General features: G+C 36.5%; 37 protein-coding genes and 1 tRNA gene (1 of these 38 cut by a window edge). 22 read left to right on the plus strand and 16 right to left on the minus strand.

The window, feature by feature from the left end; all coding sequences use genetic code 11:
- The 3 genes in view from ACHZAX_RS20605 to ACHZAX_RS20615 are tightly spaced (at most 57 nt apart) and all read left to right on the plus strand, a layout consistent with a single transcriptional unit that may run on beyond the window.
- Positions 1 to 2,925: the 3' portion of a SprB repeat-containing protein gene (locus tag ACHZAX_RS20605; protein WP_320020382.1), read on the plus strand. 5,970 nt of this gene lie to the left of the window's left edge; the window shows 2,925 of its 8,895 coding nt (coding positions 5,971–8,895); its start codon lies off the left edge, out of view; it ends in the stop codon at positions 2,923 to 2,925.
- A gap of 57 nt (positions 2,926 to 2,982) precedes the next feature.
- Positions 2,983 to 4,653 carry a TonB-dependent receptor gene (locus ACHZAX_RS20610; protein ID WP_320020383.1) on the plus strand — a complete coding sequence of 557 codons (1,671 nt, stop codon included), beginning with the start codon at positions 2,983 to 2,985 and terminating at the stop codon, positions 4,651 to 4,653.
- Positions 4,654 to 4,670: 17 nt separating this feature from the next.
- Positions 4,671 to 9,818: a fibronectin type III domain-containing protein gene (locus ACHZAX_RS20615; RefSeq protein WP_320020384.1), complete on the plus strand. Its 5,148-nt coding sequence runs from the start codon at positions 4,671 to 4,673 to the stop codon at positions 9,816 to 9,818.
- Between the two features lie 6 nt (positions 9,819 to 9,824).
- Here the strand turns inward: ACHZAX_RS20615 and ACHZAX_RS20620 are convergent, their stop codons facing one another.
- Positions 9,825 to 10,124, minus strand: coding sequence for a hypothetical protein (locus tag ACHZAX_RS20620; protein ID WP_320020385.1), 300 nt, complete (start codon positions 10,122 to 10,124; stop codon positions 9,825 to 9,827).
- Positions 10,121 to 10,456 carry a helix-turn-helix domain-containing protein gene (locus ACHZAX_RS20625; RefSeq protein ID WP_320020386.1) on the minus strand — a complete coding sequence of 112 codons (336 nt, stop codon included), beginning with the start codon at positions 10,454 to 10,456 and terminating at the stop codon, positions 10,121 to 10,123. Before ACHZAX_RS20625 ends, ACHZAX_RS20620 begins: the two co-directional genes overlap by 4 nt.
- A gap of 549 nt (positions 10,457 to 11,005) precedes the next feature.
- On the opposite strand from ACHZAX_RS20625, the gene ACHZAX_RS20630 reads away from it, so the two are divergent.
- The 10 genes from ACHZAX_RS20630 to ACHZAX_RS20675 all read left to right on the plus strand — a co-directional run bounded on the left by ACHZAX_RS20630 (position 11,006) and on the right by ACHZAX_RS20675 (position 18,387).
- Positions 11,006 to 11,752 carry a hypothetical protein gene (locus ACHZAX_RS20630; protein WP_320020387.1) on the plus strand — a complete coding sequence of 249 codons (747 nt, stop codon included), beginning with the start codon at positions 11,006 to 11,008 and terminating at the stop codon, positions 11,750 to 11,752.
- On the plus strand, positions 11,730 to 12,206 hold the full coding sequence (locus tag ACHZAX_RS20635; RefSeq protein ID WP_320020388.1) for a hypothetical protein: 477 nt from the start codon (positions 11,730 to 11,732) through the stop codon (positions 12,204 to 12,206). The genes ACHZAX_RS20630 and ACHZAX_RS20635 overlap by 23 nt, the downstream gene beginning before the upstream one ends.
- Entirely contained in the window at positions 12,191 to 12,943 is a 753-nt protein-coding gene (locus ACHZAX_RS20640; RefSeq protein WP_320020389.1) for a hypothetical protein, read from the plus strand. The genes ACHZAX_RS20635 and ACHZAX_RS20640 overlap by 16 nt, the downstream gene beginning before the upstream one ends.
- Positions 12,933 to 13,298, plus strand: coding sequence for a hypothetical protein (locus ACHZAX_RS20645; protein ID WP_320020390.1), 366 nt, complete (start codon positions 12,933 to 12,935; stop codon positions 13,296 to 13,298). The genes ACHZAX_RS20640 and ACHZAX_RS20645 overlap by 11 nt, the downstream gene beginning before the upstream one ends.
- 27 nt (positions 13,299 to 13,325) lie before the next feature.
- Complete coding sequence (locus ACHZAX_RS20650; protein WP_320020391.1) at positions 13,326 to 13,751, plus strand: hypothetical protein; 426 nt, start codon at positions 13,326 to 13,328, stop codon at positions 13,749 to 13,751.
- An 85-nt stretch (positions 13,752 to 13,836) separates the two neighbouring features.
- Entirely contained in the window at positions 13,837 to 14,382 is a 546-nt protein-coding gene (locus ACHZAX_RS20655) for an REP-associated tyrosine transposase (RefSeq protein ID WP_320020392.1), read from the plus strand.
- Positions 14,383 to 14,550: 168 nt separating this feature from the next.
- Positions 14,551 to 15,402: a hypothetical protein gene (locus ACHZAX_RS20660; RefSeq protein ID WP_320020393.1), complete on the plus strand. Its 852-nt coding sequence runs from the start codon at positions 14,551 to 14,553 to the stop codon at positions 15,400 to 15,402.
- Between the two features lie 93 nt (positions 15,403 to 15,495).
- On the plus strand, positions 15,496 to 16,086 hold the full coding sequence (locus ACHZAX_RS20665) for an REP-associated tyrosine transposase (protein ID WP_320020394.1): 591 nt from the start codon (positions 15,496 to 15,498) through the stop codon (positions 16,084 to 16,086).
- 50 nt (positions 16,087 to 16,136) lie between these two features.
- Positions 16,137 to 18,029: a hypothetical protein gene (locus tag ACHZAX_RS20670; protein ID WP_320020395.1), complete on the plus strand. Its 1,893-nt coding sequence runs from the start codon at positions 16,137 to 16,139 to the stop codon at positions 18,027 to 18,029.
- Between the two features lie 13 nt (positions 18,030 to 18,042).
- Positions 18,043 to 18,387 carry a hypothetical protein gene (locus ACHZAX_RS20675; protein ID WP_320020396.1) on the plus strand — a complete coding sequence of 115 codons (345 nt, stop codon included), beginning with the start codon at positions 18,043 to 18,045 and terminating at the stop codon, positions 18,385 to 18,387.
- Positions 18,388 to 19,083: 696 nt separating this feature from the next.
- On the opposite strand, the gene ACHZAX_RS20680 is transcribed toward ACHZAX_RS20675, so the two are convergent.
- Positions 19,084 to 19,731, minus strand: coding sequence for a hypothetical protein (locus ACHZAX_RS20680; protein WP_180327423.1), 648 nt, complete (start codon positions 19,729 to 19,731; stop codon positions 19,084 to 19,086).
- 469 nt (positions 19,732 to 20,200) lie between these two features.
- Between ACHZAX_RS20680 and ACHZAX_RS20685 the strand changes: the two genes are divergently transcribed.
- Complete coding sequence (locus tag ACHZAX_RS20685) at positions 20,201 to 20,728, plus strand: REP-associated tyrosine transposase (protein ID WP_394698310.1); 528 nt, start codon at positions 20,201 to 20,203, stop codon at positions 20,726 to 20,728.
- A 758-nt stretch (positions 20,729 to 21,486) separates the two neighbouring features.
- Here the strand turns inward: ACHZAX_RS20685 and ACHZAX_RS20690 are convergent.
- Complete coding sequence (locus tag ACHZAX_RS20690) at positions 21,487 to 22,623, minus strand: Fic family protein (RefSeq protein ID WP_320020397.1); 1,137 nt, start codon at positions 22,621 to 22,623, stop codon at positions 21,487 to 21,489.
- A gap of 165 nt (positions 22,624 to 22,788) precedes the next feature.
- Positions 22,789 to 26,193 (minus strand): hypothetical protein, encoded by a 3,405-nt coding sequence (locus ACHZAX_RS20695; RefSeq protein WP_320020398.1) that lies wholly within the window; start codon positions 26,191 to 26,193, stop codon positions 22,789 to 22,791.
- A gap of 241 nt (positions 26,194 to 26,434) precedes the next feature.
- Between ACHZAX_RS20695 and ACHZAX_RS20700 the strand changes: the two genes are divergently transcribed.
- The 4 genes from ACHZAX_RS20700 to gltX all read left to right on the plus strand — a co-directional run bounded on the left by ACHZAX_RS20700 (position 26,435) and on the right by gltX (position 32,771).
- Positions 26,435 to 27,613 (plus strand): 3-deoxy-D-manno-octulosonic acid transferase, encoded by a 1,179-nt coding sequence (locus ACHZAX_RS20700; RefSeq protein WP_320020434.1) that lies wholly within the window; start codon positions 26,435 to 26,437, stop codon positions 27,611 to 27,613.
- 420 nt (positions 27,614 to 28,033) lie between these two features.
- Entirely contained in the window at positions 28,034 to 30,550 is a 2,517-nt protein-coding gene (locus ACHZAX_RS20705; protein WP_394698298.1) for an adenosylcobalamin-dependent ribonucleoside-diphosphate reductase, read from the plus strand.
- A 221-nt stretch (positions 30,551 to 30,771) separates the two neighbouring features.
- Positions 30,772 to 31,161 carry a response regulator gene (locus tag ACHZAX_RS20710; protein WP_245870346.1) on the plus strand — a complete coding sequence of 130 codons (390 nt, stop codon included), beginning with the start codon at positions 30,772 to 30,774 and terminating at the stop codon, positions 31,159 to 31,161.
- A gap of 77 nt (positions 31,162 to 31,238) precedes the next feature.
- Entirely contained in the window at positions 31,239 to 32,771 is a 1,533-nt protein-coding gene (gltX, locus tag ACHZAX_RS20715) for a glutamate--tRNA ligase (protein ID WP_320020400.1), read from the plus strand.
- Between the two features lie 260 nt (positions 32,772 to 33,031).
- Here the strand turns inward: gltX and ACHZAX_RS20720 are convergent, their stop codons facing one another.
- Positions 33,032 to 34,744 carry a glutamine--tRNA ligase/YqeY domain fusion protein gene (locus ACHZAX_RS20720; protein WP_320020401.1) on the minus strand — a complete coding sequence of 571 codons (1,713 nt, stop codon included), beginning with the start codon at positions 34,742 to 34,744 and terminating at the stop codon, positions 33,032 to 33,034.
- A 288-nt stretch (positions 34,745 to 35,032) separates the two neighbouring features.
- Here ACHZAX_RS20720 and folB point away from each other — a divergent pair, with 288 nt between their 5' ends.
- The 3 genes from folB (at position 35,033) to ACHZAX_RS20735 (ending at position 36,709) form a co-directional block, all read left to right on the plus strand.
- Positions 35,033 to 35,383 (plus strand): dihydroneopterin aldolase, encoded by a 351-nt coding sequence (folB, locus tag ACHZAX_RS20725; RefSeq protein WP_320020402.1) that lies wholly within the window; start codon positions 35,033 to 35,035, stop codon positions 35,381 to 35,383.
- A 117-nt stretch (positions 35,384 to 35,500) separates the two neighbouring features.
- Positions 35,501 to 35,571: transfer RNA gene (locus tag ACHZAX_RS20730), tRNA-Cys, on the plus strand.
- Positions 35,572 to 35,857: 286 nt separating this feature from the next.
- Positions 35,858 to 36,709, plus strand: coding sequence for a phospholipase D-like domain-containing protein (locus ACHZAX_RS20735; RefSeq protein WP_320020403.1), 852 nt, complete (start codon positions 35,858 to 35,860; stop codon positions 36,707 to 36,709).
- Between the two features lie 263 nt (positions 36,710 to 36,972).
- Here ACHZAX_RS20735 and ACHZAX_RS20740 read toward each other — a convergent pair whose 3' ends face one another.
- The 4 genes from ACHZAX_RS20740 to ACHZAX_RS20755 form a co-directional block, all read right to left on the minus strand.
- Positions 36,973 to 37,686, minus strand: a complete 714-nt coding sequence (locus ACHZAX_RS20740; RefSeq protein WP_320020404.1) for a hypothetical protein — start codon at positions 37,684 to 37,686, stop codon at positions 36,973 to 36,975.
- Between the two features lie 619 nt (positions 37,687 to 38,305).
- Positions 38,306 to 39,073: a transposase gene (locus ACHZAX_RS20745; RefSeq protein ID WP_320020405.1), complete on the minus strand. Its 768-nt coding sequence runs from the start codon at positions 39,071 to 39,073 to the stop codon at positions 38,306 to 38,308.
- A 796-nt stretch (positions 39,074 to 39,869) separates the two neighbouring features.
- A complete protein-coding gene (locus tag ACHZAX_RS20750) occupies positions 39,870 to 40,178 on the minus strand; it encodes a HigA family addiction module antitoxin (protein WP_320020406.1) in 309 nt (102 codons plus the stop codon).
- 131 nt (positions 40,179 to 40,309) lie between these two features.
- Positions 40,310 to 40,684: a PIN domain-containing protein gene (locus tag ACHZAX_RS20755; RefSeq protein WP_320020407.1), complete on the minus strand. Its 375-nt coding sequence runs from the start codon at positions 40,682 to 40,684 to the stop codon at positions 40,310 to 40,312.
- 501 nt (positions 40,685 to 41,185) lie between these two features.
- On the opposite strand from ACHZAX_RS20755, the gene ACHZAX_RS20760 reads away from it, so the two are divergent.
- The gene (locus ACHZAX_RS20760; RefSeq protein WP_320020408.1) at positions 41,186 to 41,548 is read left to right on the plus strand and encodes a rhodanese-like domain-containing protein; all 363 of its coding nucleotides are present in this window, start codon (positions 41,186 to 41,188) and stop codon (positions 41,546 to 41,548) included.
- 80 nt (positions 41,549 to 41,628) lie between these two features.
- Here ACHZAX_RS20760 and ACHZAX_RS20765 read toward each other — a convergent pair whose 3' ends face one another.
- From ACHZAX_RS20765 to ACHZAX_RS20790, 6 genes are all read right to left on the minus strand, one after another.
- The gene (locus ACHZAX_RS20765; protein WP_101309959.1) at positions 41,629 to 42,330 is read right to left on the minus strand and encodes an ABC transporter permease; all 702 of its coding nucleotides are present in this window, start codon (positions 42,328 to 42,330) and stop codon (positions 41,629 to 41,631) included.
- A 207-nt stretch (positions 42,331 to 42,537) separates the two neighbouring features.
- On the minus strand, positions 42,538 to 47,256 hold the full coding sequence (locus ACHZAX_RS20770; protein WP_320020409.1) for an efflux RND transporter permease subunit: 4,719 nt from the start codon (positions 47,254 to 47,256) through the stop codon (positions 42,538 to 42,540).
- A 98-nt stretch (positions 47,257 to 47,354) separates the two neighbouring features.
- The gene (locus ACHZAX_RS20775) at positions 47,355 to 50,465 is read right to left on the minus strand and encodes an efflux RND transporter permease subunit (RefSeq protein ID WP_320020410.1); all 3,111 of its coding nucleotides are present in this window, start codon (positions 50,463 to 50,465) and stop codon (positions 47,355 to 47,357) included.
- Between the two features lie 118 nt (positions 50,466 to 50,583).
- Positions 50,584 to 51,633: an efflux RND transporter periplasmic adaptor subunit gene (locus tag ACHZAX_RS20780; RefSeq protein WP_320020411.1), complete on the minus strand. Its 1,050-nt coding sequence runs from the start codon at positions 51,631 to 51,633 to the stop codon at positions 50,584 to 50,586.
- Positions 51,634 to 51,674: 41 nt separating this feature from the next.
- Entirely contained in the window at positions 51,675 to 53,177 is a 1,503-nt protein-coding gene (locus ACHZAX_RS20785; protein WP_320020412.1) for a TolC family protein, read from the minus strand.
- Positions 53,178 to 53,198: 21 nt separating this feature from the next.
- On the minus strand, positions 53,199 to 55,863 hold a 2,665-nt coding region (locus ACHZAX_RS20790; protein WP_320020413.1), incomplete at its 5' end, for a golvesin C-terminal-like domain-containing protein.

A 55,863-nucleotide genomic window follows, 5' to 3' on the forward strand; every position in this document is an offset into this window, starting at 1 on the left:
TTTGTAAAAGATAGTAAAGGTTGTGAAGTAAAAGTAGAGACTATTAATATAGATCAGCCAGATGAGATAACACTTCTTAGTTCATTGGTAACAAAATCAAGATGTTCTAATAATGAGGGAAGCATTGTTACAGACTTTTCAGGTGGTGTCGGACAATATGCTTATCAGTGGATGAAGGATACATTGGTAGATGGCTCTTTTGTTTGGAAGGAAATTCCGAATAGCAATTCTTCAACAATTAATAATTTATTTTCATCTCAATACATTGTAAAAGTACGCGATGAGCACAAGTGTGAGTTGAGCTTTGATTTTGCATTGGGCGATATTACCGATCTTACAGTTGAAAGTATTAACGTAGAGGATGTAAGCTGCTTTGGTTATAACGACGGAAAAGCTGCAGCTCTTGTTAAAAATGGCAATTTTCCGTACACCTATTCTTGGGATGTTGATATTACTGAATCGAATAAAGATTTGGCTTGGGATATATTGGCCGGAACCTATAATCTATTGGTTCGGGATGAAAAGGGCTGTGCAGTAAGTGATAAGTTTACAGTTGGTAGTCCCGATCCATTGTCATATCAAATAGATGAAATTGTTCAGCCTCTTTGTTATGGAGGAGAGAAAGGACTAATTAATGTTCATGGAGTTGGAGGAACTGCAGATTACGAATATTCGTGGAAGGATGGCAGAACAAAAAGTAGTATTGAGGACTTGAATCCAGATGTATATTCTCTTACAATAAAAGATGCTCACAATTGCGAATCAACTTTTGATTTCGAGATGCAATACCAACGTGAGTTAAGGCCGTTTATTGGAAACGATACGTTGATTTGCCACTACAATAGTTTACTGCTTAATGGAGGTGATTATTCAGATTACAATTGGTCTTCCGATTTTGGATTCTCTTCCTCAAAAGCGCAGGTAGACCTGACTGAACCGGGAAAATATTATTTACAGGTTAAAGATGAGGATAAATGCTTGGGTTTCGACACCTTATCGCTTGATGTTAGTTATTTTAAGATTGCAGGTTTAATGAAAACGGACGTTTCATGCAACGATTTTGCTGATGGTCGTGCTCAAATTGAATTGACTCCTTTAAATTGGGAAAGTTCGGTAGTTTGGCCTGATGGTAGAAATGGTTTGGTTTGGGATAAATTGAGTGGTGGAAACTACACGGTTGAAGTTGAAGATACTTATGCATGTAAAGATAGTCGTGATTTTATTATTTACGAACCAGATACATTAAGCGTAGATGTTGAAAATTTTTTGCATCCTATCTGTTCGGATGTGCCGAATGGTGAAATAGAGCTAACGGCAAAAGGAGGAAATGGAATCTACTTATATCAATGGAATAATGGGAGCGACAAAGCAAAGATTTCTGATTTGGATCAGGGAAAATATTCTGTTTTAATCGAAGATGAAAAGCACTGTCAAATTTCAAAAACATACGATCTTGCCTATCAAAAAACATTACAGGCCGATTTAGGTTTGGATTTTTTAGGGCCGGATACTTTAATCTGTCATTATAATTCCTTGCCTTTGGATGGGAGAGATTTTGCCAGGCATTACTGGACTTCGGACTTGGGGTATTCGTCCTCGAAGAGATATGTAGAATTAAACAATCCGGATAATTATTATCTGCGAATTGAAGATGAGGACAAATGTTTTGCTTACGATACAATCAAGCTGTCTGTAAGTTATTTGAAAATTGATGATTTAGTAAGTGCAGATGTAACTTGTAATTCGTTTGCCGATGGAAAGGCTCAAATAGAAGTTTCGCCTGCGGATTGGAAACATGTTATTGCATGGCCAGATGGCAGCAGTGCAAGTACATGGAATCATTTAAGTGGAGGGAATTATCAGGTGAAAATTACAGATGATTATGGCTGTTCTGATAAAAGAGAATTTTCCATTTATGAGCCTGAAGAATTGAAAATTGAAGTGGAAAATCTGTTCCACCCGCTGTGTTTTGGTGTGCCGGATGGTTTTATTCGTCTGAATGCATTGGGCGGAAATGGAGATTACCAATTTGCATGGGATCACGGAAGTGATAAGAGCAGACTTACAAAATTAGATCAAGGGGATTACTCAGTTCTTCTTACCGATAAAAAAGGGTGTCAGGTTTCTGATAATTTCACTTTGGAATATCAGAAGGCTATTTATCCTGATTTAGGAGAAGATCTGGTTATTTGTTCAAATAATTTTGTAAGCCTTTACCCTGGTAATTTTACCGAATACCAATGGATGGAAGGGAATAGGATTTTAGAAAACACAGAGCCTGATTTAGTTGTTTGGGACTCCAATGAATATTCCGTAGAGGTTAAAGATGAGGATGCTTGTACGGCATCCGACACGATAAATGTGAGTCTTAAGGCTAGTGAACTCAATCCTGTTTTATTAGCCGCAAGTAGTGTAGCTGCAGGCGATACATTAATGGTAATGGATGTTAGTCAGCCACAGCCCGAAAGTTTAACTTGGAAGTTTACCGGGCCTCACATTATTACAGAACAAACTGGTTTTTATTGTCTGGTTGTTTTTTCGGAAGAAGGAATGTTCGAGATGAAGATGAGTGCTTTACTAAACGATTGTATTGGAGAGGTAAGGGAATCGATCCTGGTTGTGCCTGCAAGCGAAAAGGCTGATGATGAAACGGAAACACAATCTGAGGCATATGTGCATTTAAAGAAATTGATTATTGCTCCAAATCCTTCGGATGGAAATTTTGCGGCAGATGTTGAATTAGGGGAGAGTGCAGAGATTACTTTTTATCTGGTAAACCTTCAAAACGGACAAGTTTTAGAAAAACGCAGGCGCAGTGGTTTGAAAACATATCGTGAAAACTACAGCCTTTCGCAATCGGGTAGTTATTGTGTTTATGCTGAATCGAAAGGTGAGCGAAAAGTTGTTAAGCTAATTGTATTGTAGATGTTTTACCAAATGAACAAATCCTCTTTATGGCATTCTTTTGCCAATTATAATCATATGAAAATTAACTATTTAGTCGTGTTGTTTTTGTTCATTTCCAATGCCTTGTTTGCTCAGCAGATCGATCAGATAGGCAAAAAAGGAGGCCTGAAACTGAATGGAGGACTGAATGTGAATCAGGTATACAGAACCAATAACAGTCCTGGAACGGATCCTTATTCAATGGTGGTTTCCGGACAGCTGGGCTTATCCCTGTATGGCTTGTCCGCACCCTTATCATTCACCTGGTCCAATAGTCAGTTTACATCAACACAACCGTTTAATCAATTTTCTTTAAGTCCAACTTATAAGTGGGCTGCGCTGCATATGGGATGGTCGAGCACAAATTTTTCGCAATATTCCTTAAGCGGACACAACTATGCAGGAGTTGGCGTTGATTTGGCGCCCGGCGATAAATTTAAAATAAGTGCCATGTACGGACGCTTGCGAAAAGAATTGCCTGGTGATACTCTGCTTGGGCTTCAACCGGAATACAGGCGGATAGGAACCGGATTTAAAGCCTCTTATCAATTGGAGAAAGGTGAAGTTGGTTTTCATGTTTTTTATGCAAGTGATGATACCCAGCATTCCATTTTGGGGATAGATAGTTTGGGTGTTAGCCCGATGGAGAACATTGTAACAGGAACCTTCTTTTCATTACGGCCTACCCAAAAATTATCCATCGTTTCTGAAATATGCAATTCGTCCATTTCTATGGATAAAAGAATAAGCAGAGCTTCGGATTTAGACGGAGCCGCCACAACAAATCACTGGGCAGTAAAAAGTGATTTGGCTTACCGGTTTTCATTTGCCAGTCTTGGTGTGGGTGTTGAGTATGTTGAGCCAGGCTATCAAACCTTAGGTGCCTATTATACGCTTAACGATTTTGTAAACTATACGGTAAATTTAGCTGCCTCCATGCTGAAAGGGAAAGTGAATTTAGGAGCCAATGTAGGTGTTCGTGAAAATAACTTAAGCAAAGAATCGGATACCGACCAAAAAGACATTATTCAGAATATTACATTGGGATTTACTCCGACTGAGAAGCTGAATTTCAACCTGAATTATTCCAATTTCTACAACTATACGCACATTCAAACTCTGTTCGAGGAGGAAAATGCGCATACACAATATGAATTGCTCGATACCCTAACCTTTACTCAAATCAATCAGAATCTAAATTTATCAGCCAATTGGAAGATTAAAGACGGAGAAAACAGCAAGCAAAGTTTCACCACCAATTTAAATATTCAAAAATCGACACAAGAACAAAGTGATACCCCTGAAAATGCCGATTCAAAGTTTGTGAATGCTTCAGTGGGCTACATGTGGTCGCTGCCCAAAAATAATTTTTCCTTTGGTATAAATACCAATTACAGCAGAAATAAAGCAAGTGAAATTCTTTCTGAAGCTTATGGCCCGGTACTTTCAATGCGGAAATCATTTTTAGAGAAAAAGTTACAAACACGCTTTTCGGTCTCATGGAATGGAACCTATGCCGATGGCAGCTCTACGGGAAATGTTATTACATCGCGTTTGGGCACCAATTATACCATAAAAAAGAAACATCGGTTCAATTTTAATCTTGCCTATACCCAAAGCAAGCGCAACAACCGATCGAATAATTATACCACTGCAAGCCTGGGCTACAGTTACAGTTTTTCATTGCCAAAATCAAAAGATAAATAACTCACATACTTTTAAATATGAAGCGAGTCGCCCTATATATTCTCTTTTTACTGATCAATTTAAACCTGAATGCTCAGGTGGTTTATCCTATTCGTAGCTACACCATTCTTCAACCTCCATTGCCATATAATTTAAATGGATTTGTAAGTGAGCCGGGTAAAATAAGTCTCAACATCATTGTTGATGATGTGGATTTGGATCAGTACGCCGTGAAATTTCGATTGCACATAGAAGGCAATGGAATAAAACTAACAACCCGCCCTGATTTTTTTCAGCAGCCATATTATCTGGAAGGTGCAGGAACACATACCTTAACCGGATTCGATCTGGAAGGTTTATTGAATCCGGACAACCTGATATTTGAAGGATACAGCCGCAATCAATACAAACAAACAGGACGATTGCCCGAAGGTGTTTATCGTATTTGGGTTGATTTGTACGATTATTACCGAAATGTAAAGGTCTCGATGTCGTCGCCAGGTATTGCCATGATATTTTTTGCCAAAGCACCCCGTTTAAATTTTCCTTTGAATCAAACAGAAATAGATTCGGATGCAATGCAAAACATTCGTTTCTCGTGGTTTTCCATTTTGCCGGCCGATCCTTTGGCCGATGTGCGTTACCGCTTTAAGTTGTTCGAAATTCGTCCTGATGGCCGCGATCCTTACGAAATTACAAGGGTAATGCAACCCATTTATCAGGAAGAAACCAATCAAAGCAGTTTTGTTTACGATGCAGGCATGCCTCCCTTAATCTCCGGAATGTCGTACGCCTGGAAAGTGGAGGCTTACGATCTTGAGAACCGGGTTTTGTTTCAGAACGACGGACATTCCGATGTGTTAAGTTTTAGGTACGGGAAAAGTTGTGTGATACCTGAGCTAACAATTAACGAAGTAAAGAGCAAGAGTGTTTCCTTAGCTTGGATAACTGATGCCGCAGCTACAGAATACACACTTGCCTACAAAAGAACAAAAGATGAAAACTGGCAGGAAGAAAAAACAGATTTAGTAAACTACACCCTAACAGATCTGGATGATAATGCGGGTTATCAGATAAAAATAAAAGCCGGATGCGGCGATTCCGAAACGGAATTTGGTCGTGTTCAGGAGTTAAAAACAACAAGAGAGGTTAACTATGCCTGTGGCAATAAATCAGATAAATTCGATTTAAGCAATACAGAACCATTGCCATCTCTCGGAAGGTTTGATGAGTTTAAAGCAGCTGATTTTTTGGTTGAAGTTGAGGAGGTATCAGGTGGAAACGGAAACTTTACAGGTAAAGGTTATGCATTAATTCCTTATTTGGGTTTTTTAAAGTTTCGGGTTGAGTTCGAGAGTATTTTTGTGAACAGCGACAGCCGCATGACTTCGGGTGAAATCAAATTTGTTTACGACGAGGCAACAGGGATGATTGTTGGTGAAACCCCATACGGCGGAGATGAGGATGATGGTGTAGATGTAAAAGATGAACTGGATGAAATAAGTAATAAAGTAATTGAAAGCGATACTGATATTTCCAGTGTAACAGTCAGTGGAGATAATATACTTGTAACGCATACCGATGGAACAAGCGAAATAGTTCCGGTAGGAGACAATAAAGTAATATCTGTTGTTGGTGGAGATGACGTTAGTGGCAAGGCTTATGTAGTTGACGCCGGATCGGGTCAGGTATTTACAACGCCTAAAAAAGTTGCCGGCGGAGGCAGTGGATCTTCAGCTGTTGGTACCGGTTCGCAAACAGGTAAGTATGGTTGTTCGGTAAGTTTCTCGAAAGCCGCAACACAACGATATGGCTTCGATTTGGTAGGCGATGGCAGATCCAAGCCCGACAGCTATTTTTCGAAAAGCAAAACCGGGGAAAAGATCGATTGGAAATCTTTGGAGTCGGGAAGTACCGACTTTGTAGATCTTTCAGTTGGGGGAAATTGTTCTCCCGATAGTTTACGGTATTTACGCGAAAGTGGATTGCTTACACCATCAGCACCTCAGGGAAAAGGTCGTCGTTTACTGCTTACCGGCCTGGGCGAGGGGGAAGAAGATATTCTTACCGTTGCATTGGCAAATAACCAATATATAAACGACAGCACCAGCCGGGAAATATTAACCGAAGCAGGTGCTTTGGGCTTGGTAAGTTACGACCGCATAAGCCGAAACGTGGTTTTAGTGCCTGTAAATGGTGCTCAGTGTCCTGATAATAGAGGTTTTATAAATAAGGAGCTGAATGATATTTATGCTTCGGCAGTGGTTGACTGGACGGTGAGCATAGAGAAAAATCTTGAGGTTGCCGAACTTAAAGGAAAAACATTTGAACATTCGGGAACCGGCACCTTAAGTAAGTACACCTCCGATATGCGTACCGTAATTAATGAATTTAAGCGCGAAAGGTCATACGATAGAAATACTCTTTATCTTTTCTTTATTGATGAAAATACGGCCACCAAAACAGGTTTTATGCCTTTGGCTTCGGAGTATGGTTTTATCTTCAATTTTAAAACCGATACTCATGTGCTGGCTCACGAATTAGGACACAGCAAGGACTTTAACCTGCGCCATACCTTTAGCGAAAAAGCACAGCACTTTTTGCCCGAGCGCAGCACCCAAAACTTAATGGATTATGCCGGTGGCTCCGAACTTTGGAAATACCAGTGGGACTTACTGCACAACCCGGAATCTATGCTGTTTGCTTGGAGTCAGGATGAGAGCGAGGGGGCAAAGAATATTGTTAAAATAGATGCCTTGTTTAGTTGGTTAAAATCAAACTATGGAAATACCAATGTTGATTACAATTATTATAAACTAAACGAGCAATACATTTGGGATTTTGCAGAGGCATACAATCAGTTTACCTTTAATGAGAAAGATTATTCTACAATTGTTTGGTTAACCGATAAAACAACTACTGTAAATATTACTAATCCGTACGTTGATATTGATTTAACAGGAGATTTTCATGTTGAGTTTACAATTGCATTTAATTTCTCAGGCACATCAAATGAAGCAATTAAGTTTACAACTTATACATATCAAGACTTCAATGCTATTCTTGGGCGTATTGGAATTAAATTAACTGATGCTTACAAAAAGAAGATTACAGATAAATACACAGAGCTCTTTGCAAATACTGAATTAACAAGTGATTGCAATAAAATTGATGTTCTTTTTGAAGGAATCCCGGCTTTTGTATTGGAGAATATTAGCGGTACTAACAGGGTGGGTTATATTAAAACCTTATTGTCTTGTGTCGTTAATGAAGGAGGATGGATTGCCGGAAAACGGTTTGATACTAATGAGGAATTAGCCTTGTTGAATCTATTTCGCAATTTTCCGACTAAAGAAACACCTGATGTATTTTTAGAAAAAATATCTTCTGAAAAAGTTGGAGACGTTCCTTTAGTTAAAGTACTCGTATCGTCTGTTGATAATAAGTACTTGTTTATCGGTGATGATTCAAGAAAACAATTGATGATAGAATTATTATCGTTGTTTTCACAAACACAAACATATAAGACATTTAGTAGTGAATTAAACACCAAATTAAGTGCTACGACCGTTGACCCAGCTTATGCAAAACAATTAAGTGAACGAACAGTTGCATTTGACTATAAGAGCATATACGCCAGAAGCTGGATGGATTTAAAGCTTGGTATTGTAAATGTCGACCCATATTTAAAAATAGATGCTGATGTTAACTCACAAGGGAAAGTATCTTTAAATAGTTATCTGTGTTATGGTTTTGTGTCAACAGAAACAGCGGACATTAAAAACCCAAGAGAGTTTTCTGCTTTTGCCCCGATAATATTTGACCAAAAATCAACGCTTGGTGCACTCGAAGGTTTTGACAAGGTATTTATTGCCCCTGCAATTTTTGCATATTATGCTGATAAAGAAGCCGGAATAAAAACGGCAACTGATGTAACCCAGGCAGGAATTGACGTTGCAACTTTATTGGTACCCGGCGGACAACTTACAAAACTTGGAAGGGTATTTTTCTATGCAGATAAAATAAGCTCTATAACCAGTTTGGCAGCCGGATTTGCGGAGACGAACGAAAATGTTAAGAATGTACTCTCCGGAATAAGCTTAGTAACTGGAATTGTTTCTGTTGGTGAGAATATCGTTAAACCATCTCAAACGGAAAAGCTTTTAATAAAATCCGAAAATCTTAGTAAATCGAAATCGGTTCTTCAATCAGAGTTTAAAGCACTGGTTGAAAATATAAATAAACTTAGCCCTGAGGAACTGAAACAGATTGAAAAGGCACAGGAAAATTTAGCCCAGTTTATTGATGGGTATCGAAAAGAACTTGGACTTTCTGAAGATGTTACAGCAGATGCAGTCAAACGATTAAAAGGAATTACTGAAGGAAGCGGACTCGCCAGTACATTAAAGAAAATAACCGGAAAATCTTCAGTTGAAATTCCATGGAAAAACCTTGATGATAAAAACATTATTTGGGCAAGCCCGAACTCTAATGTTTTACATACGGCTAAATCATTTGCCAATGAAACTGGTTCTTCATTGTATGACATAGTATTGGATGGAGGCGATTATGCAAAATTTGATTTGAGCGATGGTCGTATTTTACTCGGAAATACAGATGGAACTTATAGTGCATTTGCCGTTTTGGAAGATGCCGCATTAGCAAACTTTAAAAAAGCAGTTTTGAGTGCAAGTGATGAAGTGTTCAATACCAAATTAGCAGAACTATTATCAGAAAGTGCAAATAAATTGAAAGTACTCTCTGGGGCAACCAGTAAACAAATTACTATTGCTGGCAAAAATGTAACCTTGAGTTCAAGCAAAGTAAATACATTTCTTGGGCGTTTTAGACCGGATATTCGAAATTTATTTAATGAATGCGGTTCTTTTAAAAATGTAGGATTGGGAGAAACTCTCGGGGGAATAAACCTTCTGAATAAACCAGACCATTATTATGATGCTTCAACTTGGTGGGCTGCTTATAATAAACCATGGTTGAATAATGCAATAGAAAGGGGAGATGATATTTATTTAGCAACTATTCCTCAAAAAGCGGATGATATATTTGATGCAACAGGAAAATTAGATGGAGCATTTGCTGAAGAATTAAATCTTTTAGTGTCTAAAAATTACAAACCAAAAAATTTAACTGATAGTGAATGGGGTAATATAAAATCGTGGTTTTAATATAAATCAGAAATAATCTTTAAAATCTCTATCGATAGCAATGTCTATGTATTTATCAAGTGTTTGGATAAATTTGGAAAGTTCAAATTTATCCTTAATTACTTGTTCTCCATTAGCTGTAATAATATGAATAGGCATTTGTTCTAAATATTGTAGAATGCCTTTTATTTTTCCAACACCCGTTGCATTACCAGAGGCTACTTGTAGAGCATGAATAATGTCATTAATATCTTCGATTAATAGTTCGGCATTGTTTTGCAAGCGTTCAATCATTAGCTTTTTTTGTTGTTCTTGAACGTAACTCATAAATAAGCTTGTTTAGTTTTAACATCTCTAAGGAAAGCATCTAAAACAGCAAATAGGTGTGATTTATCAGCATCGTTAAGCTGTTCAATACTTTTAATACGGTTTACGGTCTGCTTGTCAAAACTGGAAGCAGCTGTTTCGTCAACAAGATAATCAAGGGTAACATTAAAAATATCTGCAATTTTCTTTGCCGTTTCTACCGAAGGAACAGCTTCGTTTCTTTCATACTTTCCTATTGCTTCTCTTGAAGCTTCAATATTCTTTGCAAGTTCAGTCTGAGACCACCCCTTTTGTTTTCTTAATTGCACTATTCTATCTTCAATTTTAACCATAATCAGACCTTGTTTTGCATGATGATACACTTTAAATACAAAAATACGGTATTTTATTAGGTAAAAAAATATAATAGTACTTGTTTGGTTGCTCCGAACTATGGAAATACCAGTGGGATTTACTTCACAATCCCGAAAAAATATTCTTTGCCTTGGGACAGGATGAAGAAGAGGGGGCGATGATTACTGAGTGTACTTTGGCTACCCCCCGCTAGTGCGAGCTTGCAGCTCGTGTTCTGCGGAGCAGTAATACTTTAAATGTTCCAGCAATAGGAATAATATTAAGTTAATTGAATTTTGTTTACCTTAGGCTGACAATTAAATTTTTATAGGATTTGAGCCGAAAATATAAGTTTCAATAATCCTGTGGAAGCAGGTTTTGTAGAAGAGGCACATCACTGGAAATACAGTAGTGCTATAAATTATGCTGGAGAAGTAGGACAGGTTCCAGTTGAAATATTGTAGCGTATTAACTACTTCGTAGAACACGAGCTGCAAGCTCGCGCTAGCAGGGGAGGAAAAGATAATTTTGAGAGTTTTATATTAGAAATGGCTAAGTTATATAATACTGCATATGAATCTGAATTACATCAAGCTCAAAATGGAAATTGTTGTTTAATATTTGATTGGAATAAAGAAGGAGGTACAGTTCTTCCAAGTTATGATGGGATAGTTGATATAACTGGTCTAAGAAATCATGGGTGTTATCGTAAATGTAATTTGATTTCTTCAAATCGTATAAGTTTAAATAGTTATATTTATGTACGTTTTTCTAGAGATTTCTCTTTTGCGAAAGAGAATGAAAATAGAACATTAGTATTGCCTGCTTTTGTGTTGAAATACCTAATAGATCATGAAGTTAAAGAGTTAAATATTAATTTAGTCAATAATTTAATAGCCGTTTTTTCTTTCACAAAGGCTATTAGTGCCTTATCGCTAATTAATGATGCTAGTAAGTTAGAAAAATTGAAAATTGGATTTGATGTTTTGAAAAATATTGTGGGTGTTGCTTTATTAAATGATAAATTTGAAGATTACCTTAAGAATTCAAATGATGGTCGATTATTTCTTAAATATTGGGAATACTTTCAAAAAATAGATGCATTAAAAGGTGGAGCAACAGGTGTTGTTAAAATATTTGATACTAAAGCAATTTTATTATTTAGCAATCTGTCAAGCTCTTGGGATGTGATAAGTAAAGATCCTAATATTGATAAGTATTTAAATAGAGATAAAATTACTACAGAAATTAATAAACTAAGAAATATTTTCAATGATGAGGGGATTGTTTATTAAAATTTTACAGATTAAATTTATTAAAGATTATTGGTGGTTAGGGGTTTTGTTAGGCTTTTTTCTAGGCATGTGGGTTTTACCTCCAAATTTTCTCAATTTCAATAGAGCTGAAGGTACAATAGTAGATGTTTATAAAAGAGAGACATCAATTCATGTTGCAGGAAAAGGAAGTGCATCAAGTATGACCCTATTTATTGTTTTATCAGACTCTACAGAATATGGAACTGATGTGCCTAGTTATCAAAAAGAGATTATTAAAATGAAACCTATTGGAAAAAGAGTTAAGATTACTTACACTATAGTTCAGCAGTTTAAGAATATGCAAAAATTAGTTATTGACAATACTTTAATAATTAAAGACAATATATTATTACTTTCCTTATTCTTGTTTTGTGTTTTATGGGTTGTATTAGGTGGTGGTGCTGAGATAGTTCGCATGTGGAGAAATGCATAATCTTAGAAGGAAGCACCTATGCAGAATTTCAACCAGGAACGTGGTTAATGCAAGCGAGTAAATTATTTATGCAAGGAGCTATTGTTGATGCAACTATTCAAACATCAGTCAATATGATTATAGCCGATGATTTTGAGACTGCGATTGGGGAAATTGATTTTGCAGATGTTTTGATAACTGGAGCAATAAATGTTGTTGCTTGGGGTGGAGCTTCGGTTCGGAAATTATTTGGATCGGGCACAAGACTTGCTGTGATAAAAGGTACAACTGTTGTCACATTGGAACTTACTGTAGCCTCAATTGATTGGAAGCCATTTAATGATTCAGAACAATATGTTTCACTATTTAATGGAGATAAAGATTTACAAAAGTTTTTCTGTGATTTTGTAATTGGAATGTCAGGAAATATACTGCCTGACGAAATGCTTACTATTTTCAAAAAATGGACTAAAGCAGATTTTGATGTAAGGTGGTATTCAACCTTAACAGCAACAGAGAAAATCAAAGTACGTCAGATTTATGATATAGTGCATTCTTCAACTTTTAGAGGAGCTTTAGAAACTAATAGTTCGTTTATTAAAACATTTCTTCAAAATATTATTAGTCATCAAGATGATAATCGAGAAAATGTCGCGTTTAAAACGATAGATGTTAGGGAATTTGAATATCTTCCGGAGCAATATATAGTACCAGTTGATAATACAAAATTTGTAATACCGGGAACAAATGGCAATTAATAAAGATGAGCACAAAAAAAACACAAGACTATTTCTGATTTATTTTTTGATATTTCTTTGTATAATAGTCGTTGGTATTTATGTTAGTCAGAAAAGAAAGAAGGAAAATGTGCAAATTATTCAATACGGATCATCAGCCATAGGTTGTGTCTATTTTACTCAGAATTCTACAAGGGGCTTATGGGTGAAATACTCATTTAATGTGCAAAATCAAAAATTTAAAGGGGTATTGAGAACATATAAAAAAGGTATTGAGATTGGTCAACAATATGAAGTTGAATATTTGCCATCTAATCCTGATGTGAATAGGATTAATTTTGAAAAGAGGTTAAATTCAAAAGCTATTGGGGACTAATCCCCCGAGCGCAGCACCCAAAACTTAATGGATTATGCAGGTGGTTCCGAACTATGGAAATACCAATGGGACTTAATTCACAATCCCGAAAAAATATTCTTTGCCTGGGGACAGGACGAGGAAGAGGGGGCGATGGCAGCTTTCTTTGGAGGAATAACATGGATTGGTAATGTTTTTTGGGGATTAGCTGCAGATGAATATGAAAGTAAGATTGATGACAATCAGGAATTATTTAATCACATATATGAGAATTATGATGATTATTTTATAAAATCAAAAGAAGCAAATACAAACCTAAGTGAAGATGCATATAAAGAATGGTCTGTCCGTTCTTATTCTCATGATGGAACAATGGCAAAAACGGTTTTTGAGAAGATTGGAAAGGCAACAGATTGTGATTTCTCTTTGGCCCCGCTAGTGCGAGCTTGCAGCTCGTATTCTGCGGAGCAGTAATACTTTAAATGTTCCAGCAACAGGAATAATATTAAGTTAATTGAATTTTGTTTACCTTAGGCTGACAATTAAATTTTTATAGGATTTGAGCCGAAAATATAAGTTTTACAACAAAGAAGGTTTGTACTTTGTAAGCTTTGCAACAGTATATTGGATAGATGTTTTTGTTCGGGAGCAATATTTTGCTGCTGTTGCCAAGAGTTTAGAGTATTGTTGCAAAAATAAAAGAATGGTTATATATGCTTACTGCATTATGCCTAGTCATATTCATTTGATATTTAATGCTCAAAATTCTGATCCGGGTAAAATTCTTAAAGAGTTTAAAACCTATTCATCAAAATACCTTCAAAGCTTGATTGAAGAAAATCCACAAGAAAGCAGAAAGGAATGGATGCTTTGGATGATGGAGCGAGCAGGAAAAATGAATAGTAATGTAAAAAACCGCCAATTCTGGCAACAAAATAACAAACCCATCGAATTGTGGAGTAGTAAAGTAATCTCTCAAAAATTAGATTACATTCACAATAATCCTGTAGAAGCAGGTTTTGTAGAAGAGGCACATCACTGGAAATACAGTAGTGCAAAAAATTATGCAGGAGAAGTAGGACAGGTTCCAGTTGAAATATTGTAGCGTTTTAACTACTTCGTAGAACACGAGCTGCAAGCTCGCGCTAGCAGGGGGTTTTAACTACTTCGTAGAACACGAGCTGCAAGCTCGCGCTAGCAGGGGTTGCAAATCATTCTACTCAAAGATCTCAAATATATAATAAACTAATACTTAATCAATTTAAATGTGAAGATGAGTAAAATACTAATAATTATTATTGCATTTTTAATTTCAAATTGCTGTCAAGGACAGGATAACCTATTAAAAAAAGCGGATGTTGATTCTATATGTAATCAAGAAGTATATGGAACTAAAGGGTATATTAAAAATTTGCCTCGATATATATGTATCCCTGATGGTTTCGTTATTGATGACTATATAAGATTTTCTGACAAAGATAAAAATGGTGAAAATGATTTTATTGCAATAAAGTATAATAAAAAGGAGGATGATCAAATTGATGGTGATACTACGTTTTGGGACTTTTATGAATACAATATTGAGGATTCTATATTTGATCATAAATGTACTTTAACTAATATTGTTCCTTTGTATATTCAAAGTATTTCATTTGCCTATTTAGCAAAAAATCCTTTCGCCGAAGAGCTATTCAATAAATATCCAAGAAGAATTTCACATAGTTTAAGTTTTATTGTAAAACATGATACTTTACGACTTTCATATAAAATGGATGATGTTTATGGAAAAACATTTATTTTCAGTTATGATGAACCAGAGGGAAATTGGTTCTTGAAAGAAATTGAATACTTTATTGGTGAATTACCTTCTATTTGGTGGCAAAATAATGAATTCTATTATTCTTTGAGAAATAGTTTATTAGTAATTGAAAAAATTAAACCGAAGAAAAATATTTCAATTGATCAATTTAATTTGATTGAGGCGTTCAGATATCGTGAAATTGAGATTGGTCATTTATCTGAATGGCATATTGATAGAATTGATGAGACTACTGAAAAATCTATTCTTGAGGTTAAACTAGATAATTGTAATGGAATTTTATTACCAAAAGATTGGATTTATTAAGTAGTATCCCCCCGCTAGTGCGAGCTTGTAGCTCGTATTCTGCGGAGCAGCAATACATTAAATGTTCCAGCAATAGGAATAATATTAAGTTAATTGAATTTTGTTTATCTTAGGCTGACAATTAAATTTGCAGAAGATTTGAGCCGAAAATATAAGTTTTACAATAAAGAAGGTTTGTACTTTGTAAGCTTTGCAACAGTATATTGGATAGATGTTTTTGTTCGGGAGCAATATTTTGCTGCTGTTGCTAATAGCTTAGAGTATTGTTGCACAAACAAAGGAATGGTTATATATGCTTACTGCATTATGCCAAGTCATATACATTTGATATTTAATGATCAAAATTCTGATCCGGGTAAAATTCTTAAAGAGTTTAAAACCTATTCATCAAAATACCTTCAAAGCTTAATTGAAGAAAATCCACAAGAAAGCAGAAAAGAATGGATGCTTTGGATGATGGAGCGAGCAGGAAAAATGAATAGCAATGTAAAAAACCGACAATTCTGGCAACAAAATAACAAACCCATCGAATTGTGGAGTAGTAAAGTAATCTCTCAAAAATTAGATTACATTCACAATAATCCTGTGGAAGCAGGTTTTGTAGAAGAGGCACATCACTGGAAATACAGTAGTGCAAAAAATTATGCTGGAGAAGTAGGACAGGTTCCAGTTGAAATATTGTAGTGTTTTAACTACTTCGTAGAACACGAGCTGCAAGCTCGCGCTAGCAGGTGATGATGAAAGACCTTTATTTTGTCAATTACGAAGAACAGAATATTGTAATTAATTATGAAATGGTTGATGAGCAGAAAAATCTGACATATATAACACCATCAGGAAAACCATTCGTACTACCACAATCGTATCAGCCTTCATTTACAGGAACTATTAATGGGAATGAGCCACGTGATTTATTAGGAATACCAAGAGGTACTTTGCTAGGATTTAAGGACAATAATGGTAAAAAATGGCTGGCAAACTTCACAGATCCAAGCAATGGCTCAATTTCTTTCAATGGATACAAGAATGACAAAGAGATAAAAGAAATTAAAATTACCCAAGGTAACGAGCACAATATACTTGCTGGTATCGAAAACAATGATTGTCATTTAGAAATACTATTTGGTAAATTTAACTATTCAATTGAGTTTGATAAGAATTATAGAGGTGAAGGGGAAATAATAAAAGGAGAGGAAGTTCAGTTTGCGGATAAAGAATTTCTTGTGAAATCGATTCGCTTATATGATAATTGTATACCTGATCATTGGTTGGAGTTACCATCTATTAATTATGAAATATTCTCCAACAATGTTTCTGCACGCTACAATGCTTATGAAAAAGGAGGAGTGTTATGTAAACTTAGTACTGGAAACTATTACTATAGCAATACTGACCTCAATGGTGAAGCTTTTTACATGATGTGGAACGAAGTTGGAGAACGATGGGATTTATGGACTCCACCAAATCCTGATTGTCTGTCTTGTGAATTGAGAGAACTTCTAACAATTAGAACACTTGTTGGGCTTTTTGTTGAGGATGGGCATATGATGCTTGATGTAATTGGTATGGTACCTGTTGTAGGAGAACTAGCTGATGGTTTAAATGGAGTATGGTATCTAATTGAAGGCGAAAATGGAGAGGCGGCCATGTGTATGGCATCTGCGGTTCCTTTTATTGGATGGGTATCAAAAGGTGGTAAATGGTTTTTAAAAGGAGGAAAGAAAGTATCTTCATTTGTTGTTAAGAATAGCGATAATGCTCTAAAGATTATAAAGAAAAATGAAAATATATTTGCTGAAATAACCAAACGTATTAATGATAGTCCAAATTTCAGTATTGAATCAGTTGAATTATTAACCACCGACCTTAAAAGCAATGAGAAATTATTAAATTCGCTTATTGAAAAGCCTGAGTTTGTCGAAAGTTGGAAAGTTTTATCAGACTTCCCTCTTTTAAGAAAGAATCCCGGAAACCTTGAAGTTTTAAGTAAGGTGAAAGGTAAATTTACTTATGGAGGCAAAACGGGGCAGGACGCACTTGAGGAAATATTTACCGGACATAAGAGCGCGCAGAAGTTTATTGATAATTTCAAAAGCTATGATAATTTATTGGGCGATGTAGATGTTTTAACAGTTTCTGGGATTAAATCATCTTCTGAAGTTCGAATTTTAAATAATGGTAATCAAGTTGGGAAATTCGTTGATGGAAAACTAAATGTAAATTATTCGGGATTTGGGGGAGATGTAGTTTGTGATGTTGACAAGACAACTACAATACTTGGGAAATGGGAAGACCCCGCAGGTGGTGGTACAAGCGAAATAATAAATTCAAAACTGTCAAAATCAGGTCAAAATCATGGAGGAGCAAATGCTTTAAGTGAAAGTATTCCTGATGGATGGTCTGACAAACAAATTTGGGATAATATAAATGAACCTTGGTTAAGAGATGCTGCCGAAAGAAGTGATATAATTAGAGTTGTCTCCGACCCTACATTACCATCAAATATTTACAAACCAGATGGTACTCTTTCTTTTTTTGGTAAAGAACATGAATTGTTGACTAAACCTGTTTCGCAAGGTGGTTTAGGTTATACTTATAATCCAGGGACATATACTTATATAAAATAAATTAGTTTACAACATGAAGGAAGTTGGGAAATACAATGTTGATAAGTTAGAAATCAAATATATAGAACAAAGACATGAAGGTCTAGAAGCTTGGGTTCGAAGGGCGAAAAGTGATTGGATTAGACTGGACTTTATGTTAGAATATTACCTCTTCGGAAATGTGAATTTATCGAAGGAGTACAAAAGTCAGTTAATAGAAAAGATGAAGGCAAAGCAATACTATGAATTATTCTATGATAAATTTATTCAAGCAATAAAAAATGGGCGTAAATTTGATTTTCAAGAATATATAGATTGGCAGAGATGCAATCGTTCAGAAATAGATGAAGTTCTTAAACTACTTCATAACCCCTTGTAATTTTACTTTCATAATAAAAGCATCCATGAACTGGTAAACGAGGTTTTTATCGGTTGGGTTCATTTTACTAATTTCATTAATGCGGTTCAGGGTTGCTTTGTCTATTTCCTGTTCCGAATTGCCTACCAGATAATCCAAAGAAACCCCCGCTAGTGCGAGCTTGCAGCTCGTATTCTGCGGAGCAGTAATACTTTAAATGTTCCAGCAACAGGAATAATATTAAGTGAATTGAATTTTGTTTACCTTAGGCTGACAATTAAATTTTTATAGGATTTGAGCCGAAAATATAAGTTTCAATAATCCTGTGGAAGCAGGTTTTGTAGAAGAGGCACATCACTGGAAATACAGTAGTGCAAAAAATTATGCTGGAGAAGTAGGACAGGTTCCAGTTGAAATATTGTAGCGTTTTAACTACTTCGTAGAACACGAGCTGCAAGCTCGCGCTAGCAAGGGGGAATTACAATTCCAGAACACCATAATTAAAAAGAGAGCTTCGTGTCTCTCTTTTTAGCTAAATAGTAAGTGTTTTATCTCGTAATTTTTTTATCATTTTTCTTCTGATTTTCAATTATAATCCTTGCACTTTTATTTGCTCTCATTATAAATTTAATAATAAAAAAAACAAATGACAGAATTAAAATAATTAGCACAGATAAGATTGAATATCCTGTGGGAGTGTATGCACTAAACATGTCTTTATATTTTAGGAGTTTTTATAACTGGATATCTTTCGTTATTTATTGACATTTGGACATTAACGTTACGGGTTTTTAAGTAAGCATAACCAGATATCACGATTGGTGATTTTGAAAATCCAACTCCCAACACCTTAAAAATAATTTCATTTTTACATAAAAAAACCATAGTATTTGGCGTATAAAATGAACAATAATTGTCCCAAGGAGTATCAAAGCCTATAAATCCAAATGAATAATCAAGTAATACCTTAACCTTGCCATCAACACCAGCGCTACCATCGAAATACAAATAAACTGTCAAATAAGTATTTCTAATTATAGTTCTAAAACGATCTGAAAATGTGAATTTATAACCTGTTGCATATTCATCTTCAGCTATTTTTGTTTTATTTAAAGATTTTAATTCAATTCCATCTTCAAGTTTTTGCATAAATTCCTCAAAATCTTCTAATGATTGAAACTGAATTATGTTTTTAATGGAACCTCCAATATCTTTTTCATTTTTGAACTCAATCCCATACTTTGTTTCAAGTCTTGATATTTCATTCTCCTTGATTTGCATCTCCTCAGAATGATTCTCTTTATCACAACTTGAAAATGTAATAATCAAAAGAAGAATGGCGAGATGTATTAATAATTTCCTCATATTATATATTAAAATAACAAGCACTTCCATTCATAATATATCATATTGATTCGAAAGTTAAAATTTTTATGGATAAAATCAAAAGTTGTGGGAGATTTACCCCCGCTAGTGCGAGCTTGTAGCTTGTGTTTGGGGATTTGTTATCCCTTGTCATTCCCTCACTTTCCGCCATTCTTCGTCTTGTGATACCAATGGAAAAATATTCGTAATCGAGATACAGGCTTAAAATTCAAATTATTCTCTTACTATTCAGGAAAACATGCGCTGCAAGCGTGCAAAGAGCTCCCTCTGCTAGTGCGAGCTTGTAGCTCGTATTCAGCACAGCAGAAGAAGAACCAAGCTGTAGGTTGATTATAATACTCAACATATGATTTTATTCTTCATAATTTCAATATATTGTTTATTTTAGAGAGAATAAAAAGCAAACGGATTTGAGTTGAAAATATAAGTTTGACTTCGTCGATTTTTAATTCATAACAAAGAAGGCCTGTACTTTGTTAGCTTTGCAACAGTATATTGGATTGATATTTTTGTTCGGGAGCAATATTTTGCTGCTGTTGCCAAGAGTTTAGAGTATTGTTGCAAAAATAAAAGAATGGTTATTTATGCTTACTGCATTATGCCTAGTCATATACATTTGATATTTAATGCTCAAAATTCTGATCCGGGTAAAATTATAAAAGAGTTTAAAACCTATTCATCAAAATACCTTCAAAGCTTAATTGAAGAAAATCCACAAGAAAGTAGAAAAGAATGGATGCTTTGGATGATGGAGCGTGCAGGAAAAATGAATAGCAATGTAAAAAACCGCCAATTCTGGCAACAAAATTACAAACCCATCGAATTGTGGAGTAGTAAAGTAATCTCTCAAAAATTAGATTACATTCACAATAATCCTATGGAAGCAGGTTTTGTAAAAGAGGCACATCACTGGAAATACAGTAGTGTTATAAATTATGCTGGAGAAGTAGGACAGGTTCCAGTTGAAATATTGTAGCGTTTTAACTACTTCGTAGAACACGAGCTGCAAGCTCGCGCTAGCAGGGGCTCGTAATGATAAGCAAGACATAATAATCTCAATGACACAAATTCTTATTCCATTCGCTTCTCTTACTTACAAAGTAGTTTTGAGTCGCATTATTACAAATGTAGCAGTTCAAAAAATTATGCTGGTGAAGACAAAGAACAATACTACTATCATAAATTAAGTAATAATCTGTCAAGCTATTTCAGGAGAAGACATTCCGCCACAAGTTTGAAGTGTTCCGCCGTAAGTCTGAAGTATTCCGCCCTAAGTTTGAAGTGTTCCGGCGTAAGTCTAAGGCTTTCCGGCATAAGTCTGAAGTGTTCCGCCACAAGTCTAAGGCTTTCCGGCGCAAGTTTGCAATTGTGCGCCACCGGTAATCCCAAAACTGATGTTGAAAGCGGATAAACCGGGCATAACAAGGGAGAAAGTGGGAAGGAACAAGGATAAAGAAACAAGTATCAGGTACAAAGCAGCAAGGAACAAGGATAAAAGGAGTACTTACAAGCAAGGCTCTATCTTCTGAAAATCTGAGCAACTTGTGGCAATTAGCAAGACATAAATTCGGTATTTTGGCACAAGCCCTAAAAATAAGCCCTCACTTCCATACTGCCCACATGAATGGTTTTGCCACCCTCGCTGTTGCGTCCATTGTACGAAACGCTCAATGGAAATAGTTTGCTTAGTTGTTGTTGTTGTTGTTGTTGTTGTTGTGGGATTGTATGTTATCCTTATTTATTTTGAAATATATTAAAATATTCAGCAAATATAAATTTACGATTTCGTTTATATCCAGTTAATTCTGAGAGTATCTCCAAATCGATTAGATCTTTAATTAATCTATTGGCCGTGGATGGTGAGATCTGTAATAGTTCAGAAACTTGTTTTGAATCGATTATTGGTATTTGAAAAAGTTGTTTCATTAGTTGTTGTCCTTTTTCAATTTTACTTCCAAGCTTTGGGAGTTTTTCTGTTTCAATTTTATTTTTAAGTGTAATAATATCTTTAAATACTTGAATTGATCCATTTGAAGTTTCGATGACACCAACTAAGAAAAATTTTATCCATTGTATTAAGTTACTGTTCGTTCGGACTGTCATTAGATTATCGTAATAGTAACCTTTATTCTTTTCAAAAAAGTCAGATAAGTATAAAGATGGTTTCTTTAATACATTGCTACTCACTAAATAAAGAGTAATAATAAGTCTTCCTAACCTGCCATTTCCATCTAAAAAAGGGTGAATCGTTTCAAATTGGTAATGTGCTATCGCGATTTTAATTAAATGTGGTATATGATTTTCTTCATCATTCAGAAATTTTTCAAAATCACTCATTAATTCAATTATCTCAGAATGATGAGGAGGAATGAATATGGCATCTTTAAGTGTTGCACCAATCCAGTTTTGACTGGTTCTGAACTCACCGGGTATTTTGTGTTTTCCGCGAACACCGGATAATATTATTTTATGGGTGTTTTTTATTAATCGGTTAGAAATAGGAAGTTTTTCTAATTCTTTAATAGATGTATTTATTGCTTTTATATAATTCTGAACTTCAGACCAATCGTCTCTTTTTTCTGGATTAATGTCTTCCTCTTTAATTAAAGCTTCCTCCATGTTCGTTTTTGTTCCTTCAATCCGACTTGAGGTTGTTGCTTCTTTTAGTATATGCATACTAATAAAGAAGTCTACATCAGGAATAATTTGGGAAAAGGCATTTAATTCACCAATTAGCCTATTTGCTTCTGCCAAAAGTTTATTTACTTCAGGAGTAGATATTATCCATTCATGGTTAATTTTTTCTGGAGAAAATGATTTGTATTCTATTTGTTTTATGTGTTTACCAGAAACGAAATTACTTAAATCCATATTCTTATTTTTTCGTATATATGCAAATATACAATTTTATATTTTCAAAAAACACAGTAAATGAAAATACAGGATTCTGTATTTTTACTTTTACACTGAATCTATACTTTTGAGTATAATTTAACCACTACTTTCAATCCTGATTGATAGGTAAAGAAATATCCTCTAAAAATAAGCCCTCACCTCCATGCTGCCCACGTGAATGGTTTTGCCGCCTTCGCTGTTGCGGCCGTTGTACGAAACGCTCAATTGAAATAGTTTGCTTAGTTGTTGGTTGTATCCCAGACTCCAGGTTGTGTTGTTGCCGGGTAAAAAACCTTCCAGCATTTCGTAGGCTATCGAGCTGTTCGAATCGGCATTAAAATCAACCATCAAAAAATTAACAGTTGCCATCAATTTGCCGGTTTTGGCTAGGGAATACTGGCAGTCGGCTCCTATGTTGTGTGCGCTCGATTTCTCCGTTGCCAAATTGTTTTCTTTGCTGTTGTAGGTGTAGTTCAATCCGAACTGAAAGGCCAGTGTTGGCTGAAACTGAAGCTTTAATTCGTTCTTAATTTCCTGCAAAGAGTAATTTTTATTGGCGAACGATTCATTGTTAAGGTTCTTTTCGCCAAAATCGGTTCGGTTGCTCAACTGGTTCGAATCTCCAATTTTCCACTGAAAGCGAAAGCCATTCTGCATAAATTTTCTGCGTTCAAAACCTTGAGTAAGCAGTTGCTTCCCGTTGCTACTTAAATGAATAAGGTCCCAATTGGTTTTCGATTTTGGTTTGCGGTACGAGAAGGTATTCTGAAAACTCGAATTAATGGTGATGAGGTTTTCATTGGAGGCATGAGCCAAGAAAGGATTCGCGTACAGAGTAAAATCATTTTTCAAACTCTTTTTCGAAATGCGGTAGGCAAAGCGGTTGTTGAATCGTTTCAAAAAAGAGACGAACTTTTGTTTCGATTTAATTTGACTCAATCGCAAATTGAATGTCTGCCGGAATTCGCTGGTAAACACCTTTTGATAATTGTTGGTATTGGTGCCCACACGAATGTAATTGGCCTCATCTTTAAAACTGGCAACCTCAAATTCGTTAATTTCTTTTACTTCATTGGCGTTGTAATCTGTCCAACGGTAAATTCCCTGTCCTTCGTTTACCTCCACAAACGAAAATTCTTTTTCGCTTTCCAAACCCGATCCCAGTTCGTAGTAGGTCGAAGTTTGCAGCAATCCTTTTTTAATTCGTGCCTGATGTTCCAGTTTTCCTAAAAAAGTGTTTTCGGGCTTCTCGTCGGTGTAGCTGTTGTCCAGAATCGATAGTTTTCGGTAAATCGTTTCTATTTTCAGCTGATTTTTCCGGTTCTTCTTCAGCCAGACTTGTGCCCCAAAATCCTGCGATTCGCTTTGTGCCTTCAGGTCATTTGCCTTGGGCAGAAAATCTTTTCTTTTCTGGTAGTAGGTCTGAAATTGATTCTCGGATGAATCACGGTTGGTAATATATACTTTATAGGAATGAAAAGAAGAGCTGTTTGCCAACAGATCACGACTATTTTTGTCCTCCCACTGATTGTTTTCGCTTTCGGTTTGCACACCAATTTTCGCAAAACCAAGTGCATAAGATGTATTCAGCTGGTGCCGGTAAAATTTTGTTTCAAGGCTTTCCTGATCGGTGGCCAAAGCATTTCCTGTAAAATCTATTGCCAGATTCTTTTTTGAAAACTGCAAACCCAAAGAATGTTTGTTTCCCTGATAATCGCTGTCCTTTTTCAAAACAGAGAATTCGTATCCGGCCTGTCCCCAGTTTTGATTCGAAAAAACGTTGCTTAGCGAATAAAAATTCTCATTCGAATCCGTAAAGTCATCCTGTAAATTCCAGTCCCGTTTAAATTCTGCCGATCGGAATGGCTCTATTTCCGAAAAGTTTTTATGGATATGATGAAAACTCAGTTTCGTTTTCAGAAGTGTAAGAGTATCCGTAAAGTTGGAATTTTTCTCCAGCGAAAAATCTACAGAAATGCCTTGATTGTCGCCATCGTCAAGTGAAGAAAAGGTATTCAGATCACGATTGCTCAGCGCCAATTCGAATTTCGAATTCAGGTTTTCGGTCAGGTTCACATCGCCGCCAAAGGAATACATTTGTTGTTTTTGTGGAGCGACCAATTGTACTACCGGCTCAAATTCTCCTTGCGGAACTCCGTTTACCGGATCAATCCATTGGTAAACCCGACCATTGGCAGCACCATTTACTTGCTGGTAGTTTCCGTTATTTGCTCCCGTAAAAGAAAAGTTGGCCCGGTAAATGGCACTGTCGGCATTGGTGGAGTATTGGTAAACGTCGTATTCAATGTTCTCAATGCTTCGCTTGATTTTTTTGTACAAAACAAAGTCGTTCGAATAGTCAACTTCTTCAACATTGGGAACCTTCGCTAATTCCAGATTGTCTCCAATAGTACTAAGCATCAGTTTGTTTTCATCGCTTAGCGACTGATCGATAGACTGACTTTTGCTGTCCTGTTCGTGATAGAAATTGAACCAGAATTTTCCTATTCCGGTTTTTAGCTCATTGCCGTTAAAAAGCAAGTACCTCGAATAGTTTTCTTCCGAATATTCAAATTCAATAATGATTCGGGAGTTTCGGGTGATCGGTTGTTTTGTGGTAAATGAAAGTTCCGCAGTATTGTAATTTATCACGTAATCGTTTTGTTCTCCTCTGTTCAGAAGCTTTCCATCCACAAAAACTTTTTCGGTGCCCGCCAAAACAATAATATAGCTTTCGTTGTTGGCGCCAATCATTCGGTAAGGTCCTTGAATTCCTTCCGAACCTTGTACTTCCATTCTGTTGAATTTGCCCTTGGCAATGGAGGCACTGATGGTCGATCGAAATTCGATTTTGCTCTTTTTTCCTTTTGCCAGCAGACCGGAGAATTTTCCTCCCTGCACTTTTTTGTAGAAGCGCATGAATTTTCCCGTTGGAGACTGCACCTCATAATCGCCCAAAGTGAGTTCTTTGGTGTCATCGTATAATTGAATGTAGATGCGATCAAAATCATTAATGGTTTGCGTGTTTCCGTCGGGTTGTATGGGGATGTTGTTGTCGGATATTGCAGCTAAAATGCTTACATCATTGGTTAGTTTGCCTGATAGCTGCAGGTTCAGGTTCGAGTTCACTACCACATCCTGATTGTTGCCGTAAGAGATACCGCGGGTATAATTGCCCTGTTTCTCCAATTGTCCGCCCGAGAAAGATTCCCCTCTTTTGTAGGAAGAATTTATTGCGAAAGTATTGGGTCGCCTATCACCAGAAAGATTTAATTGCGATAAATCCCGGTTGTATCTTGGCTTTGTTATGTTGTAATCGAATACGCGGTATTCAATTTTAACCGATTCGCTTTTTTGTTTCAGTTCCTGCGAAGGAATAAAACTTCCTTTGCCAACAATTATCTGATACCAATCTTTACTTACCAGTTCATTTTGCTGATACACTTTTACGGTTCCCGGTAATATCATCATAGAATCCAATTGAATCGTATCCTGAGTAAGATGTACGACCTTGCTTCTTAAATTGCTTTGAGTTTGACCAAGCATTTTAAAACCAGATAAAATCAGCAATATAAAGAGGACTTGGAATCTCAAATGAGTATATATCTATTTTAGTAATGGGTTCCGATCTGTAAAAATGAAATCGCTTGGTGTTAAAACGAAATCCTACACCTAAAATTATTAGTTTTGCAGAGAATAAATATAAGGAAGCTATTCCGGTTAACAGTAACAAATTTCAATTATGGTTCTCTTTTACAACCTTTCGATACAATTCTATGTTTTGGCAGTGCGAGTTGCAGCTTTTTTTAATCCAAAAGCAAAGCAATGGGTGGATGGCAGAAAGAATCTGCTGCCTAAAATTGCAGAGGCGGTTAATGGAGAAGAGAATTTAGTCTGGTTTCATTCTGCATCATTGGGCGAATTTGAGCAAGGCCGGCCGGTCATCGAAAAGTTCAAAGAGGAGCATCCCGAATATAAAATAGTACTCACCTTCTTCTCTCCATCGGGTTATGAGGTTCGTAAAGATTACGCTGGCGCGGATTTTATTTTCTACTTACCAGCCGATTTTCCTTCCTATGCTCGAAAGTTTGTCGATTTGGTAAATCCCAAAATGGCATTCTTTATTAAGTATGAGTTTTGGAATCATTACCTGAAGGAATTGAAAAAAAGAAATATCCCAACCTATATATTCTCAACTATTTTCAGACCCAAGCAACTGTTTTTTAAGCCTTGGGGCGGATTTTACCGAAGAATGCTATCCGCTTTCACTCATTTTTTTGTGCAGAATCAGGAGTCGGAAGATTTATTGAAAGGTATTGGTTTTACGAATGTGTCGATAGCAGGAGATACACGATTCGATAGAGTGTATTCAATTGCTACCGGATCGAAGACATTACCCAAAGTAGAGGGTTTTAGTCAAGGGAGATTGGTTTTAATTGCAGGCAGCACCTGGCCAAAAGATGAAGAATTCCTGATTAATTATATCAATACCTCTAAAAATAACTACAAATACATTATTGCCGCTCATGAGGTTGACGAGAGCCATATAGAGAATATTGTTGACCAGATTCAGAAACCTTGGGTTCGATACACGAATGCCTCAAAAGAGGAAATTGAAACGGCCGAAGTTTTGGTGATTGATTGTATTGGAGTTCTTTCTTCTTTGTACCGATATGGTGATGTTTCATATATCGGAGGTGGTTTTGGTCGTGGAATTCACAATACTTTAGAGGCCGCTACCTTTGGTTTGCCCATTATTTTTGGTCCCAATTACCACAAATTTCAAGAGGCAAAAGATCTGATTGAATTGGGGGCTTCATATTCTTATGAAAAATATGAAGAGTTGCAGATTCTTTTAGATAACTATTTTGAAAATGAAAAGGAGCGACGAATTTCGGGTGAAAAATCAAAAAAATACGTCGACTCAAAAAGAGGAGCAAGTGCTCAAATTCTTTCCGTAATTTAATCCTAACTGAACCAAATTATTAGTTTGATTTTTAAAAACTCAATGTTTGTTGAGGGTGCCGCGTTTTGTAAACTTGTTTTTATTAAAAGTGCTTTTTTGGTGACGAAAATGCTTGTGAATACCAATTGCTTTTTTAAGTAAATTTCATCAGATATTTTCTTTTTTGAAAACTTTTCACTTTTTTATTAAAGTTACATGTCTGTAGGTGAATCTATTAACATGTTTTTGTGGATAACTTTATTTTAAAGTTGTGTAATAATATTGCTCGGTGTTATCAAGTTGTGTACCTTGCATACTACAAAATTTGCCCTGTTGAAAAGGGGCAAATTATTGATAATAAACAAAGAAACTTATATAATTAACCCCACTTTTTTACGATTCTTAATGGAAGTACAAGAGAAGAAGCAACAAGCAACGGAAATGAACGAAACTTTCAATCCCGAAGAAGCGTTTCAGGCAACATTTCAATATTTCAATGGAGATGAACTGGCAGCACGTGTTTGGTTGAACAAGTACGCGTTGAAGGACTCTTATGGAAATATTTATGAAAAGACGCCGGATGATATGCATCGACGAATTGCATCAGAAATTGCAAGAGTTGAGAAAAACTACCCAAACCCACTAAGCGAAGAAGAAATTTTCGCGGTGCTAAAAGATTTTAAATACATCGTACCTCAGGGAAGTCCTATGTCGGGAATTGGAAACCGATACCAGATTGCATCCTTGTCGAACTGCTTTGTAATTGGAAATGATGGAGATTCTGATTCTTATGGAGGAATTATGAAGATTGATCAGGAGCAAGTGCAGCTGATGAAACGAAGAGGTGGTGTAGGACACGATCTTTCTCATATTCGTCCTAAAGGTTCACCTGTTAAGAATTCTGCTTTGACTTCGACAGGAATTGTTCCTTTTATGGAGCGTTATTCCAATTCAACCCGTGAGGTTGCTCAAGATGGTCGACGCGGAGCGTTAATGTTGAGTGTTTCTGTTCGTCATCCCGATTCGGAAGATTTTATTGATGCGAAAATGGAGCAGGGTAAAGTTACCGGAGCCAATGTTTCTGTAAAAATGCACGATGAGTTTATGCAGGCCGTTGTTGATGGAACCGAATTCACACAGCAATACCCAATTAATTCAAAGAATCCTACCTACAGCAAAAGTATTGATGCTGGTAAGCTTTGGAACAAAATTGTTCACAACGCCTGGAAATCAGCAGAACCGGGAATTTTATTCTGGGATACTATCGAAAGAGAATCGGTTCCTGACTGTTATGCAGATTTAGGATACAAAACGGTTTCTACGAATCCTTGCGGCGAAATTCCATTGTGTCCGTATGATAGCTGTCGTTTGCTGGCTATCAATTTGTACAGTTACGTTGAAAATCCATTTACAGAGAAGGCTGAATTTAATTTCGGATTGTTCCGTAAGCATGTGGCTATGGCTCAAAGAATGATGGATGACATCATTGATTTGGAGTTGGAGAAAATTGATGCAATTATTGAGAAGATCGAAGAGGATCCTGAAGGCAGTGAGATTAAGAGAGTAGAGCGTAATCTTTGGAAAAATATACGCGAGAAAGCAGAAGAAGGAAGAAGAACCGGAGTGGGAATTACTGCTGAAGGAGATATGCTTGCCGGTTTAAATCTGCGTTACGGAACAGATGAAGCAATTGATTTTTCTGTTGAAGTTCACAAAACAATTGCTGTAGAAGCTTATCGTTCTTCAGTACATATGGCTAAAGACCGGGGAGCATTCAAAATCTACGACAAAGAGCGTGAAAGCAAAAACCCATTTATTTTGCGCTTAAAGGAAGCAGATGAAAGCCTTTATAAAGAAATGGCTAAATACGGCCGGCGTAACATTGCCTGTTTAACGATTGCACCAACAGGAACAACCAGTTTAATGACTCAGACCACTTCAGGTATCGAGCCTGTGTTTATGCCTGTTTACAAACGAAGAAGAAAAGTAAACCCTAATGATAAAAATGTTCGTGTCGATTTTGTTGATGAGATTGGCGATAGCTGGGAAGAATTTGTGGTGTTTCATCACAAATTTGTAAGCTGGATGGAAGCCAATGGGATCAATGCCGCGCAGCATTTTACGAATGAAGAGATTGAAGATTTGGTGAAACAGTCTCCTTACTACAAAGCAACTTCTAATGATGTGGACTGGCTGCAGAAAGTCCGCATGCAGGGGAAAGTTCAAAAGTGGGTTGATCATTCGATTAGTGTAACCGTTAATCTTCCAAATGATGTGCCTGAATCTCTAGTAGGAGAATTGTATATCGAAGCTTGGAAAAGTGGATGTAAAGGTTGTACGGTTTACCGTGATGGTTCCCGTTCGGGTGTTCTGCTTTCCAATGATGCCAAAAAAGAGGAAGACACAGGAATGCCGGAAAAACGTCCTGAAGTATTGGAAGCTGAAGTTGTTCGTTTCCAAAATAACAAGGAAAAGTGGATTGCTTTTATTGGACTGTACAACGGACAACCATATGAAGTATTTACTGGTATTGTTGACGATGAGGAAGGTATTTTATTGCCTAAATCAGTAAGCAAGGGAGTAATTATCAAAAGAAAAGAAGAGGACGGAAGTTCTCGTTATGACTTTCAATTTTGCAATAAACGTGGTTTTAAAACAACATTCGAAGGATTATCTTACAAATTTGATAAGGAGTTTTGGAACTATGCCAAATTAATATCAGGCGTACTTCGCCATGGAATGCCAATTGAAGGTGTAGTAAATTTAGTTGCAGGTTTGCAATTGGATAGTGAGAACATCAACACATGGAAAAACGGTGTTGAGCGTGCTCTTAAAAAATACATTCCAAATGGAACAAAAGTTAAAGGAGGAATATGCGCCAGTTGTGGGTCAGAGCACATCATCTATCAGGAAGGATGTCTGATTTGTCAATCGTGCGGTACTTCAAAATGCGGATAACCAATCTATTATAACAACTACTAAACCGGGGAAACTTCAACTGAAGTTTCCCTTTTTTTAATTGTAACATAGTATTGTAAATTACATAGTTACTGGTTAAAGCTACGTGGTCACTCATCTTTTGAACAAAACGGTCAGATCTTTGGAATTTCATTTTTGTGTTACTGATAATTGAATTAACTTAGAGATAGAGAACAGTTAGACGAATACAGTAGTCAGTTATGAATTTTTCCACAAACTATAATTGGGAAGGCAAAGTACTGCTGGTTGCGGAAGATGAGGATTTTAATTTCATATTTTTGGAGGAAATACTCATGGATACCAAAGCCAGGATTATTCGTGCCAAAGATGGGCAGGAAGCACTTGATTTTATTAAGTCGGTTCCAGAGATAGATTTGGTACTAATGGACATGCAAATGCCTGTTATGAATGGTTATGACGCAACCAGAAATATCAAAAAAATAAATAAGGATATGCCAATAATTGCTCAAACGGCATATCATTACGGTGAAGCTTATGAGGAAATAATGGCTGCTGGCTGCGATGATTTTGTATCCAAACCAATTGATATTGGTGGTTTAAAAGATATGATTGACCGATTTCTATTTTAAGTTAATTTTCTGGTTTTATCTCCCCTTTACTTTTCCTCTTATTTCTTATCTTTGTTGCCAAATTAACGGATATAACAATGAACGATAAGAAAGTACGGGTTCGATTTGCTCCTAGTCCTACGGGGCCTCTTCATATGGGAGGTGTTAGAACAGCCCTTTTCAACTATTTATTTGCGAGAAAACACAATGGTGATTTTCTATTGCGTATTGAAGATACTGACCAAACAAGATATGTTCCCGGTGCGGAAGAGTATATTGCAGAATCGTTAAAATGGTGTGGAATTCAAATTGATGAAGGAGCAACTGTAGGTGGTGAATACGGGCCTTACCGCCAGTCGGAGCGCAAGCCAATGTATCGTGAGTATGCTGATCAGCTGATCGCTTCGGGGAATGCATATTATGCTTTCGATACTCCTGAAGAGTTGGATGCAATCCGAAATCAGCATGAAGAAGAGAAAAAGACTTTTACCTACAATTATGCAACCCGCGAAAATTTAAATAACTCTTTGGCTTTATCTGCGGAAGCAGTTCAAAATAAAATTGCGGCCGGCGAAGCTTATGTTGTGCGGTTTAAAATGCCGGTTGGCGAAGAATTGCAATTGGATGATGAAATAAGAGGTCGTGTAGTATTTAATACTTCCGCTTTAGACGATAAGGTGTTGTTTAAATCAGACGGAATGCCGACTTATCACTTGGCGAATGTGGTAGATGATTATTTAATGAAGATAACCCATGTAATTCGCGGGGAGGAATGGTTGCCGTCGATGCCATTGCATGTGTTGTTGTACAGATCGTTTGGGTGGAAAGATGATATGCCTAAATTTGCTCACCTTCCATTAATTTTGAAACCGGTTGGAAAAGGGAAATTAAGCAAGCGTGATGGGGATAAGTTAGGATTTCCGGTATTTCCATTGGAATGGACTGATCCTAAGACAAATGAAATTTCATCGGGATACCGTGAAGGCGGATATTTTCCTGAAGCTTTCATAAATATGCTGGCTTTTTTAGGCTGGAATCCTGGAACAGAGCAGGAGATTTTCTCAATGGAGGAGCTTTCTCAGGCATTTTCTTTGGAACGTGTGGGCAAATCGGGTTCTAAGTTCGATCCTGAGAAAACCAAATGGTTCAATCGTCAGTATCTGATGACTAAATCGGATGAAGAGATTGGAAATTTGTTTGCTGAACAGATTTTAAAAGCAAAAGGAATTGATGCTGATCAGGAAACTGTGAATAGGGTGTGTGGCATGGTGAAAGATCGTGTAGATTTTGTTTCGGAGCTTTGGGATCATGTAAATTACTTTTTTGAAGCACCTGTTGAATTCGATGCCAAAACCATTAAAAAGGGTTGGAAAGAGGATACGCCTGCCTTGGTTGAAGAATTAAAAGGCATTTTGGAAGGTGTTGAAAATTTTTCGTCAGCTAATTCTGAAGAGATTGTGAAAGAATGGATCACTGCCAAGGAAATTGGTTTTGGAAAAGTGATGAATCCTTTCCGGTTGGCTGTGGTAGGTGCTGGTAAAGGCCCTCACATGTTCGATATCATCGAAATACTTGGAAAAAAGGAAACCATGGCTCGTCTGGATTATGCAATGGAGAACATTAAAATATAATTGAGATTTTTTCTCAACAAGACAAACCACTTCCTTTGGGGAGTGGTTTTTTGGTCTTAAGAAAGTCCAGAAGTGTCTTGAATAGTCGAAAGCTGAGAGTCTCACTTAAAGTGAGTTGGTAATTATTTGTACAGTTTTAAAACAAAAAAACCTGTCAGGAAAATCCCAACAGGTTTATATATAATCAAAAGGTGTTGTGCGTAAATGCACTCTTTTTTTATTTAGTCTTGTAGCTTGCAACTGAGAGCTGACAGCTATTTTTACTTCTTTTGGGTTTTAGTCCAGGAATCTTTTAAAGAAACCGTACGGTTGAAAACTAATTTTTCTGCAGTAGAATCTTTATCCACTGAGAAATAGCCCAATCGGGTAAACTGAAAATGATCTTCAGCCTTAGCTTCTTTTAAGCTTGGTTCAACGTAACACTCGCTCAAAATTTGCAGAGAATCAGGATTAATAAATTCCTTAAAGTCTGTTTCTTTCTGAGCATCAGGTGCTTCGTGATTAAAAAGACGATCGTAGATACGAACTTCGGCTTTAGCAGCATGCTTAGCAGAAACCCAGTGAAGTGTTCCTTTTACCTTGCGCTTGCTTTCCTCGGATCCGCTGCCACTCTTAGATTTTGCATCGTAAGTACAGTGAATTTCAGTGATATTTCCATCAGTATCTTTAAGTGCTTTTTCGCACATTACAATGTAAGCAGCTTTTAATCGTACTTCCTGTCCCGGAGTCATTCTAAAGAATTTTTTAGGAGCATCTTCCATAAAATCTTCTCTCTCGATATACAATTCGCGAGAAAAAGGAATTTCACGATTTCCACTTTCCGGATCTTCAGGATTGTTTTCGATACTCAAAAATTCTTCCTGATTTTCAGGATAATTGGTAATGATCAATTTTACAGGATTCAAAACAGCCATTACACGTGGCGCAGTTTTGTTCAAATCTTCACGAACACAATGTTCTAAAAGGGAAACATCAATTACATTGTTTCGTTTTGCAACACCAATTATATCCGCAAAATTACGAATTGACGCAGGAGTAAATCCTCTTCTTCGCAATCCCGAAACAGTAGGCATTCGTGGATCATCCCATCCATTTACATGGTTATCTTTTACCAATTCCAGCAACTTACGCTTACTCATTACTGTGTAGCTTAAGTTTAAACGAGCAAATTCGCGTTGTTTTGGTCTGTAATCTGTATCAGTTAAATTATTCACAAACCACTCGTATAGCGGACGGTGAACTTCAAATTCCAATGTACAAATAGAGTGTGTAATGCCTTCAATATAATCCGACTCACCGTGAGCATAATCATACATTGGGTAAATACACCACTGGTCGCCGGTACGGTGATGATGTGCATGCATGATACGGTACATCAATGGATCGCGCATGTGCATATTTGATGAAGTCATGTCAATTTTTGCACGAAGAACTTTTTCTCCATCCTTAAATTCACCATTCTTCATTCTTTCGAATAAATCAAGATTTTCCTCTGCGCTTCGGTTGCGAAACGGACTTTCGATACCTGGCTCGGTTGGTGATTTTTTCTGCTCAGCAATTTGCGCTGCTGACTGATCATCCACATAGGCTTTTCCATCAGTAATCAACTTCACTGCCCAATCATACAATTGCTGGAAATAATCAGAAGTGTATAAAGGCTCACCATCCCACTGAAAACCTAACCATTTGATGTCATCCATAATGGAATTTACATACTCTGTGTCTTCTTTAACAGGATTTGTATCGTCGAAACGTAAATTACATTTTCCCTGATATTGTTGGGCAAGGCTAAAGTTTAGGCATATCGACTTAGCGTGTCCGATGTGTAAGTACCCGTTTGGTTCCGGAGGGAATCGTGTGTGTACTCTACCATCATTCACATTGTTTTTCAGATCTTCTTCGATAATCTGCTGGATAAAATTAAGAGATTTACTTTCGTTAACATTCTCATCTTTTACATTTTTGTTATCCATACTACTCAATTTAAAATGATACATGTATTTGCCTGAGATTCGGAACCGAATCCTGCCTTGCTTTTCGAATCGAAATGCAATTTGATAAATTTACAATAATTTATTGATCAGTTACATTATGAAACGAACAACAAAAGTATAGAAATTCCAGCAAAATCAATTACGAATTTGGAATTACGACTTACTAAATTGGTTAATACTGGTTCATAAATTGCAAATCATCATTTGGAATTCGTAATTTCTAAATTTATCTCTTATTTTCGCCAAAGAATATCATAACAAAAAGAGATGGGAATTATTGAATTAGAGGGCATGGAATTTTATGCCTATCACGGTTGTTTTAAGGAAGAGCAAATTGTCGGGAATAAGTTTACTGTTTATGTCCGCATGGAATATAATGCCGAAAAGGCTGTTAAATCTGATTCTATAGGCGATGCTCTGAATTATCAGCGCGCTTACGAAATGATAAAGGAACAATTGCAAATTAAATCTCATTTGCTGGAGCATGTTGTCGAAAGAATTTTGGATGTTTTGTATCAAAATTTCCCGGAATTGGAGCATGCAACAGTAAAAGTATCGAAAATGAACCCTCCGATGGGTGGGCAAATAGAAAAAGTGAGCTTAACTTTAAGTCGCTAATTCTTTGATTAAGCTTGTTTTGCAGAAATACCTTGAGATTTTTATTACAAAAGCTGAAAAAAGTTTGCAAGGGTAAATCAGAAATTTATATCTTTGCAACGCCTTTACGGAAGATAGGGTCTCTTGGCCGAGTGGCTAGGCACCGGTCTGCAAAACCGTCTACGGCGGTTCGAATCCGCCAGAGACCTCTATAAAAACGCTTAACTTGCTAAAAGTTAGGCGTTTTGTTTTTTATACCTGACGGTTTATTTATTTTACTCCACTTTTATTTCTTTACAGGATGATGATATATAACTTGTATGGTTTTTTTATTATTCTAAGTTTATCTTGTTTAAGAATTTTGTAAATTTGGCAGATATGACAGTGTCACTATCGGTTGAAATACAGGGTTTTATTTAATTTTAATTACAGTTTTTCATATTTATTAATTTTGTGAAAGAATTAGTTTTTATCTTAAACACAAATAAAACTGAAATGAAAATAATTCCTCCTTACCAAATTACAAGTGAAATTCTTAATCTTATTAATGAAACCGAAGAGTATATCATATTGGTATCTCCTTATGTGAATTTAAATAACTGGGATAGAATTAAAGTCGATATAACGAATGCGATAAAAAGAGGTGTTAAAATCCAATTTTATACTAGACTTGACAGTGATAATTATAAAAGTTGGGAACAAATTGAACAACTTGGCTTAAAACCCAAATTGATTAAAAATTTACATGCAAAGGTGTATTTTAATGAAAAGTCTGGAATTGTAACATCAATGAATTTACTTACGAGTTCTAACTTAAGTGCAATCGAATTTGGCTCAATATATCACACTGAACAAGAACTTAATGAATTACAAGGTTTTATTAAGAGATATTTAGAGCCTAATATTGAATCAACAAAGCCTAATGAAGAAGATATATATTTAGCAAAAGAACAGTTTACTGTCATTCTCTCAAATTATTTAGCAAATAAATTCAATAGAAGGGTAAATACTAGGTGGAGAAATGGAGCAATTGAATTCAATGTAAAAAATCAATATTATTTTGATGTAGATAAAGGCAATAATTTGGTTTCTATAGGTGGAATAATCTCAGGATTAGAGCATGACAAATTCGATAACTTTAAGAAGAAATATAAATTTAATGAGTTTCAAGTATTTGTAAACCATAGTAATATTTATATAGAATCTGGATTCAAACTATCGAATAGCAATCTTAATTTTATTTCTGTTTCTGAAAAAAGGAAATTACTGGAAACAACTGCAAAATTTGTAGAAAATCTAACTAAATACAAAAGAATGTGTTACGAGAATGAGAAAGCAGATCAGTAAAGATTGTATAAAGAAAATTTAGAGCAATAGCATATTGGATATATGTGTAAAATAAAGCCAAACTGCTTTTTCCAGTAAACCCTATTTATTCAAGGCTTGAAAAAACACATTTGAATGTAAATTCCCACTATCTAAAGTTTTAATATCCTGTGTTATGTTGGACTTATACCATCTAATCAACAACAATAAATGGAAAAAATGTGCGAACTAAAATCCGCACATTATAATCTATTTTTGCTAAGTAATATATTAACAGTGGATTATTATCGTTTAACAAACACATATATGTACTTCCCACCTGCTCCCTTATTCAAATCCGTATGTATTTTTTCATAATCACCATAAGTAACAGAACTATTCCCAGAGACAATTGCAATATCTCTAATTGGAAGATCTGTTGAATTATTTTTTCTGTAATAACCATAAACATAATGACCACCTGCCCTATGATTTAAATCCGCAATAATGCCATCTTGATTTTTAATTGGAATATTATAAGCTGGAGTCTCAATTGCTATTTTAAGCTCATTAGGATCAGAACTAGTTAAAAAATTTAGATAGACGATCGGATCTTCTTCACCCTTGCTATAATATAGATATATCCAATTTCCACCAGCATCCTCATTCAAATCAACAGGTATTTTAATACCTTGTACGCCAGCGGGAGGATTTGAGCTTTTGCTGTCTGAAATCATTAAGTGCGTTATATACCCCCCACCTGAACTAGCTCCAGTTGTTTTAAGTTTATTTTCAGTACTAAACATCACAACACTTTTATCTAATTCTAAAAACTCAGGTTTTTCTCTATATGTATCTTTAGTTATTGAATCTCCTTTTTCAACATAAAAGAAAGGAACAGCCTTTGATTCAAATTCTTCAGATGTAAGTGTGATATCATCCTTCAATTTTACTTCATTCTCTTTCGAACAAGAAGCAAAAATGAATACAACACAACACAAATACAGAAAATTTTTCATTAAACTCATAATTTTATTTATTTAGATTAACACTACAAATACCACTTATTCATATAGTTATGGCAACCATAATAGTAAATACTTGTTAATATGATAGCAAATTTAGTAATTGTAAATAACAATGCAACTATTATTTTCAATAATTCGGTAAGGTTTTTTTAGATTTTGATAACAAATCTGCATCATTCTTTAATCTCCATGTCCCTATTGTGACATGAACAGTGTCTCCATTATTCTTGGATTTAGCCCAACTTTCAACTAATTCAGAATAAGAAGTTGGTTTATTGTCGGAACTATAAAAAACTGATTGAAAAGGTTTGTTACATCTTCCAAAATTCGGAGTAATTTGCTTAGAGGCTATATTTATATCTGAAATCTTCGTGAATAGTTTATCTTCATCATGTGTTCAAGTCCGAAAAATTATTTTACCCTTAGGTATTTTGCATGTTAAATATTTCCATATTACTTTTTCATATGCATAATCATTTTCGATATCAATTTTCTTTTCATTATTAACTTAGGAATTTACCTACCTAAAATGTACCGAACCCTGCTATGCTTTATGCGACGGGTTAAGTCCTGTTTTCTTTAATCAATATTTACTAATTCGAATCAATAGTTAAAATGCTAGTTTAATAAAAGTAGCAGCCAGTTTCCCATATGTATGTACAAGCAGACCTTTGAGCGATCTTACCAAGCTGGCTTTTTGAATATCTGTTTTCTGGATAAGCCAGCTAAACAGAGCCTCAATTGGCTGCCTAACTCTGGAGACTGCAGTTGAATACAAATCATCAGCTGCTTTAATTCGTTTTTTAATAATGTCGTTCATGCCTTTTACAGCTTTTACAGGAGTCAACATTTCTGAGTTTAAATTTTTAATCATACTCTGGTTTAGTTCTTTATCCATATAAATTTTATCACCAAAGAAAAACCTATTTTCAATTTGAGCCCAAGCTTGCTTGTAAACCGTAATCTCATTTACAGAAGCCGGCGTCAACAACAATTGTTCTGGGTGTGGCAATGTGCCAATCCTCCTGAATCCCAGTGCGTGCAACTTCATGCCATGGTAGTACATGCTTTTTGTTGAGCAATACCCTTTGTCTGTCAGCTCCCGTGCCACCTTTCCCTGACGCTTGCCGGAACATGTGATTATTGGCATTGAATCCAAAAGACTCTGGTCAAACAGGCAATCTTCCGGAGCATGATTCTCAAGCAGTAAGCTGACTAAACGATTAAATGCACCATATAATCTATTTAACCGTTTGTTAAAAGCTTGATAGCTTCCTAAATGTGGAAACCATGTTCTTAAATACTCATCAGCAAACCGATACATGTGTTTTACTCTAGTGTGACCTTGATGATGAAGTGCATAAAGGTAAATAGTCATTATTTCCTGATCAGTAAACTTTGGCGTATTACTATTACTGAACCGTTCACAGTAATATTGCAATTCGTTGTAATAATCACAGATTATAAAATATATTCTTATTAATTTGTCGTCTTTATCCTTGGGAATCATATCTACATATAGCGTGAGAAACTATTGTAAGATACTGATTTTCAAGGATTTAAAGAACTTTAAATCACTGATTTTTAGTTGTTTAAGTAACTTTTTTGTGATATCATTTCAACTGTTGATTGCCATTACTAGTTAATTTATCAAGCCATATTAAACGGGTCTAAACCGGTTTCCTGTATTCTTCAGTAAAAAATAAGCATGTTTATTTGGAATAACAACTTCTCTTTTGCATTATAAATAGGGAGGTTCAGCGATTAAGTGCATAATAAGTCTTTCGCCTAATTAAGAGAAACACTGAAATTTTAAATAAGGATGTTTTCATTTAAAGAAAATCGATTTTTCTTTAAATGAGAGTAGAAACGCCCAAATAAATTAATTGGTTGTTGAAATTCCACTATTTAAAATGATATTCGTTTATTGTTGAAATTGCGAGATTTGTGTGAAATCTCGCAATTTTTGCTTTAATAGGGTTACTAAAAGCGATTAACTGGATAACGAGATAATCTGGGGTGCTGAAATTTTACTTTGTGGCAAAATTCCTCTTGTAAAGCCACGGGCTTTATTTGTGTATTTGCTCAAATAAGGAAACCATTTTCCCGAGGTTGGGAAAATGGTTCGTATTGAGTATTTGCTATCATATTATTGACGTCAACAAAATGGTAAACTAACAAGCTTTATTAGTTGCTTCTATTTTTGTCCTGTCTGATTCGTAGTTTTTCTGCAGTTCTAGCCAATATTCCGCATCAATGCCTAAAGCTTGTTCAAGCATTATCGACAATTCTCCATTAATGTTTTGTTTGCCCTCCATAATTTCGGTTAGTAGATTTTTGTTAATGCCTGTTGTTTTTGAAAACTCTGTCTGTGTGATTCCGTTTGCTTCTAGTTCATCGCTCAATACTTCACCTAAATGAGTAGCAATATAAGGTGTTAAATTATCAATTGTTTTCATCGCTTTTGTTATAGATTGTCTCATGAATAATATTTATTTAGCATGAAATGTGATTACATATTGCTATTATTCATGAATAATGATAATTATCATTCGTTGTTTTTATCATTTTGTTGAAGCCAACAAAATGATATGTCTTCAAGAATTCCAATCGATTAGGCGTTTTTCGATTTCCTTTTTAGGTAGTCTGATATTTGTTTTACTGAGCAAAAAAGTTTATCGTAAGCGTACTTTTGTGTAATGCAGTTTTGTTCTATCATTTCGTCAAACAAAAATAAAATACCTCGAACCTCGATATTGTCTTTTGTGGCTTGGAGTCTTAGATTCTTATCACCTGTAAGAAGTGTTAGATTGTGTTGTTTTGATAGATACCAAACCTCGCAATCAACATAGGATAGGTTTGATACATTACTATTAAGCAGTTGGGCAACCTCTAAAACATCAATTCCAGTAAGTATCTTAATATTTAGGCTTTTATTTATGTACTTTTCAATTTGTTGCTTTTGCTCTGGTCTCTTTATCTCATTCATAACCTGTTCAGTTGTATGAAATTCAAAATTGAGACTGAAAAACTCATCGAGCAAACCAATATTACACAGGTCTATAAATATATTCGCATCGCTTAAAACAATTTTTATCTATGCAACTCTTTGAAGGTCTAATAATTCGTTTAGTTCCTTGCCCGAAAGAGCCGCCGCTTTTGATACAGATATTAATTCCTTTGATAGTGCAAAATGAATTAGCCTTTTAAACCTATTAGATTTTTCCACGCTACTATAACGGCTTTCGTTACTTTGATGTATTTCAGAAAAGAACTTTCGGAGGTGTGTATCCTAATTGCCATTATATTGATAACTGGAACGCCGGCATAAATCTTATTTTTAACAAACTTTAAGTGTCTGCCCAATCATATTTTTATTTTAAGATGATTGATAGTGGCTTATTTTTTTATATTTGTTAGACCTAATGTTGATTATATCTGCATTGATATTTCATCGACACGATAAACATTTAATTTAAAATTTAAGCATATGTTCTTTTTTAAAAATAATGATAACGGCCCTAAAACAAGTTACACTGCTCTTGAGTTAATGAACGAGATGGAAAAGCGAAATGATATTTTGCTGATTGATGTTCGCGAGCCTCATGAATTGGCGAAAGAGGGTATCAAAAATGCCATGCATATTCCTGTAAATCAGATGCCGGACAAGCTTCCTCTTTTGCCAAAGGACAAAGACATGGTGATTTTTTGTCATGTAGGATTTAGAAGCAAGCAAGTAAGAAACTACCTGCATAAATTGGGTTATCACAGAGCCGCGCATTTAAAAGGCGGATTGAACAGTTGGAATAAAGAGCTGAAGCAGAAAGCCAGTCAGCTTAGCGAGGTTGAATAGTTTTTTGATAAGAAATAGAAAAGGCTCAATAATTTAGTTTATTGAGCCTTTTTTCTTTGTGCTCATAGTGGATTGGTATCCTATACAAATCGTTCCCGCTTTTGCATGTTAATTAAACTCCATAAAATTGATATGACTGAACCCACAACCAGCATCATTCGGTTTTGAGAAAGTACGTTTTGCCAGATACTGTAACTCATATCACCCGGAACATTGAAGGGGTTTAGGAATATGTTCCATTTGCTGGATTGAAGTGGTTCTGCAAGAATCAGAAATGCCAGACCAATAATTACCATTACTACCGCGGCTCCACTCGCATTCTTGATTAGAGTGGCTAAAAGGAATGCAAGACTAGCTAAAAACAGCAGACAATACATCAGTTGGTAAACCATATGAAAAACGGATATGCGAATAATTGCAAATACGGTTATCCACGACATCAGGCACATTGTTAAGAGCAAAAGTAATACGCTTAGAGCAAAGCGAACCAAATACACTTTATATCTGTAATTGGGGATTCCAAACAGAATTTCGAGCATTCGGGTATCTTTATCGCTTTGTATGTTGTAGATAACAGGGTAGAATAAGATCAGGATTCCTGGAAATATTAAGCTTTTATAAATATCTGCTTCATCGGGACTCGAATCCGAGAACAACATGATACCGGTTACCATCAGGAAAAAGGCGAAGGCTGCAATCAGAAAATAGATGAATTTATTCGCAAATATAATCTTGATGTTGTAGCGTATAAAATCGGCTGTGAGTATCAGTTTTTCTTTCATTATTATTAAATCATTTTTTATTTTTTACCACAAAGGGCACAAAGTACGGCACAAAGTCACACAATGTTTTTTTGTTTCTCATAAATATCCTTGATGATTTCATCATTTTAACGACCTTTGTTTTAACTATTTATGGTACTTTCCTTTGTGTGCTTCGAGAATTACTTAGTTTACCTTCGTGGTTAAATTATTTTTTTGTTTTAGTGGTTAACCCTTTTCTTTCTCATTCAGCAAACACAAATAGGCATCTTCTAAATTTGCTTTTGTATTTACAGCTCCGTAACCCGGATTTTCATCTGCCAAACAGCGAACCCGAATCTGATCTTTGTCGCGCATGTGATGAATAATTACATGTTTGGTTTTTAAATCTTCAAACTCTTCGGTTGGTACAGTCAGCATCCACACTTTTTTGTCGGCGATACCTGCCATGTGAATGGGTTCGCCCAGGTATTTTAGTTCTCCTTTTTTCATCACAGCAACCCGGTTACACGAACTGGCAACATCTTCAATAATGTGGGTGGAGAAAATCACGATTCTGTCCTGACTTAGTTCTACCAATAAGTTTCTGAATCGAATTCGCTCGCGCGGATCAAGTCCGGCGGTTGGCTCATCCACCACCAAAATTCTTGGTAAGTGAAGCAGAATCTGTGCAATTCCGATTCTTTGTTTCATTCCTCCCGAAAAGGAACCGATCTTATTGTCTTTCTGACCGAGCATGTGAACGGCTTTAAGCACATATTCCACGCGTTCCATTCGTTCTTTATTGTTATTTAGTTTTTTTAGAATTCCCATGTAGTTCAGGAAATCCCATGCACTCATGTTTTCGTACATGCCGAATTCCTGTGGCAGGTATCCAATTAAACCTTGCAGTTCTTCACGCTTTTCGCGAACATCAATGCCGTTAATGGTGATTTGCCCGTAACTCTGTTCCAGAATACCGCAAATAATTCTCATCAGGGTTGATTTACCGGCACCATTGGGTCCCAGTAATCCGAACATCCCGTTTTTAATATCAAAGGAAACACCTTTAACGGCTTTAAACGGAACTTTCTTTTTCCCGATGATTGGGATGATTAAAACAAATCGGTAGAAGAATTTGCGGATGCCGCTAAACCGGCCTTTAACACGGTTGATGTTTATTTTTTCATGATAAATTTTATCCGAAGATACTTTGATCAGTAAAGCCAAATACCAGAAAAAGGCCAAAGGAGCAATGAGCCCGATTAGTTCGTATTGCTGATAAAAATATGTGAATACAGATACCGGGAATAACCAGTACATGATTTTATGCAGAGCATAAATAAATCGGGGAATCCATTTTTTACTGCTCTCTTTTTTTAGATGATTACGGTATTCCATAACGGGAGCCATAAAATTCAAAATCAGAATTTGGAATAGTATGGACAAGCCAAGTAACCAGTATTTGTTTTCGAGATGGATGTAAATGAAAAAGAACAGGAATGCAAGCAAAGGCAATTGCCAGATTAAGGTGACAAAATCTCGGATAGATGAATAGGATTCCTTTAAACCCAATCGCTCTCTAATTTTAAGTCCTGATTTCCATTCCCTGATAAACCGACCATCCCATTCGTATATTTTCACCAAATTTCTAATTTCGATGTGCAAAGCATCATCAGGAGCAATTAGCTTTTCGTTGGCTTTTCTTAAACTGGCCTGAATAAAATAGATGCATGCCGGTACGGATAACAGCAAAATCAGGAATGTAATGATCTGCCAAATTTTGCTGTCTACTTCCACGTAAATGAAGTAGGTTCCTATCATCCAAATGGCAATTTGAAGAGCTTTTACCCAAACCGGCTGATTTTGTATCCAGTTTAAGCTGGTTCGCAATCCGGCATATAGTGTTGGAATAAAAACCAGGGTAAGAATTGTACTGAGGCTTAGTCCGCCAATTACGGTTATGGCAAAAGGAACCCCAATTGTTGTTACATATTCGGCACGGCCAAGCGCAAGTGGCATTAGAGCAATAATGGTGGTGATGGCTGTGATCAGGATAGGGCGGATACGCGCCAGTCCGGCCATAATAAGAGATCTGGATTCCCGGTAGCCGCGTTTCTGCAATACGTTGGAGTAATCGATCATGATGATTCCGTTGTTAACAACAATACCCAGAAGAATAATTAGCCCGGTAAATACATTGGCGTTCATCATAGAGGTTCCTGTTAGGATCAAGGCAATTAACGATCCGATGGCAGCCATAGGAATGGAAAACATCATCACAATAGGCATGGTGAAAGATTCAAAGACCGAAGCCAGAATCATAAATATCAGAATGATGGCCATCAGAAACAGAAAGCCAAATTCAGCCAGATTGTCTTCTTCATGAACAATTTCCAGTGCTATTCCCGATGGAATATTCATCCGTTCAACCAGTTCATCAACTTCTACCCTCGAAGCAGTTAAGAGGTCTTTCTCATCGTTCACTTCATCGATAAACTGATATTCAACTTCGAGTTGTTTTTCCTGATTGGTTCTCTTAATTGTCGACAATCCGTCGGTGAAATTCAGATTGCTGATGTTTTGCAATTCGAATTCAGCGCCTTGAGTACCTCTTACGGTAAGCTTACGCAGATCTTTTGCATCTCTTGTTTGCTGTTCGGTATTGTCGCCAAGTGTTTTAATAATAATATCGTACTCTTCGGTGCCTTGTTTGAATTTTACACCACTCGAAAATTCTTTCTGAAAGGAATTTAATTCCGATAATACCGATGTAACAGGAATATCGTATACCGCCATGATTTGTTTGTCCAGTTCCATAACCATTTCGGGACGTTTGGCTGGAATTCGAACCGATACATTTTTAATGGAAGTCAATTGATTTAGGTAGTATTCCAAATCTTCCGATACGTCGAGCATTTTATTAAAATCCTGACCTTTAATAATCAGTTTTTCTTTTTGACTGCCCATTCCCAACATTTCCATAAATGGATTGTCGCCGCCAAAACCTCCGCTACCGCCAAATCGACGACCTGTAGCCGGAGGATCCCAGCTGAAAGATGCACTTGGCAAATCATCCAAACGTTCCAGAATGTTTTTCTTAATTCCGGGAATGGAAAGGTTTTGCTTATCGCGATAATCATCAAGCAATGTGATTGTTAAAACAGCTTCTTCTTCATAAACCTGACTGGTGATGTCTTTTTTCTCCTGAACCGAATCAAGTTTTTGCTCTACTTCCCGAATGAATAAATCGGTGTTTTCGAGAGTGGTTCCACCGGGAAGTGTCACATAAAGATTCAAATCTTTCGTTTCGGTTTCTTCTGTCGAAATCATGCTTAAACCCAAACTAATCAGTAAGGTGACGAAAAACAGTCCTAAAGCGCCAAGAATAGTTCTTCCCGGATACCGCATACACGATTTCAGTGTTACCAGATAAATTTGTACCAATCGGTTATGGAGAGAAATGTTTTGAAAATTAACGGCACGGGCGGTATTTTTTCGTTTCAGAAAAGTGTGGGTAATCATGGGAATTAAAAGCAGGGCAACAACGAGCGATACCAGCAAGGTAGAGATGATGGAAACACCAATGTGCTTGCCCAATAATCCGATAAAGAAATTGGATGTAAACAGAAAAGGCAGAAATACGGTGATTGTTGTTAATGTGGCAGCAAAAATGGATCGCCATACTTCTTTGGTTCCCTGGATTACTGCCGTGTCCGGATCTTTCTTTTGGGCAGCCAGGCGGTAAATATTTTCGAGAACCACAATACTGTTATCGAGAAGCATCCCAATGGCCAGCGCCATCCCCAAAAGAGTGAGTGTGTTGATGCTGATATCGTAAGCATAGAAAAAATTGAATGCTGTGTAAACCGAAATGGGTATTGCCAGTGCAATTGCGGTGACCAAACGAAGGTTTTTCAGGAATATCCAGAGAACGAAAATTGCCAGAAGGCCTCCAATTAATGCCAGTTCAATAATTAAATCGATATTGATTTTCATGGTTTCGGCAGTGTTGGTTTGCACTACCACAGCAATATCTTTGCTTGCCAATTCCTGATTGATTTCTTCAATTTTCGCAATTACATTGTCGGCCAGTTCGATGATGTTCGATTGAGAATCGCGGGTTAGCTGAAGGGTTACTGCTTCTTTTCCGTTTACACGGCTGTATGAGGTTTCTTCCTTTACTCCAAAACGAATGCTTGCGATATCTTTCAGTTTTATATTGCCTGCTTCTTTAACAACAAGCTCGTTTAATTCTGAGATATCGGTAAATTCGGAGACAACATTCACAAAGTGCATTTTGTCATTTTCAATCACTTTCCCGGCAAAACTTCGCATGTTGCTGTTTTTGCTTAGAACGGTACGAACATCTGACGGACTGATGCCATAACTTTTACAAACATCATCTCTTAGCAGAATATCAATGGATTTTTCGCGCCCGCCAAAAAGAGCCACATTGGCTATGCCATCGATATTTTTAATTTTATCGACGATTTCATTCTCAGTAATTTGCCGAACCCGGTCAACACCTCCACTACCACGAACCTGAATATTCATGAACATGTTGTTGAGTTGTTCCATATCGAATTTAAATACCTGAACCCTGAACTCTTTTGGAAGATCTTTTTTCTTTTCTTCTACCTTTTCAGCAAGTTTTAAATATGCATATTTAAGATTGGTTCCCTGTTCGAATGAAATTTCAATGCTTCCCCGTTGCTGTCCGGCAGTAGAGACTATCTTTTCAACGCCTTCCATTCCTCCTGCAATTCCTTCCAGAGGAATGATTGCTTCACTTTCCATATAGCGGGGATCTACTTCCATTGTAGTTCCTACCTGAACAAACAGCATAGGAAGCTGAGCATTTGGAATCAGTTCAACCGGCAATTGCTTGTAGGAGAAAAATCCCAACATGCTAAGTCCGGTGAAGAGCATTGCTATTAAAACCTTTCTTTTTATAATGAAGTTCATATAATCTAAGCTTAATTAGCTGTTAGCTTGTTCCTGTTTATTGATGTTGTGTCAGATTATTATTTAAATCTGTTTGTTCCATTGTGTTGTTCGATGTTCTATTTTCCCGATTTCGAAAAATAGCTTTTCATGTTATCGAAAATATAGTAAACACAAGGAATAACGACCAGTGTTAACAGGGTTGAGGTAATCAAGCCTGCAATTACTGCTATTGCCATTGGAGCTCGTAAAGCTGCACTTTCACCAAATCCAATGGTTAGTGGAAGCAAGGCTAAAATGGTTGTGATACTGGTCATTACAATTGGGCGAATCCTGTTTTCTCCAGCCATAATTATTGAATCGCGCAAGGAATTCCCCTGTTCTTTGAATTGATTAATGGCATCGACCAGAATAATGGAGTCGTTTACTGCTATTCCTCCCAGCATAATAATACCGATATAGGCCATGATATTCATAGGCATTCCCAAAAGGAAAAATGCCCAAATGGCACCAACTCCAGCCAATGGAATAGTGAGCAGAATGGTGAACGGATGAATGAGCGATTCGAATTGTGAAGCCAGAACCATATATACCAATATGATCGAAAGCACTAAGGCAAAGCTTAAATTGGAAAGTGCTTCCTGGCGTTTCTGTTCTTCGCCAATCAGATTTACCTGATAGCCCTGCGGCAATTCAATAGTTGCCAGTTTGGTGTTTATTTTGTCGACTACCTGATCGAAAGCGACCTCTCCGCGAATGTCTGCACTTATCTTTCCAATTCTGGTCTGATTTCTTCTTAGCATTTGTTTCGGAGAAGAGGATTTTTCGATGTTCGCTACTTCGTAGAGTGGAATTTCCTGATCTCCGCTTTTTAGCAAAAGCGTATTTAATTCAGACAGACTGGTTTCAGGCATCTGAATGGTAATGTCATTCATTTCTCCGCCTTGTTCGAATTTGCCGGCATCTTTTCCCATCAAAATGTCCTGTAGCTGACTGGCAATTCCTTCTGTACTTAGGTTGAAAAGACCTGCTTTGTAGCGATCAATCACTACATTAACTTCCGGGGCTCCTTCTTCAATGTTGGTTTTTATATTTGTCAAATCGGGAACCTGAGTCAGGAGTTCTTTAATTTCTGCAGAAAGCTGTTCCAGAACTTTCATTTCTTTTCCTTTTACCTCCACTTCAATGGGAGCACTTTCTGTTCCAATGGTCGATTGTAATGCTGTTTCGTCGTGGATAATGGATATTTCTGCATCCGGAATATCACCAACCAATTGACTTACGTTCTCGAGTATTGCTTCCGATTGAGCAGTGTATTCGCTTTTTAAACGAATTTTTATGCTGGCGGTATTTTCATTTTGAAATACAGCTTTGTCGGTAGCAGAACTGCTTCCCGGACCAATTTGAGTGTATACAGTTTCGAAATAACCTCCCATGGATTGTTTCAGCATGGATTCGATGGCTTCAACTGTTTGAGAGGTTCTTTCCAGTTGAGTTCCTTCTTTCAATTGAATATCCAGACTGAATTCGCCGACTCCGCTTTTGGGTAAGTATTCATTTCCAACATAGGGTAGAATAAGCCCTGTCAGTACAATTAATAAACTTGCGGCTCCAATTACCAGGCTTCGTTTGTTTAGCAAATTGGCCAGTAAAGTTCCGTACCAGCTTATTTTAACTGATTTGAATTTTAAATTTTTTCCTTTTCCCTTGTAGGCATAATGAAACAACATGGGAATCATTAAAATTGCAACAAAAAGAGAGGCTATCAGCGAAAAAGCAACCGTCCAGGCCTGATCTTTAAATAGTGCACCTGATGCTCCGTGCATATACACAATAGGAAGAAACACAACAATTGTGGTAAGTGTGGAAGCTACGATTGCACCTCCAACTTCCGAAGTTCCTTCTATGGCGGCATCTTTCACCGAGAGCCCAAGCTCCATTTTCCGAAATATATTTTCGATCACTACAATGGCATTGTCGACCAGCATTCCGGCTCCTAATGCCAAACCGCCCAGTGTCATTACATTCAAACTTAATCCATTAAAATACATTAGATTAAAGGTGGCGATGATGGAGACAGGAATTGCAAAACTGACAATAGCAGTCACCTTTATTCTTCGCAAAAAGACAAAAAGAACCAAAATAGCGATGAGAACACCAATTAAAGCGGTTTCTTCTACTTCATCAATGGCTTTTTGAATGAACTGACCTTGGTTTTGAACCACGATAAACTGATATCCCGGCAAGGCTTTACGGATAGAAACCATCGTTTTTTCGAAATCTTCAACTGCCTGAACTGTATTCGATCCCGTTTCTTTGTAAATGGATAACCCGATGCATCTTTGGCCATTGATACGGACAATATTTTGTGCCTTTTTTGCCACAAAACTTACCTTGGCAACATCTTTTAAAAGGATGGGTACTTTGTCTTTCACCAAAACCTGATTGCCTGTATTTACAGGAGCAGACGATGAGGCCGAGGATTGTTTGGTTCCGACAATTATATTTTCAATTTCCTGAATGTTTCGAATTAAACCGGCACCTTTAATAATGTACTTGGTTCCCATCTCAACAATGCTTCCACCCGAAACATTTTGATTCAGACTTTTTATTTTCTGTACAATCTGATCGATGGTTATTTTGTGGGCATCCAAAAGGTATTGGCTGGTTTCGATGCGCACTTCCTTTTCCTGTGTTCCGGTCAATTCTACCTCAGCGATTCCTTCCAAACGAATCAATTCGTTACGAATGTAATTTTCACCTACTTTTCGCAACTCATCCATGTCTTTAATTTCCGGATGAAGCATTCCGATAATTAGAATGGGAGATGCATTGGGATCGTGCTGCGTAATGGTGAATTCATCAATTTCGGCATTCTGACTGTAGGCTGTTAGTGCTTTTTGCAATTCCAGAAAAGCTTCATCCATATCACTCCCCCAGGAATATTCCACGGTTACCCGAGCCGATCCAACCATACAAACCGATGAAACCTGACTCACGCCTTTTTGTCGAATGGATTGAGCTTCAATACTTTCTATAAATTGCTTTTCGATTTCTTCCGGAGGACGTTCGCCGGCTTTAATTTCCACAAATATGCGGGGAGCGTTCATTTCCGGGAACAGGTCAACATTTAATTTGCCGAGCGACACGTATCCCAGAAGTAATATTGCCATTACAATCATGGAAACTGTTACCGGATAATTGACCGAAAATTGAGTTATTTTCTTCATTTTGAAAGCAATTTATAATTGAATGACAAAGATTGCCATGTTATACTTGGATATGATTTGAATCAGGTCTGTAAATCAATCTAATATCTCATGTCTGGTATCTAACGATCTCTTGAAATTATTTTACCACCTTTATTTTTGATCGATCACGAAGAGTTTCAAAGCCTTTTACTACCAATCGGTCTTTTTTCTCTAATCCTGAAATTACCTGTACTTCGTTAGGATTTTCCAATCCAAATTCAATTACACGCTCTTCTGCCAAGCCTTTGTTTACAACAAAAACAGTGTTTCCTTTTTGTTTGTTCAGAATCACATTTTTCGGAATCACAATGGTCGAGTCGGCTTTTGCAACTACAATTTCAGCTTTTGCAAACATACCGGGGCGCAGCAAAAGTTTAGAGTTGTTAATATTAATAACAGCTTTAAAAGATCTGGTTTCAGAATCGATAGCTGGCGATAATTGAGCCAGAACGCCGTTTAATGTATCACCGGGAATCGTATAGTTGATAATGTTTACCTGTTGTCCTTTTTTGATCGAAGTCATGTTTTTTTCAGCCAAATTAATCTCCATATGAAGTTTGCTGTAATCCATGATATTTAGCATGTCCGATGAGGCTTCAACCCGTGTATTGTCGGTATAGTAGTTTAGATTGGTAATGATTCCTGAAAAAGGAGCTTTTACCTTTAATTTAGCCAATCGAAATAGGGCATCTTCGTAAGAATATTTGGCATTGATCAGGTCTATTTCGGCATTTTTCACTTCCGAAAGGGTAACGCCTCCTTTTTCGTATAAGGATTGCTGCTTTTCGGATACTTGCTGAGATATCTCCAAACGAAGTTCCAAAGACTTGATTTTAATGTTGTTCTCATATTCCTTATCTTCCAGAACGATAACATTGGTTCCCTCTCTAACGAAATCGCCCAAGGCAAATTGGCGACCGGTTGCAGGATTAATCTGCAAGTGGTATTTGCCGGCTACTTCGCTTTTTATAGCAACTGTTTTTATAGGATTTACAGTTCCTGTTGTGCTAATGAATTTTTCGATGCTTTTGGATGTAATTTCCTGAACGGATACCTGAACTGCGATGTCTTTGTTTAGATCAGTTTCCCTGTCGTTACATGCGGAAAATATTGCAATGCTTAGAAGGTAGAATGCGATTCGTTTCATGTTTGTGAACTTAGTATGGTATATCATGATTGAGTTTGTTTTTATTCAATGATCAAATTTTCCTGCAATTCCTGTGGCACAAAGGATCTGTCGTTTTCAAAATCCCAAAGTGATTGTATTTTTAAATTCAACAATTCCAACTTATAGTTGATTAAAGAGTTAGCCAGATTCATTTTCTTTTCGGACAACTGATTTTGAAAGCGTTCTAAATCAATACTGGTTAAATCACCGTTTCGGTATCTCTCTAAATTGATATCATAAGTTAGTTCTGCATTTTCTTGGTTTTGTTTGGAGATTTCGATTTGCTGAATCAAATTTTGAAGATTGCGGTATATTTTTCGAATGTTGATGGTGATGTCATCGCGCAGGCTGTTTTTATCTATTTCGCGGCTTTCTATTTCCAGTTCGGCGGCTCTGATACGCGCTTTTCTTTCTCCCCAATCAAATATTGGAACAGAAAAAGTGATTCCAACCCGTGGACTTCTGGTTGGTTTGTCGTAAACATCGGCCAGATTTTCATTGTTTCCCATAATTCCAATTGAAAGACTCACATTTCCTTTAAATTCGTTGGTTGCTGAGGTTTGAATCAAATCAAATTTGGCATTGTTTAAGTCTATTTCTTTTTGGGTCAATTCCAATCTTTGTGTCAATCCGTTTTCAATGGCTTTCTCAAGATTTACAATTACAGGAACGTATTGGATATCCGTACTTACAGTTACGTCATCGTAAAGAGAGATTCCCAACAAAAATTTAAATTCATCTTTGGCATTTTCCAATTCTACACGATTATTATCCAGACTCGATTTACTGGTTGCGTAGTTTAATTCGGCCTGATAAAGTTCTTCTTTCGCAGACAATCCACCTTCAACTTTACTTTCGATGATTTCTTTGCTTACTTTTTGGTTTTCAAACTCTTCCTCTGATATTTTTAAGGCCATTTGTTTCTGATAAATGGAATAAAATGCCTGATTTACCCGCCTTTCCATATTTAGTAATTGTATGGAGTAGGCCAAAGTCGCATTTTCAAGATTTAACTCATTTCGGGTCAAATCCATTTTGGTTTTATTAAATGTGAACAGCGGCTGATCGTATTGCAAGTAAAGCGAGTTGTTGTATCCCGCATAATTTGAACTGCTGGCTTCAGAGTAATTGTCCTGATAGCCAAACTCATTTTGCAGCGACAATCTACCATCTGTTAATTTAACTGGCTGAGAAACGGTAAATGTTCCACTTGCTTTTTTATTTTCAGAAGTATTCCAGGTAGAAAAATATTCATTGTACGATTCTGTTTTGTCGTACGATAAAGGAGTAACATCAAAAGAAAAACGAGAGCGTAAAGAGGCCAGCTGGGCATTCAGCTGTTCTTTGTTTTGCTGCATGTTTATTCGCGATTTTTTAATGTCAGGACTATTTTCAAAGGCTATGAGAAGAGCCTCATCCAGAGTGATATTCTTCTGTGCCTGCGAGTAGAAAGAACTGAATAGAATTGCTCCGGCACAGATAAATATTCGTAACAATTTTTGTTGTGGTATAGTTGTGATCATGCCTTATATAATTAGTATATTTTATTTGTTTTCAACCCATTTAATTGCATCTGCAAAGAGAAAAGAGCCCGCCGATTTGTTGTTCAGTTCTACTTTTGCATTTTCAGGTGTGATAAAGAAAGTGCCCAGATAATTCCAACCGTTTTCCAGTTCCTGATCACTTTTATTGATTTCTTCAACTCCTGATTCATGATATACTTTAAAATTATAATCCGTCTTTTTCTGCTGTCCTCTTCGTCTTCCCCACTGTTCAATTTTCTCGATATGACAGTAAACATCGTATTGAGCACTGTTTTTCAGTTCTGCAGTCCAAATTGCCGAACGTTCACCTTGTCCGGATTTTGTGAAGAGCGCAGATCGTACATATTTTCCGAAAAAGCCGGAACGCAAAACATTTTTCCATTCATTGGGCGGATTCCATGTGCGCAGCCTCGAATATTCATGTTCAGTAATTCGTTTGTCGTCCATCCATTGTTTTAAATAACTTTTGTTCGAAACCTGCACATATTCAAAGCCCTTATCTTCGTTATCAACTACAAATTCATTCGTGGCTAAAATCCCGTCAAAGGCTTCACAAGCTTTTATATCATTAAAGAAACTGCCTTTTTTAGTCTCGTCAAACGAACTAAAATCATAAGCTAAACTATTGGGAAGATTCTCTGAGATATGTGTTGATACATTCATTCTGCTTGGTTGCGAAGGGAATACAAATCCCACTTCGAGAGCTGAATTCGCCGGCACAAGAATTGTTTTTGTAAAAGGTGGTTTTTCTTCCTCCGGGTTTCTTCGGTTTCGTCTTCGGTTTTGATCATTTAATTCGATGCTAACCGAAACAATTCCATCTACCGATTCCGGATTTGAGATTTTGTATCGAATCTGGTATTTAATGTGATCATCTTCTTTCACCTTGTAGGTTTGCAGATCTTTAATTAAAAAGCCTGGTAATTTGTTCGTTGTATACCAGTTTTTCACATCGGCCCGAATTGATTCGCCGTTGTTTGCAATAAGAAGACTATCAAAACCGGCAAAGCTAAATTTTCGATGAAGGTTTTTTTCAATATAACTTTTTAGCAGGGAATTAAACTTGTCTTCCCCGTATTTGGCTTTAAAAATAGAGAAGAGATGAATTCCCTTTTCTCTGAAAATATCATTTAAGTAGATCTGTTCATCTTCGTCTTTGGATGCTTTAATACCCGATTTTGTGATGTCTGTTAATGATGCTTCCTTTAGTTCAAGATTAATGCGCTCTTCTTTACTGATTCCATCGAATTGCCAACGGTTTTGTGATTGTGATCCTGCACTTTTTTCTTGTAGATAAACACCCAAAGCAATATTCAGAGCCGGATATTCCTGCGAATACAACTGGGTTGAGTAGCCATAGTAGTTGGGGAAAGGAGAATAGGTATTTCTATCAACATTATCGAACTGATACCATTCTGTTGCAGGAGGCATAAAATTTGCACGTACAAATCTTTTAAAAATACGAGCCTGTAATTCTTCGTCCGAGACTTCTTCATTATCCCGCTTCATTCTTTTTTCGAACCGGTTCTTTCGTTTTTTAAAATCAGTTTCCTCCATCACAACTCCCTTTTCAGGATAAAAAATGATTTCGGGCTGCACGGCATCACTGCTTATCGACCAAATGTGTTTGTCCAAAGCAAATTGAATAGGAACTTCGGCCAGAGCGAACCGTTTGAACGGATATTCTAAATCTATTTGGGTTTCGTATTCATTTTTTAATTCGCGAATAAGGGAAGGCAAACTATCCTGTATTACATCAAAATGCTTCAGGTAAAATTCATTTCCACGAATGCTGTAAATTGAATATTCAACGGAATCGACTTGAATGCTGTGTTTTAGATAATCACCAATCAGCAGACTGATTTTGGGTAAGGCTGATTCCGGATGAAATTCAAAAATTCCATCTTCAACTTTTGTTACTTCTCCTTGCGAAACGGGAATCAGATTATTCGATGTTTTAACTTTTAAAGTAAAATTTGTGAAATCGGGTGAATGCAGTGCTGGATTACTGGAGGCATATCCAACTCCTGCAATTGGATACCATAAGGCATCGCTGGTAAGACATACAAAATCATCTTTCAGGTAAGAGAATCGCTTTCGGATTCGGAACATCTCTGCTGTAAAGTTGTCTTCGGTTAATTCAGGATTTAAATCCAAAAAATGAGTTCGTTCATCTATCGATCCGCTGTAAGTAACATCTAATTTTGTGCTTTCATTTTTTAGCAAATGTTGGCTGGGTACGATTTTCAGCAGATGAGATTGTCGTGTAAAATTCAGATTCTTACCATTCTGAAGAACAGCATTTACTTTTAAATCAGGATTTAAACTGAAAAGAAGGGTGTCTAAATCTGAACCGGAATGATTACAAATTTCAAGCTTGACTTTTACAGCTATTTCTTCACCGGTATGCGTGAGATCTATATTGCAGGAGGTAACTTCAGGTTTAGGGAATGCTGTATATTTGTTATTCAGAGCAATCATTTCGTTTTTAAACTTCTGATTGTTGATATTAATATCGATGTATTTTTTCGCTAATAAACCCCCGATCAGAAAACTGAATAAAGCCATATAAATAGGCAGCGAAACCAATCTTTTCGATTGAGGCAAGCGATTTAATTTGGATATGGTGAAGAGGATAAAGCCGATTCCCAGGAAAAAATAAATT

This window comes from Labilibaculum manganireducens (genome assembly GCF_963665805.2).
Classification (GTDB): domain Bacteria; phylum Bacteroidota; class Bacteroidia; order Bacteroidales; family Marinifilaceae; genus Labilibaculum; species Labilibaculum manganireducens.

Bases quoted from the DNA above. Each gene is read 5' to 3' on its own strand.
- ACHZAX_RS20615 (WP_320020384.1), top strand. From the start codon at position 4,671: ATGAAGCGAGTCGCCCTATATATTCTCTTTTTACTGATCAATTTAAAC.
- ACHZAX_RS20785 (WP_320020412.1), bottom strand. From the start codon at position 53,177: ATGATCACAACTATACCACAACAAAAATTGTTACGAATATTTATCTGT.
- ACHZAX_RS20620 (WP_320020385.1), bottom strand. From the start codon at position 10,124: ATGAGTTACGTTCAAGAACAACAAAAAAAGCTAATGATTGAACGCTTG.
- ACHZAX_RS20675 (WP_320020396.1), top strand. From the start codon at position 18,043: ATGAAGGAAGTTGGGAAATACAATGTTGATAAGTTAGAAATCAAATAT.
- ACHZAX_RS20635 (WP_320020388.1), top strand. From the start codon at position 11,730: ATGATGAGGGGATTGTTTATTAAAATTTTACAGATTAAATTTATTAAA.
- ACHZAX_RS20645 (WP_320020390.1), top strand. From the start codon at position 12,933: ATGGCAATTAATAAAGATGAGCACAAAAAAAACACAAGACTATTTCTG.
- ACHZAX_RS20745 (WP_320020405.1), bottom strand. From the start codon at position 39,073: ATGACTATTTACCTTTATGCACTTCATCATCAAGGTCACACTAGAGTA.
- ACHZAX_RS20680 (WP_180327423.1), bottom strand. From the start codon at position 19,731: ATGAGGAAATTATTAATACATCTCGCCATTCTTCTTTTGATTATTACA.
- folB (WP_320020402.1), top strand. From the start codon at position 35,033: ATGGGAATTATTGAATTAGAGGGCATGGAATTTTATGCCTATCACGGT.
- ACHZAX_RS20720 (WP_320020401.1), bottom strand. From the start codon at position 34,744: ATGGATAACAAAAATGTAAAAGATGAGAATGTTAACGAAAGTAAATCT.
- ACHZAX_RS20735 (WP_320020403.1), top strand. From the start codon at position 35,858: ATGAAAATAATTCCTCCTTACCAAATTACAAGTGAAATTCTTAATCTT.
- ACHZAX_RS20775 (WP_320020410.1), bottom strand. From the start codon at position 50,465: ATGAAGAAAATAACTCAATTTTCGGTCAATTATCCGGTAACAGTTTCC.
- ACHZAX_RS20660 (WP_320020393.1), top strand. From the start codon at position 14,551: ATGAGTAAAATACTAATAATTATTATTGCATTTTTAATTTCAAATTGC.
- ACHZAX_RS20690 (WP_320020397.1), bottom strand. From the start codon at position 22,623: ATGGATTTAAGTAATTTCGTTTCTGGTAAACACATAAAACAAATAGAA.
- ACHZAX_RS20755 (WP_320020407.1), bottom strand. From the start codon at position 40,684: ATGAATGAGATAAAGAGACCAGAGCAAAAGCAACAAATTGAAAAGTAC.
- ACHZAX_RS20780 (WP_320020411.1), bottom strand. From the start codon at position 51,633: ATGAAACGAATCGCATTCTACCTTCTAAGCATTGCAATATTTTCCGCA.
- ACHZAX_RS20750 (WP_320020406.1), bottom strand. From the start codon at position 40,178: ATGAGACAATCTATAACAAAAGCGATGAAAACAATTGATAATTTAACA.
- ACHZAX_RS20765 (WP_101309959.1), bottom strand. From the start codon at position 42,330: ATGAAAGAAAAACTGATACTCACAGCCGATTTTATACGCTACAACATC.
- ACHZAX_RS20770 (WP_320020409.1), bottom strand. From the start codon at position 47,256: ATGAACTTCATTATAAAAAGAAAGGTTTTAATAGCAATGCTCTTCACC.
- ACHZAX_RS20705 (WP_394698298.1), top strand. From the start codon at position 28,034: ATGAACGAAACTTTCAATCCCGAAGAAGCGTTTCAGGCAACATTTCAA.
- ACHZAX_RS20650 (WP_320020391.1), top strand. From the start codon at position 13,326: ATGGATTATGCAGGTGGTTCCGAACTATGGAAATACCAATGGGACTTA.
- ACHZAX_RS20670 (WP_320020395.1), top strand. From the start codon at position 16,137: ATGATGAAAGACCTTTATTTTGTCAATTACGAAGAACAGAATATTGTA.
- ACHZAX_RS20695 (WP_320020398.1), bottom strand. From the start codon at position 26,193: ATGCTTGGTCAAACTCAAAGCAATTTAAGAAGCAAGGTCGTACATCTT.
- ACHZAX_RS20610 (WP_320020383.1), top strand. From the start codon at position 2,983: ATGAAAATTAACTATTTAGTCGTGTTGTTTTTGTTCATTTCCAATGCC.
- ACHZAX_RS20740 (WP_320020404.1), bottom strand. From the start codon at position 37,686: ATGAAAAATTTTCTGTATTTGTGTTGTGTTGTATTCATTTTTGCTTCT.
- ACHZAX_RS20710 (WP_245870346.1), top strand. From the start codon at position 30,772: ATGAATTTTTCCACAAACTATAATTGGGAAGGCAAAGTACTGCTGGTT.
- ACHZAX_RS20625 (WP_320020386.1), bottom strand. From the start codon at position 10,456: ATGGTTAAAATTGAAGATAGAATAGTGCAATTAAGAAAACAAAAGGGG.
- ACHZAX_RS20630 (WP_320020387.1), top strand. From the start codon at position 11,006: ATGGCTAAGTTATATAATACTGCATATGAATCTGAATTACATCAAGCT.
- gltX (WP_320020400.1), top strand. From the start codon at position 31,239: ATGAACGATAAGAAAGTACGGGTTCGATTTGCTCCTAGTCCTACGGGG.
- ACHZAX_RS20760 (WP_320020408.1), top strand. From the start codon at position 41,186: ATGTTCTTTTTTAAAAATAATGATAACGGCCCTAAAACAAGTTACACT.